Below are 57,671 nucleotides of genomic sequence, written 5' to 3'. Positions count from 1 at the left end.
AAATAGACAGAGGGGATCATATATATGTGGTATTTCACAGAGGAAGAAAAACAAATCCAAAAAATGTGTCGTGACTTTGCAAGACAAGAACTAGCTCCTGTTGCAGAAAAGCATGATACTGAAGAAAGTTTCAATATGGATGCTTTCAAAAAAATGGGTGAAATCGGAGTTCTTGGAATAACTGCTGATCCTGAATATGGTGGTGCTGGAATGGGTGCACTTGCCGCAACTATCGTTATGGAAGAATTTGGAAAAGCATGTGCTTCTTCAACTCTTTCTTACCTTGCCCACTCTATCCTTTGTGTTAATAATATTGAAAATAACGCGTCTAAAGAACAAAAAGAAAAATACCTTCCAAAACTAATCACTGGTGAGCACATCGGTTGTATGGGTATGTCTGAACCAGAATATGGATCAGATGCTGTTGGTATTCAAACAAAAGCTGAGAAAAAAGATGACCACTACCTTCTAAATGGAACGAAGATGTGGATCACAAATGCACAATATGCAGATATTGCTTACGTATACACAAGAACAGGTAAAGAGAGAAAAAATCTTTCAACATTCATTCTTGAAAAAGACAAAGGTCACTTTGACTTTGGAAGCCCAATTCACAAGATGGGTATGCGTGCATCGCCTACAGGTGAGCTAATCTTTGACAACGCTAAAGTTGGTCTAGAGCAACTTGTTGGCAACGAAGGTGATTCAATTTACCACATGATGAAAAACCTTGAGATTGAAAGAATCACTATTGCAGGTATCTCACTTGGTATCGCACAAGCTTGTGTTGATCAGTGTATTAAATATGCAAACGAAAGATCACAATTTGGAAAAACTATTGGTGAGTACCAAATGATCCAAAAAATGATTGCGGAAATGGCAACTGAAACTGAGATGATGAGAAACTTCCTATACAACGTAGCTTACCGTTACGATCAAGGAGAAAAAGGTCCAGTAGTTGCTGCACAAGTAAAATTAGCTATTCCAAAGATGGCAACTAAAATTGCACTTGATGCGATCCAACTTCACGGTGGATATGGTTATTCAAGAGAGTTCCCGGTAGAGCGTATGATGAGAGATAATAAGCTTAACGAAATCGGAGCGGGAACAAATGAGGTAATGATTATGATTATTGCCAAAAATCTTCTAGCACAAGCAAGAATGTAAATAATAAAAAAGCAGCTCTAAGAGCTGCTTTTTTTATGCTACTTTTAATTCAGTTTGTGTTTCACCTGAACCATATAAATCAAGGGCCCAAGTATGGACGAGATTTTCAATCTCTGTCTTTTCATCTTTCTCTTTAGTAATACGTGTACGAACAAACTTAACAAAATCACGCCAGCTATCATCTCTACCAGCAAGGATTTTACTCTTTCTCATCTCATCACGTTCAACAGATTCAAATTCAATCTGCATTAGATCACGGGCCTTCGTTCCATCAGGAGCAAAAAGATCAAGATAATACATTCTCTCATTCTCATCCATTGCAAAAAGAAGTGAAACCTTCTTCCCTAGATCATAAGTAGCTAGAGACTCTTTTAAGAACTTTGTCGGTAACTCTCGTACTAGCTCGGAAGGAAAGTTCTTCTGGCTAAGTTGAGTGAACTCTTCAACATTAATATTCTGCTTAAGTGTATTGAAAATACTTCTTTCAACAGCAGAAGAAACATTTGGAAGAATATCATAAAGCTTCTCAACAAATGGTAGCTTTGACTTCGATTCAACATATTGTGAAAGAACTTCTTTAATACGAGCCTGGTTATCCCTAACCTCACTCTCTTGAATAATTACTGAAGACATTAAAATCTGATCAACAGTTTCTGGTTCACAACTAGAAAGAACTTCAGCGATAAAACTCTCACTTAAAGCATTAAGTACAAGTGAAACAATATATGGATCTTTTTCATAGATCTGATTGATCATATCAGCATTAAGCTTTAGTAATAAATCGTAAGTGTTAGGATCTTCAATAACTGAAGGTAGGATTACACTTTGTACGATTTGGTTACTAATAAAGTCATTTGCAATAGAAAGCTCATTTGCAGTAAGAGGCTTATTTAGTAAGTCTCTCCACGTTGCTTTTTCTGGCTCACTTAACATCTTGAAAACATCTGCTAGTGCACTATTATCAATTTGTTGTACAAGTGCTCTAAGAGCAGCATGTCCACTTTTAGAATCTTGAGCAATCCATTTTTTCACAAGAAGGATAGCTTCTTGTGGTGTATTATTAGCAAAAACTTTAAATCTCTCGATACCATTAAGAGAGTGAACACCTGCAAGGCCATCTCCACTACCACCACCGGCAGAGATCATCTCGCCCGCACCTGACTCATCATCAGATTCAGACTTGTCACTTTGCATAGTAAAATTACCACCAGCTTGTGAAGCACTATTTAATTCAAAGAATCTTGAAATTAGACGGTTACCAACAAATCCAATAAGTAACACACCAAGGACGATTGCAATGATATTTGAAACACTACTTAATGCTTTTAAGAAGTCACCTTTAGAAATGACATCTTCTTTTTGAGGAACATTAATAGTGTAAGAAAATTTAAAGTTAGGAGTAATATCATTCACACCAAGTTTAATAGACTTGATAAGACCTTCAATTCTAACTCTTTCGTCCTTAGCAATATCATTTGGAAGACGTACTGAAATATTAATTTCAGAGATATTTTTAAAAATATCTATTGAAGTATTATACTTCCACATCTGTTCGATCATACTAGGCTTTGCCTTAGTAGCGTCTTTTAGCTTTTTAATTTGCTCAACAAGTTTCTCTTTCTCTTTAGAGAAATCTTCTTTCATTTGATTCATTTTATCTTTAGAGCTATCCCCCATCGTTAGAAGGATTTTTCCTGAAGGAGAGAAATCATTGAAATCATCAATAAGAGGTGCCTCCATACCAAGGCGAGAAAATACAATACTCTCTCCGTAGTCTGTTTCAGGAACATCATTTGTAAACTTGATTTCAGCATCAGATTTTGTTTTCTTCTCTTCATCAGACTTTGCCATTTCAGCATCATCAGACATATCAAGAGTATTTCCATCTTTCCCGTTTACTCCACCATTGCTTCCTTGAGGAGCGGGATTGAGTGGAATACTAAAATTTGGAGTTTCAGGTGTATTCGTTACAATTTCTACATCAACGAAAAAATGTTCATGGCCCAGAATAACTCCGGTACCTCTTTGTAACTTATCGTGAACCTTCATTTCTAGTTCATTCTTTTGCCACTCAAGACTTGGTAAAACATTCATCTTCGGATTTGAAATTGCTGCAGAAGAAAGTAATAGTAATGAGATAAAAGCTAACTTCTTCATTATTTACCTCCTTCATTCTTAGAAACATTAAATTTCTTTTCTAAGTAAATCTTCATTTTATAGGCTTCTCTATTCTTTGGATTAATCCCAAATGCTTTACGATAAAAAGCAAGAGAGTTTTTAAAGTCTTTCTTCATATAAGAAATAGAGCCCTTCATTTCGTGAATAATTGAAAAATGAGGAAATTTTGCTTCTAGCTTTTCTAATTTTGCAAAAGCTAGGTCGAAGTTCTTACCTCTCATAAGTCTTAGTACGTCAAATAAATCACCTACTAGGAAATCGAAGTCTTGTGCTAGTTCGATATCTTTTTCAACTTTTAAATTAGCACTAATATCAATATCTGATTTCGCAAGCATTGGAACTGACAAACTGTAAGGCTCGAAGCCTGGCTTGAATACTTCAATTTGTACTGGACCATTTGCTCCATAATTGGTTTGCATTGTTTCGACATCAGTTTCATAAGGAGTTTTCCCAAGAGAAACTCTTTTTCCATTTTTATCAATAACATAGACATCACAATCACTAGGATCAGACTTAACATTAAACTTAGCAGCAAATACAGATGTAGATAGTAGTAGTAATAATAAGTACTTCATTAAAAAATTATTTATAGATATTGGCTAATACCTACAAATACCCCCATTTTAATTCCAGTTGTTTTAATTCCAGTTGCACGACTAACTGCCGCTTCAGCTTTAATTGTTCTATTCTTCCCCCAGCGCCATCCGCCACCAAGGTTAACTCCCAAATCAAAGAAAATATCTGAGTATTTAGCAGATTCGGTATTGTAAATAACATAACCAGGACCAACAAAAGCACCCCAATAGTACTTACTAGTCGGTGTAATCGTTAGATTCTGTCCATTACTTGTATAAGTGTACTTAGTTCCAATATCACCAAAGTACCAGTTCATTCCAATCGTCGTTGAGTAAACACCTGTTCCTTCCGCCGACATCATTGGAAGAACTCCACTAATGTAGTAACTCTTTTTTAATTCTGACTTAAATTCCCAATTCACTTGAATAGAAATTGCAGAAACAGCAGCTGCAGCAGCATCTGCACTTTCCCCACCAGTTGAACTACCGTCAGTATTCTGTAAAGTACTCTCATTTGGTGTTACCGAATAGTTCATCATTCCCAGTGATATACTTGCAGAATTAAAGAACTTTTCATTTGCAAAGATACTTGTACTCAAGAGAGTAAGTATCAATAGTTTCTTAAATGTCACTCACTGTTCCTTTTGAAACATGCCATCGAACACCATCGATATCGTTTACATTTAATGTGATTTTGAGTTTTGATTGATGATCAGCTCTAAAGTTTTTCACATAAATTGATGTATAAAGATCAGGAAGACGAGATTCCATCACCTTGCAAATATCGTTTAATCTCATCTTTCGACCATGCCAACTTACATTTGCTTGAAAGTCACCGTCTGAGAAATTGAAATTTGTAAAAACACCAGTTAACTGAAGTCCATTCTTCCCACGACTAAACTCAACCGAACATTTTGTATCTTCAGTTTTTAGATTAAGCACCCCATAAAGTAGCTCAACAAAATCTTTTAAAAGCATTTTTGCTTCATTTGTATTTGCATACAGAAGACAATCATCCGCATATTGAAAATCATTAAGTGTTAGATTATTGTTAATCCAGTTTAATCTTTTTCCAAACACTTCATCTTCAATAAAATTATAAGCATCAAGCTTCTTTGACTCCATTAGAGCTGTTCTTTTAAGTGAGATCTTATTCATTACATCAACAGGAATCTTATAGATCCAACCATAACGATAACCAGTCGACTGATCCATTGATGTATGGATGATATAGTCATTTAAAATATCATTACAGTTCTTAAAAAGGTTACTTGTATCTGCTAATCCCTTCTCTTTGCGAAAAGTTTTTTTGAAGAAAGCGTCCCAATTTCCACCTTTTAGATTAACGTTATTAAACATCTTTCTAAATTCAGAATTCACTTTGATAACTTGGTCATTTTCATCAATAACTACTAAAGCAATACCTGGAAGATTTTTAAAAACCTTAGTCTTCTTAGCTGTTTTTTCTAAATCAACCTTATGATTTGTATTGTCTGCCACATCAAAGAACTTCATTCATTACCTCGCGATTTCTAAACTGTAGAAAATCTTTTTCATCAATATTCTTATATTTTACTTTTAAAACTAGATTAGTTTTCTTCCCACTTCGTGTAAGTCTAATTGCAACTAGATTAGAGAATCCACGACGGCCAAAGATATCCCTTTGCATATTCGCCACAGTAGTACGAACATTACCAATATTACAAAGTTGTATAGTCATAAAACTTGGCGTTACGTAAAGCTTTACGGTTCCAATATCACCAACAACTCTCTTTAGTAGCTTCATTTCTTCGATTAGTAGCTTTTGAACGAGATAAGCATTAATCAGTTCTTTCTCTAAACTATTTTGTAGAATTTTAACTTCCACATTTTTAATCTTAAGAGCCTTTACACATTGATCTCTAAACGACTTACTAAAAATTGAAAAATCTTTAACTTGTTGCCTTTGGTTATCACCAAAATAAATTAGTGTTTCCTCATGCGTTGGTCTCACTTCTGGAGATGCATTAGAAAATAGGCTTTCAATTTTTTCCTTAAAATCCATAATCATTATTCCTAATTATAAACTAGCCTTACGCCAAATATTTGATGAGATGTATCGAATGCCGATGATGCTGCAGATGCAAGATTTACAATTTCAACATACCCACCAAGACCAAATTTCTTATATAAATTAACTGAAAAATCGAGAACATATTTATCACCATCAAGTGGTGCAGAGTCTCCATTTGTACTTAAATCAGAAGATCCAATTAATGCCTTTTTATAAAAACCTTCGATAACAGTTTTTTTGGCGAAATGCTCGCTAATGTACTTAAATCCAAATCCAAACCAAAAGACATTATTGGCAAAACCAGAAACCCCGGCCCCTCTATCTTTAATATTGGCAAAACTAATACGCTCATATTCAGCATCAACTGAAGCAAAGAAAGAATCTCCTATAAGAAGTTTGTTATATGCTCCAAAAACAGACATACGAGGAGATATCCCATAAGGATTTTCACTAAGAATATTTGAAAAAGCACCACCAATAGAAAAGTATTCTTGCCACTCTTCTACTTTGTAATTACTTAGATATGTTAAATTAATACTCGTAAGATTTGTTCTTGTATCTACTGTTTCATTTGTACTTAGAGTGTTAGATGCTAAAGTTGTCTCTTTAAGATATCCAATCGCATAAAAGCTATCTGGTATAAGAGTAAGAGTAGAAGGTTCTACTTTTTCTGGTTTTACATTCATTCTTAAGTCTAGATCTGGTGATTTAAACTCACTAATTTTAACCTTATCTTCTTTTTTCTTTTTCTTTTTCTCTAATTTTTTGTTTTTTAGCTTCTTTACATCGGCACCAACAATAATTTCTTCAACAGCTGCAGACTCTTCAACTGAAAAAATACTAACGGCATTAGCATTTACAACTTGTGAATTTCTTTGTGAGTTAATTGCAGAAACTATATCAGAATTTAATTTCTTCTTTATTTTCTTTTTCTCTGGAGTTTCTTTTGAAGGACGTAAGCTTGAAGACCCATCTCCGTAGAATAGTTCATACAATAGTTTTCTTACTTCTAAGTGAAATCTCTTTCTTGGAACGTTATTCTTTGAAACTTCTGTAACAATCTTTCCATTTTGGATATCTTGAATTTTAAAATTTAAAACATAAGAGTTTTCACGTTCTCTTTTCGTTGAAATATCTAGAGAGAATGTATTTTGATAGATGGCCTCAGCACTATCCCCCATTAAAATTTCAAATGAAGATGTTCCTAGAATGATTTCCATTGCTGACTTACGAATAAGTGAAAGGTCTTGCCTTTCTATTCCCTTTGCCTGAACAACTCGAATCATCATGTAAGGAGTAATCTCTTCATCTTGAACAGTCGTCACTGAAGCTGCCTTAACATCGGCTGTTACAGCGTTTCCATCCTTTGCGAATGAAAGAGATGATAAGAGAAATGTTAGAATATAAATGTAAAACGAGTTCATCACCTATATATTCTAAATTAATAAAATATCAATTAATACAGGGCAAAAATCTCTTAAACCATCTGATTTTATTGAGTTTTTTATGAAGATTTTGTTAAGAATTAAACTAAAAAGAGGGTTTGTATTACCCAACTAATTCATTGTGGATAATACTTCCCTCTTTTCTTAATAATCATCTTGAGAAACACGACATCTAGCTGCACCACTAAAGTCATCATAAGCATAAATAATTGTATCTAGTGGAAAGTCTTCCCCACCAACAATCTTAGACAAACTATTACAAGTACAATTATCACAGCTCTTAATAAACATAATGCTATCAGCTTCATTGTGCATATTTGTTAAATCACAACTAAAGCCAGGAAATAATGGTGCAATATCCTCTGGTGCGTCGGCCAACCAGTGTGGGAATGCAAAGAAAGGATAATCACTATTAGTATCGTCAGCATTAATTAAGTAATAGTCATTTAAGTCAATAAGCTCTTTTGCTCTAGTTCTGTTACCACCCTCTTTTCTAATTGTGCGAGTTGATCCCTCACAATTTTCAATGGCCTCTGATTTTGTAATAAAAGTAGGAGAACCAGATCCTTCAGGAAGAGCAAATTTATCTATAATTAATCTTCTCGAGTAATCATAAATTGCAGTCTCGTTAGGTATGACTACTTCTTTCGTCGTAAATCCATTAGGCATAGAAAGATATTGTTTACCTGATGAAGTTTCTCTAACAGCAACAACTCTTAAATAATAAAATCTATTTTGTAGCAGTCCTGTGATTTCAACATTCGGTGTAACACCTGCAGTTTCAACAAAAGTTAAACCAGTTGAGTTATATAAATCATTTAAACTACTTTCAAACTCACTATAGTAAACGCGATAAGAGATAATTGGTCCCCAGTCATTATTGATTGGTGAAAAATCAACCCATTCTAAATAAACTCTTCCTGTATCATCTGTTTCAACATTAAAGATTTCATTTGTCATTGCATTTGAACGGTTTGGTTCAATAAAACCTTTTACATAAATCGGCAGTGTCGAAACTGATGCCCTCTTACTATCGTAGTATTTTAAAATAGCATAGTTTTGACTTTCATCGACGTATTCACCAAGGTATGTTTCATCGAACGTGAATGTTACTCTCATCGTACAAGTACTAGTCGTATTGACATTGAAACCCCACTCTTCCTCTGGAAGACCTCCCCCTTCATCATCACCAAAGAAACAAGGTCGATTTAACTCAACCTGAATGAAGCCTTGGTTATAGACTGTATGAAAGTCACCTGCAGGAATTGTCGCACTTTGATTACCAACATACTCTCTATACTCTTTCAAGAAACTTGCTTTCTCATCACTTGGATTATTAAGATTAATATTCTTAATCAGTGATCCACTTGGATAAGAAGAAAGAATCGGGTGCGCAGGATTCGCATAAGTTCCAATATCAATAAAGTAAGCATTAGGAATTGTTCCACCTGATCCGTCACTAATATTATTTGTAATTAAATTCCCTGCCGCAACTTTGGCCGGATCAACTGCAGTAAATTGAATTCTAAACGATTCTGCATAGTACTGATCTGTACCAATATCATAAGAGAGAATACCGTAGCGAGTAGTCAAAGGTAACTCAGCAATACTGGCCTTATGCTTAACATCTGCAAAACAAGATGCTCCAGGAGCTAAGGTTGCTCCACAATTTACTGACTCAAGAGAATATCCCACACCTGCACCATTATTATCATGGATGGCCCCAAGAAGAGATGTCTTTAAGTTAAATTTCACATTATTAACTGTTGTAGTTCCTTCGTTTGTGAAAACGAGACGAGTTTTTGCATAAACATTTGAACCTCTAACGGCTTCCACCCCTACGGTTGTTGCAACATCATAGCCATTCATTTCAAGGTTATGAGTTGTTTCAGTGACATCTAGGGTTTCAGTATGTGAATTAGTCAGCTCATCATATTCAACAGTATACTTTTGAGACTTCATAGAAAGTCTTCCTGTATTTGCAGCTACTGCTTCTGCAACAACTAGAATACGTAGAGACTTAATATTATTTGTGTAAGCATAAGTATCACGATTAGTAAGAGTTTGAGATCCATCTCTATATTGAATTTCTAATTCAGTCTGAAATGTTCCTTGTACAGTAGGAGCAAATCCTAGTTCAATATTTGCCAAAGATGCTTGTCCAACATTCCCAGGCATTGACGTAACAGAGAATTCACTGTCACCATTTAACATTTGAGATAATGAAGAAGCTTGTTTTTCTCCAGCATTATAAAGTTGAAATGGTAATGTTACTGTATCTCCAGCATAAAAAGTTCCTGCATAATAAACATAGTCATAAGTTGTATCACGATACGGAGCAATTCTATTAACAGACTTTGTAGGTGCATAAGTAATAGGCTCTACAGCAGTACCTTTTGCAAGATCTCGATACATAGCTGGAATTGTGTAACTTCCAAAACTTTGTCCCCATTCTCCGGCCAAAGGAGAATGAGAAGGGATATTTACTTGTTGACGCCATAAAACCGCACTAATCATCGGTTGCGCCCCTTCTGGTACAAGTGCTGCTGATCTTCTTGAGTTTATAGCAACAGGATAATCTTGAGTCATATAGTATCCACCGTGCCCATCTAATTCTGGAGTGTATCCAGTACCGGCATCCGCAATCCCATCTCCATCGAAATACCCAAAATTGAAGAAATCTTGAACCATCATTCCACTACTATATTCTCTTAGCGCATGTGATCCATTTAAAGGCGCAGAAAAGTGACGTTGCCACCTGCGGTCGTTCGTAGTGTAATAACTATCTTCTCTTTTATCATTTGAGAGCTTTTCCAATTCAATTGTTAAACTACAAACCTCTCCAGGAGCAAGAAGTGAAGGTGCATTTGTCCCTGGTGAAGTTGATACTGGCCCCATCGCGCCACCAAAGTCCATAACGTCATAGCAATCCTTATCAACACCTGCCACAAGTGCAGAGCTTGGGTTATTAACAATTTCACCTCCAAATAAAGGTGTACTTGCATCAGGGGCCCAAAAGAAAGTCCCTGGAAAAACTAGAGGAGTGTTCAAATTAATGTATGTAATACCACCTGTACCAACATTTTCTAATTTTAAATGGAAGTAACGTGTTTCATTAGCTGTAACAGGAGGAGTTGTAATCCCTTCTGTCATTGTAAAATCAGAATAAGAGAGGAATCCTTTTCTAACGAGAAGGCCACGCATCTTCATTTCAATTTCACGATCAGTGCGGGGAGACATATCATCATTATAAGTTGTCCCATCTTTGTATTTGATTCTGAAAATTTTGTAACGATTTGGATAAGCTTCTAGTACATCGTACATTGCTGAGTTTTCTTCATTCTCAGCCGCTGTACTATCTGGGTTTGTTGATACAATTGGATTTAGATCAAATAAGATATCACATTGCCCATTATATGGATTTAGGTAGTCACACCCAGAGTTTTTCACGTTTTGGTAATAGTTATTAATATTATAACTTGTTTCTGTAATAACATTAGCAGTAGGTTGAGCTCCGTCTGTAATACTTACGACCTCACCAGAAGTTGATCCACTATTATTCACTCTGATTCTAAGTCTTTCTTTATAATTTGAATTTGCAATTAGAGAGATTCGACCTAAGTCATAATCAAATAGATCGTTATCAACGGTATCTGTATTAGTATATGTTGTATTCTTATACTCAATTACATTAAAGCTTAATTTAGCCGCAGCTAAGTAGTTAGCATCCTCAACAATATAATTATTTTCGTCAGCATCTAAGTCATTTTTAATAACGACATTATCTTTCCATGTTGAATCATAGCGAACATTAAAGCGGTAGTTATTAAAATTACCATCAGCTTCAAACTGCACACTAGGATGAAAAGTAACATTAAAGAAACAAGATCCACCTGGATCAGCAATCGTTCTACCAGCAACTTGCTTTAATGCTGTATTTGTAATTCGACCATCTTCACCACGAATATAGTTAAAATCATTTACATCAATAAAACACTTACTTGAATCGAAGAATTTAAAAGGAATTGTTGTCAGTGGAAGATCACTTGCACTACTCGTTAAATCTCCTGAAGGATCGCGACATACGAGATTATCGCCACCAGTACTTTCGTCTCTTAAACAACGTGCAACGAGCGTATTTGCAGCATTTCTTACGTCAATACTTAGAACAATCGCCTCTTTGTATCCCTTATTTGATACTTTTAATGTTTGAGTATCGATATTCCCTACAACAAGATCATCAAAACTTAAGTTAGGAAGACCACCGATTTGAATATCACCTTCAATTCGAATTGACTTAGCATCAAAGTAAACGTTAAGGGCATTAACACCACCCTCAGGGTCACGGCCATAGTCAAATCTAATATTTGAATTGTAATCAACATCAACATTGCCATCAGGTGCACCAACACCATAATTCTTTGCCTCAAATTCAACAAGAAGTTCACAAGTTTCATTTTGTAAGAGTACAGTTCCACATGTATTTGAAACAATACTGATAGCATTTGAAGTCGTGTTATCAAGCTTTGTCATTGTGATATTACGGGCCCTTAATTCTCCCGTGTTTACGACAACAAGTCTTTGGGAGAATACTTTTGGCTCTGTTCTTTCAACAACACCGAATGAATAATTAATCGTCTCCTCTTCAAATACTAATGATGCTGGAGTTCCTGTTAAGAACTTTAACTGAGTTGACTTCGAAAAATTATCGATTAGAGTTTTGTAGTTAAATTGAAGATCTTGCGTGTGAATACCTGAAGTACGAGCTTCATATCTTAACTTATAATAACAAGTTGCTTTAGAAGCAATAACGAGACCACAATCTCCACCAAAGCCTGGACTTTCTGATTCCCCTGCTTCGTCAGGAAAGAATTTAACTCCAGCAGATGAGGTTTGATCTATAAGTAATTGAGCATCACTTAAATTATAACCAGTATTATTCTTAACTCTTATAAGAATTTCGTCACCGAGTCCGCCAAGTAGGAACTCCCCTCTATCAAGATCTCCAACGACTGAAAATTCAACCGTACCGTCAACACCATCATTTAAAATTTCAGCTGTCTCATCTGCCTTCTCCACCGGAGTACACGAGATAATTGTTATAAAGAATAAGATCAACCAAACGTACTTCTTCATTTATTCTACCTTATTGATAAGACTCATCTTCGATGCGCACAACACACCTTACTGCTGCATACTCATTTCTCATCTGATCATATTCGTTTCTAGCATTAAATCTTGCTGAATAACGACCACTACTCTTAGTGTTCGATTCTCCAAAATTCAGCATATAGATAGGAGTTTCTCGAGAAAGGCTCCATCTTACGTAGTCAACCGCAGTTCCATCATTATCAAGAGATGACTTTAGCGCTCCAGCGTGTGTGCTTGAATATGTGGCATATGTATCCGTTGCTGGGTCAACAGATTCAACAAAGTCGTAGAAATACTCTCTACTTGCAGGAGAAATATAACGGTTACGAGCAATTGAAATTTCAGACATCCCATCCGAAAAAATCTGACTATCACCAACAGGGAAATTTGGAATATCCATTGATGATGGATCAAGACTAAAGTCCGTTACAAAAGTTTCAAGAGAAATCGACATATTATCCAAACTCTCAGAACATAAACTTCCCTGACATTCCAGCGGTAAACCTAGAATTGGGTTAAAGTAGCGGCCACGACGAGGGTCTGTTGAGATATCTTGTGCACGATTAATAACATCCTGATCCCACTTAATGGCCAGAGTGTCATTAATTGAAAGCTTAGGCGCAAAATTATCTTGCCCAAAGTCTAAGAAGAACCCGTCACCATTTCTATAATAACTAACACTTCCTGGGTCCAATGAGTTTACAGATTCTGCAACTCCCGTATTCACGTTTCCAAATAGGTCAAAGATAGGTGTAAAGGCACCGTTTACAAGATAGTTACCACCTCTTGCACCACCTGGTTCAACAAATGAACAACGCCCAGTATCAGTATCAGACATAACCCAAGAAATTAAAGTATTAAGATAGTTAGCACCATTTGGCACCTCAACAGAGTTTGAAGCAAGTCCTGCTCCAAGCATTAGCTTTTCACTATCAAAACCACAAAAGATTTGTTCTGATGAAATTTCCGCCTTATTTCCAATAATATCTTGGACACCAAAGCGAGATGTACAAGCTTGAGTCGTAAATTGTGCCCCACCATTATCATAGAAACTTGAGCCAGTAATAAATGGTACACGACGCGGAGTCGTCACTGTTCCCTGATAACTACTTGGCATATTGATCATTAGGCGATCACCTGACCTTTGCTGATTTGTCGCTGCTCCACTGATAACATCTCTATCGTAGACGTTACATGAATTTTGAAAATTCACACCACTTGTTACAGGAGCATCATTTCTTGTTCCTGTCTCAACTTCAGCTACAGCTGCTTCATCAAAGTCTTTAGGATAACGACTTGCCGTAATCCCTTCTCCACGACGCATAAGCCTCTTTTCTCTTACCGGGCCAATTTGCTTAAATTCTTCTGCGTCATCATCATATGTTCCAATCTTTACTTCATATGAATTACAAACACGATTGGCCTGCGTCTGACTAAGCCCCGTTAATGGAGGAAGCTTTGAATCATTAGAAGAGAAAACACGAGATAGTTTTGTATCTCCACGATAGCGTGGTGATGTATCAACATTTGTATAAGCAGGACTAGGAGTTGCATTAATTCCTGAATCAAATAACTTATTATTAGTAAGAATATCATTCATCGACATATCAAGAATGTCGACATCATCTACCCCATGAGCAAGTGTTGAAAGATTATTAACAGCAAGCCATCTCGGCTTAAGCTTATCACCGTCAGTTGAATCCGAAACAGGAATATTAATCATACAACGAGATGGTCCAAGTGTGTTTTTATTTCTCAGGTTATTACCATCAGCAAGGGCGGCACCACCAGCTCCTCTGTAGTAACCATGACTAATACGATCTTCATAAGTCTTTAAAGCATTACGAGAGTAGTAAACTGCCGCAAACTCACTTTGCACATTATAAGAAGCATAACTTCCATTTCCTCCATAAGGATTAAAGAAGTTTGTCGCAATATTGGCCGGATCAGTACAATCAGTAAAATCACCACTAACTCCTGGTGCAACAAAATCTCTACGATCAGCAGTATCCGGATCGCTACATGTAGTACTTGTAATTGCAATTGAAGCTGTATCTTCACCAAAGCAATCACCTACACGAAGTTGACTACGATCTGTATAAGACTCGCCAGTATTTGGGTGATTAACACCAGAAGTGTACCCCGGAGAATTTCCGTTAAAGCAACCCACAAAACCAGAACCTAGATCATTAGAACCTGTAAAATTAGGAATTGTTCCAGAAAAATTACTTCTTTCATATGCGTAATCCCCTCTCGTAAAATTACAACCTAGCTCAAAACGGTCAATTAGCATACTTGGACCAAAATCATAAACTGTTGAACCTTTAATCCATGGAGATGTTAGACCTCTGGCCCCAACCCCATTCCAAGAACAAGTATATTTCTGGCTAATATCTCTTGAATGAACCTTTCCAAGTTCACGACATTGCTGACGGTTTGCCATAAAACGGTGAACAAGTGCCATATTCTCAGGAGGAAGGACAACCTTAATAATATGCTGAGGGTTAGTTGTCTCTCTTTCATACTCGAGCTCAACTCCTCTAAAAACTGGAACGACTTTATAGTAGTAAACACGAGCGTGATTAAAGTCATCACCCGCTTGAATATGCTTTACAGAATAGTCTGTAAACATCACGGCACGATATGTTTCAAGTACCTCATTAGTACGACTTCTTTCCGTGTAATCAACTGGGTGAAGTAAACCTTTATTCGTCAGAGTTTGGTAATCAAAGTCACCACTTGTGATATCTTTCCAAGTGATTTTATTATCATCAGAGCGATAAACACGATATCCAATTTTATGATCTTTCTTTTGTAAACCAGTTTCATAGGCATCAATGAAAGTTTGCATCGAAAGTGTTCCACTAGTAAATGTTACATCCTTCCAAGCGATACGAATGATACCAGAGTTCGAGTATTGATGTAGTGAGTTGGTTGTCACTCCATCTTTAGATCCATAAGCACCACTAAATTGAGTACTACCATTTGCAATACCAAATTGATCTTCAAAACCACTTGTAGGAGCTAGTGTAGCAGGATCTACTTCTACTTCAATTGGTTGGCCACTATCATTTAATGTTTCTAAAATATAGTCTTTTTTACGATCAGGTCCCGTTGGAGTAACCATTCCATTTGCTTTTGGACCAATGGCAAAAATATCAACCCACTCTTCAAATCTTGGCTTAGGTACTTCAATCTTACACTCACCTAATCCAGTATTGATATCTGCATAAATCGGAGATGCTCCGTCAATATAAGGAAGAACACCAAATTGATAAATCTTACCTGGAACAAGAGATGGAATTGTATATGTATAAGTTGTCGCAACAATGTTATCAACTCTAGTATAGGCAGGGTCATTTGCTAGAGCATCTGTATACTTAAATACTTTCCCATCTTTTTCTTTATAGAAAACAGCATACTTGTCATAGATACCACCAGTAGGAGCATCCCAGCTTACTGTAATGTAATCGGCACCAGTGTTACATGCATTAATTACACCAGGAAATTGTTCCACAGTAGGAACCTTAACAATTGGAGTAATACACTTTACGATCGCGTTATCAACATCATTAAGTGAAAAGTTATTTCCTGTAACACTAGGAACGGCCGCAAAACAATATTCTTTATCAGCAACAGTATCCCCGGCCCCAAAAAAGTTTCCTTGAATACGTACACTTGTATATGCACCAAATCCTGCATAGTCTCCTGGGTTATCATCTAATCTGATAAGTCCATCACACGATGCCTTACCACTTGCATTTGCAACATTAAAATTCAAAAGCGTTGGACTAGCATCACCTTCACCCTCATAACAGTAAATATCAAATCCATTAAGAAACCCTGTTTCAATAACAGGTGGATCAAAATTAATTGTAATTTGATTAAGGTTGTTAATATCTTGTGGACTCTGAATCCCTAAAATTCCAGAAAAAGAAGCAAGCTTTGGAATTGCACGGTAGAAAACAGGTTTTCCAATTATTCTTTCACCATCACCACATGTTAGAGTTCGACAAGCAATCGCAAAAGTTAGGTAGTAATCATACTCTTCTAAACTCCCTATCCTTTTTGAAAATTCTTCTGCATTAGCTGTTCTATAATCACCGGCCAAGTTAAGAGGATCAATAATTGAAGCATCAATTTCTTCAGGAATTCTTGCTCTTACAAGATCTACGTCTTCCTCGGCTTCACCAAGTTTATAATTATAAATTCTATAATTTTCAAATGGCCCTACTGCAGGGGCCCAAGTTAAATCAATTGAAGTTAGACCTAGATTCTTGTCTGGTGTTGTTGCTCTTAGAGATAGGGTATCCCAGTCAAAAAGCCCTCCTGAACCTAAAGTAGTAACAGAAATAATTTTATTATTTTCTTCAAAACGATAACCTTGTGTATCTTGATAAATACCGTAACTCTTATGAATAGATCTAACTCTGAAATAATACTGCTTGCCAGGCATTAACCCAGTAACTTGTCTTTCTCTTTCAGTTGTTCCACCTGTTGAAGCCGTTACTTCGCCAGGCTTTAGATCTCTTTGAATCGCAGGATGTGTATTATTAAATAAGTCCGAAATTGTTCCATCATCAGCAGCGATGTATGAAACCTCATAAGCGATTGGATCGTTAGGCATAGGATTATAAGTTGATCCTAGAGTCACAGCTGGTACCCATTTTACAAGAACAGTATTTTGGCCAGCAGCACCTACCAATGGCTCAACACTCGAAATACCAGCGAAGTCCGCAGTAAAATTTGAAAATGTTTTAGCACTTAATGTTGCATCGTTCTCACTCTGACTTCCAGTACTTCCGTCTCTTACACCAACAGAAAATGTATATTCAGTGTTTACATTTAAGTTTCTTACAGTGAAACGATACATCCCTTCATCATTAACTGATAAAGAGTCGGCTTTAACTTCAATAGGAATCGTCGCATCGTTAACTTTAATAAGATAAGTTAACTCAGAAGCAGGTCCAGTCGCAGGAAAGAAATAAACTTCAATCTTATCATTTGAAATTGGTATGACTTTTGAAATACCGGCAAATTGAAATGTCTGCCTACCACTTTCAGCGTTTCTTGCTTTTTCAAGATTAGCGTCTTCTACTTTTCCAACACAACCAGCAAGTAATAATAAACTTAGTACAATAGATAGAAATTTCATAAATTACTCAACCACCAGTGTTTGAATACTATTGTTATATTCAGAGTATTTGTCTTCTTGGTACAGATAAGTTAGTGCACCAAAGTAATATGTCCCAGGCGGAATAAAAGGAATTGTTATACCAACAGCATTCTCTTCGGCCTCAAATCTTAAGTAATCATTATTCCCATTTACAGCATCACTAAAACTAAAAGTTCCAGTGGTTGTCTTCATAAAGACAACATATCGGTCGTAGACACCCTCTTCAGGAGGAGTCCATGAAATAGCTGCGGAATTATTTGAACTATCAAAATATAAAGAACTGATTCCAGTAAAGTCTTCATAAGTAGGAGTCATTACCTGCGGAACAATACAGCTAACTACTTCTGAGTCACGGTTAGGTGTAACAACGTCACCAACGTAAACGAATGGTAATAAAGCAAAGCAGTACTCTTCAGTCGAGTTAATGTCGATCCCTCTAATTGAAACTTCTGTTCCATTAGTAAAATCGAGAGTTGATGGATTTAGCGATGTAGGGTTATTACCATCTGGAAAGTTAATGAATGTATCAATAAATGGCTCACCAGTACTTCTCCCTTTTACTTCAATTAACATCCCATCAATTACACCACTAGCTAGATCTACAGGTTCAAAGCTTAAGTAGATTTCGTTAAGGGCCCAATGGTATCGTGGATTATTAATTTCAGTAATTCCTGAGAAGCTTACAAGCGGAGGGCTTGTACGATAAACGTTCGGAGAATTATATATAATTGACTTCCCCGGAGAACATAAAGAATCTAAACACATAATAAGATATACTTCATAAGAAGTATAAGGCTCTAGCTCAACAAGCTTTGACTTACTATCCTCGTATGTAACTTGCTTACAAAAGTAAGCCGGATCTGTCGTTTCCTGACCATTACAAATATCATCGCGACTATTCTTATATGTCGACCACGCCTCACCTGTTCCATTTTCTTTATAGTAGATTCGGTAATGATCGATTGCTCCGATCCCTGTTGCCCAACTTAAATCAAGAGAGGTTTTTCCAGTACTATTACTAGGAGTTGTTACTTCAAAAGAATCTAGATCAACTTGTATGTCCCCCACGCTATCACTTAGTGTAGTAGCTGATAGGTAGTTATTATTCTTTTCATAATAATAACTTGGATCAGAACTAAATTTACTAAATCCGTGGTGAATACCTCTAACTCTCACATAATAAGTTGTACCTGGAAGAAGACCATTTACCTGTTGAGAAATCTTTTTTCCATCAACATAGTTTACAATACGAGTTGGTGCTGTAAATGAAGTGTCGTCGAACGCAACTGGTGTTGCTGTATCAGAATTAATTAAAACAACTTCATACTTTGAAACATCCGAATCTTCAGGAATGTATCCACCAGTTCTCTCTGCCGCTGGCCATTCAATTAATAGAGAGTTTTTCGAAGCTCCACCTGACAGATTTTTAATGCTACCAATACCAGTAAAGTTAGCTGTTTGATTTGAATAAGTTGCTACAGACTTAAAAGCGTCATTAACTGACTGCTGCCCTTTATCGTCTTTAGCCTGAACGTTAAAAACATATTGTTCATTAATATTTAAACCAGTAACTGTGTAACGAAGAAAACCACGATAATCAGGAACAAGAGTACGCCCAGGTACTGTAATTGGAGCAATCGCACCATCGTAGTTAATGATATAAGTAACTTTTAAAGGATCAAGATTTGAAGGTGGAAAATATATTTCAACTTTATCATGTGCAACGGCCATTGCATCCTGAATACCAGTGTAATTAATGACTGTTTCTCCGTCATTAATCCCCTTTGTTAATTCAGAATTTGCATCCTCAACCTTTCCAACACAACCAAAAAGTAAAAAACATCCTAACAGAAAGTAAATTCTATTCATTCGATAACCCATTTTATTTACATTAATTAAAAATAACGCTACGCTTCTCACTCAAAATTGTAGTTTAAAAAGAGAATTATTTTAAGTGCCTAAAATTAAAGGAAAATATTACCGAACGCATATTTAGTTTAGTATTTGTTCAACCTTACCGCTCCCCAACCGATGCCATGACAAACTTAAAGTTAAGAAATCTGAGGCCGCATAATTTCAGGCGGAAAAAAGTGTCGACCTGAGAAGAAATTAACCTAAGTAGTTAAAAATAGTAAAATTTTGGTAATCAATATTTACAAAGGTGAATAAATGAACATTTTTTCTTTAATTGGTTTGGTCCTCTCTGCGGTAATTCTCTTTGCAGGTTTAAGGATGTCATCAAGTGACTTAAAACTTTTCTTCGATGGCCCTTCCCTCTTCATTGTACTTGGAGGAACTTTTGCTGCGACTTCAGTAGCATTTCAACTTAATAAAATTGGAGCTCTCCTTAAGATTTTCATCAAACAATTCCTTGGAGGGAAAATGGTGGACTCTCCAGGTGTTATTAAAGAGATCATGCAAATTTGTGAAGCTTATCGTTCAGGCGAAGCTGCTGAAAACCTTCCTGGTAAAGCATCCGATGAATTTCTAAAAGAAGGACTTGAGTTAATTGCAGATGGATTTCTTCAAAAGGAAAAAATTATTGAGATCCTTGAGCAAAGAGCTGTCAATATGAATCAGCTTAGAAGTGAAGATACTAGAAAGATTAAAACTCTTGGAAAATTTCCACCGGCTTTTGGGATGATGGGGACAACAATTGGGATGATCGTACTTCTTGCAAACCTTGGTGGAGCAGATGCTATGAAGATGATTGGACCGGCCATGGGTGTTTGTCTTATTACAACTCTTTATGGAGTTATCATTGCAAACCTTGGATTTATCCCAATTAGTGAAAACCTTGAAGAGATTCAAAGACAAATGGAAGCTAAAGACAATATCGTTCTTGAAGGTATTAAACATATTCTAGAAAAGTCTAATCCAGTACTAGTTGCAGAAGAGCTTAACTCTTTCCTTGCACCTAATGAAAGATTAGACTGGAAATCTGCGAGTTAATAATGGCAATTAAAAAGAAAGTTCAAAATCAGGGCGGCGGAGATGACGAGAGTGGTTGGCTAGTATCGTATGCAGATATGATGACTCTAATTGCTTGTTTCTTCATCCTGATGATGGCATTTGCAAATTATGATCCTGTCGGTTTCAACAAAAAGGCCAAGGATCTTTCGACTTCTTTTCAAAAGGGAAAATTTAAAAGCTCGGAAGTTAAGCTTAATGAGCTTACAGAAGAAATTTCAAAGCACCCTGAATTAGAGAAGAATAGTAAGATTTCCATTGTAGATAATGAACTCATCATATCATTTTCAAGTAGTATTCTTTTCCCTGAAGGAAGTACAGAGCTTAATAAGAGTAGTATGCAATCACTTGATACAATGATTGATATTATCAGAACTAAGAATCCTAATTATCGAATTATGATTGAGGGGCACACTGACTCTGATGAGAGAAGTATTGCTCCGGGCATCGAAGGTCCTTGGCAATTAGGAGCAGTAAGAGCAGCTAAAGTTCTTTCTCGTTTTGAGTACTTTGGTTTCCCTCCTAGCACGCTAGCAGCAACGACAAAGGGTGACTCTGAGCCACTTATAACTCCAGAAGAGTTAGAGAAACTAAAAGAAAAAAATAAGAATAAAATTTTCTTTAACCCAAACAGAAGAGTTATTATTAAAGTTGTAGAACCTAAAGATCCAAAATCGAAAATCAAATTTGGATTCGGAATATATTTTAATGACAAAAAATAAACTTAGAGACTTTATAAAATTTATCGTTGTATTTGTCGTATTCTTAGGAGTGACAATTCCAACTTACCTATTCCTTAACCCTTCGGTGGCACAAGAGAGAATAGATAAAATGGATTACGACAAATGCATTCAACAAGATAAAATAACAAAGTATCAATCATGTCTTCGACGTGATCTTACACAAATTATTTCTGTTGCTAGGCCAATAGATATTAATTCGATTGAAAGTTTCATTCACTCTCTCTATGATCGTGACTTAAAAAATAGTTCAACAAATGAAGATCAAAGTATTGCTGCTCTACTCTATTTAGAAAATATGGCGATTTACTTCAATAGTATGAGAGAGATTGAAATTGCACGTAATAATATCACGTTCCTTGACGTGTTTTTTATTGGTAAAGCAAGAGAAGACCTATCTAAGCGATATAAGAAGTTTATGAGTACGATTGATAATCTGGATTTTAGGGCCCTTCCTGTTGATATTGCTTACCGTAAGGATATGGCCCTGAAGCTATTAGCTAAGTTTGAAAGTAATTAGAACTCCATATTATTTGAGCTCCATTCATCAGACTCAACAGCTCTTTTCTGATTACTAAGTACTTTTGCATTCACTGGCTGATTTCCTTTAAATTGAACAACATGACGTGTAGCACTTGCTGGTGCTCGCGTCTTAGCATTATCAACTTCTGCCATCATCTTACGACCCATTCGTGTAATCGTTTCAGTACTTGCTCTATTGTGCTCATCTAAACGCTTCTGGTATTCATTTTCAATTTGGGCCAGCTTCGTTTTATATTCTAGTGCAGACATTTTTAAATTTTTAAGACTTTCAATTTCTAAATTAGCTTTTGCTAGATCTGTTTTACTTTTTGCAATAATGGCATTCAAGGAATCCACATGAGCGACTTTACTCTTAAGAGTTTCTTTTGAAATCTCTTGAATCTTCTTGTCTGCCATATATTTCATCGAGTCCATTTGCAGATTAGCAACCTTTTGAGTTAATGAAGCATTCGCTTCTTTTAACTTTGCTACTTCTGAAGACTTTTTATATTGTCCAACACCCATAAGAACTGCACAAACAGCGAGGGCCACGTTCGTCAGATTAAAAGAAGAGCTCCCCTTTTTAGCCTTCTTTGACTTACGAGACGTGCCGGCTTTCTTGGCCTTACCGTTGTTAATTACATTTTTGTGAGTTGGTCTAAATTCTTGTAGTGTTTTCATAATCAAATTATAAAAGTGATATGAGACTTAACGAAGAACTTCATTGGGACATCAATCAAATCAGATACTTAGTGTAGAAAACACTAGTTTTAAGGCGGCTAAATTCTGTGGCAGTTATACCTAATAGCCGATGAATCTCGCTGCAAACTGCTTGGCCAGAGGATATAAAATTAAATGCATGATTGTAATTACGGCCATTGAAGCAATAAGAAGCATATAAGGAAACGAATTAGTTAACTCAATCTCTTCCGCATTCCCGTTTGCATTCTCAGAATGAACTAGGTTGAAGTCGTTTCTCATTGTATTCTCCTTGCATGCGCTTAGGAAGGGGCTTTCACCCTTTGTTCTATTGTATCGCACAAATCCATTAAATAAAACCTAGTTAATCACTGCATCATCTAAGATACTGTAATTACGTTTAAGAATTCAAGAAAGCGGCATTAAATTTCATAAAATTTAACCATTTATGATTTATTTGGTACTGTAGGTAGATTTTATAATTAATTGAACAATTCTAAGGGTTTAGATATGAATGAAATGCAAAAAGAGATTGTAGAGGGACTTAAGCGCTTTCGCCTAGAGAAAATCGAGCCACATATGGAGCACGATGATTTCGAAGGAAAGTTTCGCATGGAAATCTTCAATGAACTTGGAGAGCTAGGTTTTACAGGAATGACTGTTTCTGAAGAATACGGTGGACTTGATCTTCCAGTTCAAGACTATAGTTATGCACTTGAAGAAATTGCAAAGTCATCAGTGGCCTATGCTGTGACAATTTCTGTTTCATCAATGGTTCAATCAATTCTAAATACTTTTGGAAATGAAGAACAAAAACAAAAATACCTTCCAGAACTAACTAGTGGTCAGGCCATTGGAGCTTTTGCTCTTTCAGAGTCTGGTGCAGGTTCAGATGCTGCAGGTCTTAAGACGACAGCAAAGAAAGTTGAAGGTGGCTATATTTTAAATGGTTCTAAACTTTGGATCACTTCAGGTGGAATTGCGAAAACATATATTGTAATGGCAAGAACAGGTGGAGAAGGAGCAAAAGGTGTTTCTGCATTTATCGTAGAAGACGGAATGGAAGGATTCTCATACGGTAAAAAAGAAAGAAAAATGGGATGGAATATCTCACCTACTCGTGAACTTCTATTTGAAAACTGTTTTGTTCCTGACGCTAACCTTCTTCAAAAAGAAGGTGAAGGTTTCAAAGTTGCAATGAGTGGGCTTGATAAAGGTCGAATCGCAATTGGATCAATCTCTGTTGGTTGTGCTCAACGTGCACTAGATGAAGCAATTAAATACTCACTAGAAAGACAACAATTTAAACAAGCAATCTTTGACTTCCAAGGACTACAGTTCATGATGGCCGATATGGCCTGTGATGTCGAAGCTGCAAGACTACTTGTTCAAGCTGCTGCAAAATCAATTGATGACGGAGCTTCAAATCAAAAGCTTGCTTCAATGGCAAAGATGCGTGCAAGTGATACAGCAATGAAAGTTACGACTGATGCTGTTCAAATTCTTGGTGGAGTTGGTTATACAAAAGAGTATCCAGTCGAGAGATTTATGAGAGATGCAAAAGTTCTTCAAATTGTTGAAGGAACAAACCAAATTCAAAAAGTGGTTATCTCTCGTCTTCTAAAGAAGGAATACGGAGCCTAATGAAAGTTTCAATTAATTCCTTTATTCAACATAAAGACAAGTCAGAGCAAATTCTAGAGGAAATTGAAAACTTTCAATCAAACCCTCGTTTTGAATTTGTTTCAAAATTAAATGAAGAATATTATCAACAACAGTGTGTTGATATCTTTTCTAAATTTAATTCTCGACGTGACTTTGTCCAAGTAGGAATTGGTGGAAGTGCACTTGGGCCTGAGATGCTAGTAAGCGCACTAAGAAAAGATATGAAACGTCGTTTTCATTTCTTTAATAATATTGATCCAGACGATACAAAGGAACTACTAGATAGTATCGATTTAAAGAACTCTCTAATCTATGTTGTATCAAAGTCTGGTGGTACTGCTGAAACACTTGCTTCTTTTGCAATTCTTGCAAATGAATTAGTACAGTCAGGAGTCGCCGAAGAAGATTTAAAAAATTATTTTGTATTTGCAAGTGACCCAGATAACTCACAACTAAGAGATCTTGGAGATGAGCTAGGTATTACAACTTTGGCAATCCCATCAAATATTGGTGGGCGTTTTAGTGTTTTAACTCCTGTAGGCTTATTACCTGCTCTCTTTGCTGGAATTGATATTCAAGCTCTTTGCAAAAGCGGTTTCGAATATGGACAGTCACTAAAAGAATCATCAGAACTAAAAGAAGTAACTTCAACATTTCTAAATCATCTTGAACAAGGCTATGACCAAACTGTTATTATGCCTTATTCGAGTAAAATGAGAGACTTTGCATTTTGGTTTGTACAACTATGGGCAGAGAGTCTTGGGAAGAAAAAAGAAGATGGAACAAGAATTGGTATAACTCCAATTCCTTCTTATGGTGCTACTGATCAACATTCACAAATGCAATTATTCATGGAAGGCCCGTTAAATAAAGTAATGATCCTCGTCCATGTAAAAGAGTTCGCAAACAATTTTGAATTAAGAAATTCATTCAATCATCCGAAATTACAAAAACTCGGAAAGTACACACTGAAGAATTTAATCGATTCAGAATTCTACGGAACTCAAAAAGCTTTATCAGAACAAAGAGTTCCACATATTACTTTTGAAATAGAAAAACTAAATGAAGTAAATTTGGCCAAGTTGATTGTATTCTTCGAGTACCTGACAGCTATCACAGGTTATTGCCTAAATATTGATCCGTTTAACCAACCAGGAGTTGAGGCCGGAAAAATATATAGCTTTGAATGGCTTGATAACCTATGAGAAATACACGATTTAGACAGATAGAAATGTTTTCCAATCTTGATTAAAATCGGGGCGCTAGTTAAAATCAACAGGGAAAACAATCTATTATAAAGTACTGAAAGGACGAATATGAGTGATGACGCTACTCTAGTATTGACTGACATTAAAGCTGCCCTAGCATCAGCGAATAAAGAAGCCGAAGATAAGCCTGCGGCCCTTCTTGTTGTTGGTGGTGATTTAAACGGCACTCTTTTTGATTTAAAAGCAGAAGAGATTACTGTTGGCCGAAGTGCAAAATGTGATATTCCATTAGAGTTTAATGGTATCTCAAGAGAGCACTTCAAGTTAGTTTCATCTGCGGATGGATATCAGGTAGTTGATCTTGGTTCTAGAAATGGAACTTTTTTAAATAATAGTAAAGTTGAAGCTCCTACTGATCTTCAAAAAGGTGACATCATTAAGATGGGTGCAATGGCACTTAAATACCTTCCAAAAGGTGATCCAGAGAGACTTACTTATGATAAGCTTCAACTAGAAGCAAATACAGATGGACTAACTGGTTGTTACAATAAGTCTTTCTTCAACAAGAAACTTGATCTTGAAGTGAAGAAGTCAAAAGTGACAGGTACTCCACTCTCTCTTATTGTTTTCGATCTAGATCACTTTAAGAAACTTAATGATAACTACGGACACGATGCTGGTGACTACGTACTAAAAGAGCTAGCTGAAGTTATCCGTTCAAACGGAATTAGAGAAACTGATATTTTCGCACGTTATGGTGGAGAAGAGTTTGTTGTTCTACTTCCTAAAACAAATATTAAACAATCATACGAAATCGCTGAGCGCCTAAGAAAGGCGGTAGAAACTCACGATTTCATTTACGACGATAATAAGTTACCGGTAACTGCATCGATTGGCGTTTCTGACTACAGACAGGGAGTTAGTAGTGGAACAGACCTATTTAAAAGGGCCGACTCTGCAGTATACAAATCCAAGGAAGGTGGAAGAAACCAGGTTAATTTCTATCGCGACTAGTTCGTATAATGGAAATATCAGAGAATACACAAAATAGAATTAACCTTCTTCCCGAACACTTAATTGATCAAATCAAGGCCGGTGAGGTTGTTGAACGCCCGGCCAATGTTCTTAAAGAATTACTTGAAAATTCAATTGATGCAAACTCGACTAAAATTCGAGTCACGATTATTAATGCAGGTTTAGATCTTATCGCAATTGAAGATAATGGTGATGGAATGTTCTTTGATGAACTTCCCTACGCCTTTTGCCGTCACGCAACTTCAAAGATCAATAACTTCGAAGATATCTACCGCCTAAATACTTTTGGCTTTCGTGGAGAGGCACTTGCCTCAATCTCATCAGTGGCACGAATATCATGTCACTCAGCTCCTCGTTCAAATCCTGAAGAAGGTGCAAAGTATGTTATTCACGGAGCTAGAACGGTTGAGCATTCAAAGTATTCGACACATAAGTGTGGAACTTCTACTTATGTCAAAGACCTTTTCTTTAATACTCCAGTTCGATTGAAATTTGTGAAGTCAGGACAGAGTGAGAAGAATGCCCTAAAGCGTGTTATTAACTCGTTCTTAATTAACTACCCTCAAGTTGAGTTCTCAATCACATGGGATGACCAAGACCCTGAAATTTATCGTGCTCAAAAACATACAGTGAATCGAGTTGGGGAAATCTTCAAAAAGAAATCACGTAAAAATATTCCAGAGATAATGCAATCTTATGGTGAATACCTTGGTTCAAGTTGTAAATTCTACGTCTCTAAAGATGCCTCAAAAGGATACAGCGGAAAGCAACAGTTTCTCTTTGTAAACAACCGTCTCTTCACTGACAAAAAGATACATCAGATCATCATTAGAAATATGGAAAAGTTTTGGCCTCAAGGCTTAACTGGCGACTACATCATGCAATTCAGAGTGCCTGAGCATGAAATTGATGTAAACGTTCATCCAAATAAAACAATTATTAAATTTTTAAAGAGCAATGAGATATTCTCTCTAACAAGTGCTACAGCGAAAAAGCTCATTTCAGAAAATCAAGATCATATCAATGAGAACCACTCTCTTGAAATGAATGAAGATGAAGCAAATTTCAACTCTCTATCAAGTGCCCTATTCAACCAAGGTGGAGATAATATTATTGCTAATAACTTTGGCGGTGGTTTAAATCTACAAAGATTTCAAAATGAACTTAATCAAGGTACAGACTTTCATGGCCAAAGCTCTCTTTTTGGAGAAAATACAAGTGGCCAGCAAAGTGAGTTAACGATATCGGCACTTGGTGAAAATATTTTTCTCTTTAATCACATCGAGAGAGGTCCATACTTTGTTGATGCTCAAGTATATTTAGATGAGGCTTGTGGGCAAATTGATATCGACAATATGACTCCTCTACTAATTTCAGAGCCAATTTCAAAAGATATGACGGATATGGAAAACCTATCGCAATACATGGCAATGGGAATTGAGATTGAACGTCTTGATGCACACACTTGTGTTCTAAGGTCAGTGTCTCACGTATTCGAAGATCTTCCATACGCAAAAATATCTGCAAATATTATTAACGGTAATGATCTGCTTGAAGATTTAGAGCTTCAAGTAAGTGAAGTAAGAAGACTTCTTTCATTTATTTCTTTCTACGATTTAGTAGAAAAGAAAATTGCAAAAAGAATCTCGCCTAAGAAATTAAAAAAATTACTAAAATGACAAAGAAATTAATTCTTCTATTAGGGCCAACTGCATCGGGCAAAACAGGTATTAGCATTGATCTTGCCAAACGTATTGGTATTGAGAAATGCCATGTTATCAACTTCGATAGCGTTCTCTTTTACAATGAATTAAATATTGGAAGTGCTAAGCCAGACGAAGTTGAAATGGACGGTGTCACTCATCATCTCGTTAGCATCTCCCCTATTACGAAAGAATTAAATGCATCTGACTTTGTCGAATTAGCTATAATTAAAATCAACGAGCTTCATTCAAAAGGAATTGTTCCAATTCTAGTTGGAGGTAGCGCCTTCTATCTTCGAAGCCTTATTCGCGGCATGTATGAATCAGAATCAACCGATGAGGCCATTCAGCAAGAGGCCCGTGATCTTTATGAAAAAGAAGGTATGGCCCCAATTGTGGCTTATCTTAAGGTTCATGATCCTGAGTCACTTGAGAATCTTCATGAGAACGATCACTATCGTCGTACTCGTGCTTATGAGTACCATCGCATGACGGGGAAGAAGATTTCTGATCAAAAAAAGCAAGCCGATGATCATGGGGCGTATGATTTCTCAACAAATCTTCATGGCTGGGACACACTTAATATTTGCCTTGAGCTTCCAAAAGAAGAGCATTGGGAAATTATACTGAAGCGTACAAAACAGATGCTAGAACAGGGACTGCTTAAAGAGGTTGAAGATATTATGGCCAATGATGATCACTCGCCAGAGCTTAAGGCCCTAAAAACCATTGGCTATAAAGAAACGATTCAATATCTAAATGGTGAGATTACATCTGAAGAAGAACTTATCGAAAAGATTTATTTTGCAACTCGCAGGCTTGCGAAGTCTCAAAAAACTTTCCTAAAGAAAGTGACTCCTTTATCTCGCTTTCACCCATTAAGTCAGCGAAATGACATCTATAACCTTGTCGAAGACTTCATTCTTGAATAAAGTAGTTATAACGATTTTATTAGAGGTTAATTTTGAAAAAGATGAAAATAATTATTATTTCTGACGGAACAGGTTCTACTGCAAAGGCAATCAGTCGCGCGGCCATGACACAATTCCCAGAAAGCGAAGTCTTCTATACAGGTTTTAAGAATGTTCGCACAAAGGAACAAATTAAATCAATTTTTGACGAAGCAGCTATTCATCACGACCTCGTAATTTATACAATCGTTTCAGCAGAACTTAGAGAATATACAAAAGAAATCTCAATGCAAAAGCATGTGCGCTCCCTTGATCTAATGGGGCCAGTTTTAACGACTTTCTCTAATTACTTTCATCAAGAACCTAAGAGTGAGCCTGGCCTTCTACACGCTGTGAACTCAGAATACTTTGACCGTGTTGCTGCCATGGAGTTCACTCTTAACCATGATGATGGAAGAAACGTAGAAACTCTCCACCTAGCAGATGTTATTCTTGTGGGGATTTCTCGTACATCAAAAACACCTCTTTCAGTGTACCTATCTCAACACGGAATCAAGGTTGTAAATATCCCTATTATCAATGGACAAGATCTTCCTAAGGAACTTTTTGAAATTGACCAAAGAAAAATCTTTGCTCTAACAATTGATCCAGAGGCTCTTTATTCAATTCGCAAGAATCGCCTTAACAAACTTGGTGCTACTGAGCACACAGGAGATTATGCGGATACGAATAAGGTTATCGAAGAGTTAGAATGGGCCAATGAAATCTTTAGCAAGAATAAGAGATGGCCTGTGTTTGACGTTACTGACCGCGCCCTAGAAGAGACGGCCACAGATATCATGAAATTGCTTCAAATGAGAAAAAATAATATTTTCAAGCAGTTAATGAGTGAGTCTGACGACTAAACCCTAATCTCTTGCCTTTAGTGCCACAGCTGTTGATTCTTTATGCATATTTTTTCTTTTACTCCATGCCATGTAAACAGAAGCAAAAAATATTAAGAAAAATAGTATTGAAGTAAACAACAAGTGAAATTTAGAAATATCTTGAAAGTAAGCAACGATAAAACCTACTGCAAAATTAGAAACAATACTTGAAATCAAGGTATAATATTCTACATTATGTAGTTCACTTGCATCAACCATCTTTATCTCAATTGCTTTTGGCATTGATACAACAACATTTAGAGACTTATTTAATGGACTCCCTGAAGCATCACCACTTAACTCTATGTTAGCTGTCCCTGAAGCTACAGGTGAAGGATCTTGTTCAAAATTACTCATAGACCTATCTCCTACACTCTTTGTCCAATTAAATCCCATAGCTCTTTAGAGAGCCAACCATCATAATTACTGTAAGTAATTATTGGGCTAACTATAAAAGATACTTTAATATTAACTTCCCTAGAAGCAACACCCTGCATTTGAGATATAATACTCTGTCTAATTGAATCATTCGATAACTGTAAAATATAAAAAGTGCTTAGTGGCCTTACCCACGGGTAAGGTGCCATAATATCAAGTAAAGAACTATTTACTCTAGTCCAATCTTCAGAAGATCCTGTAATATCCCATGATACTATTACGTGCATAAGCCCTCATATTTAAGTTTTAACTATATCTAAAGCTTTAAATAACATTTGTAAAATATGTTTTTGTCCCCCTCCTAACTAGCTAATTTTTCATTGGTAATCACTTAAACAAGTAACAAACAAACTTAAACTAGTAATTTTACTTAACTTAACAGGCAATCGTTCCGATTAACTAAATAACATTATCAATTTAGTAACTACGAGGTTCGTTGTGTCTAAGGTCTTATTTTCTGGAAAAATCAAAGTTAAAGGTGCTGGGGCCGACGTTGTATACAAATTCGATACTCAAGAGCCCACTTTTGATGAAGTAATGATGACGAATTTTACTCATCTAAATTTCTCCGAAAATGAGAAGAGACTTCTAACGGCAAAAAACAGAAAAGACATCTTCAAGTTTGAAAACTTGAATACAAAAGAACTTGAAAGATATGCTGGCGACCTACTCTCACTTATTAAAAAAGTAAAAAGCGACAGAATTCAAATTGAAACTTGTAATGCGGGAACTTTTATTTGCTTAGCACTCATCTATTCAGGAAAGATTCCATCTCACCTTGATGTGCACTTCAAGCTACATGGCTCACCACTAAGACTTTTTCCAAGAAACTTAGCGAAACACAAAATTCCTAAACACAATATTTCTATATCTCTATGTAACACAGACAGCTGGGTTCAGGAGTTTCGTTCACTTCAAAAGAAGCCAAAATATATTGAACTAAGTCACATTGCCCCTCAAGAAGATCTTGATCTCGTTGGCTAATTTGACTTTTTATTAAGCTAATTGACATTTTGCACCACCTCTTCAATCATTTAAGAAGTGAAAAAAATAATCTTTGCCATTCTTCTTACCCTTTCTAGTTTTGCGGAATACCCGTACTTTAATTTTGATTCTTCAAAACTAAAATTAAATGACTATAGCTATCGTCGCTATGTTCGTCCGCAACTGCGCTCACTTAAGAATGACTTCTATTATATCGTTAAGAGAATTACTTACACATCACAGGACTTTATCAACTTAAGAGAAAATACTCTTAAATTAGTACTGCAATTTGATGGAGCTTATGACGAGTGTAAAAAAAATCAAAAGACTTGTTATCAAGAAATAAAAAAAGTCGTTCCACTTATTCAGGCAACTGAGCGAAACATTAAAAAGCTTCGCGAAGACTTCATCTCTCTTCCAACTCAACAATATGGAAATGTTGACGACTATATTAATCTTATCTCTCTACTTGATAATATTGATAACCTGAATCTTCGTGTTCAATCCTATATACAGCTTCTACATCTAACAGAAGGAACAAATTTTTCAACCTATGTTCCTCATATTGAAAGTTATAAGAATTACGTTGGAAAAATGTATAACTACTCAAATGATGCCTTTATCTACATTATACCTAATGAACTAAAGCCATCCTTTGAACAATTCCTTGATAACTTCCTTTCGCCACTTGAATTAAGAATGATGGCAGAATTAGATAAGCGCTGGTTTATCGATCGTTTGGGTGATCTCAATATGCAATGGAATGTATTTCACATGGACCTAGAAAAAGGTCAGACAGGATTTCCAAGAGAATATGTTCGTAACGTTAAAGTTATGCACGCTCGTTGGAATAGTATTTTAAAATTAATGTTCTACTAACATCGTGCCATTTAAGACATGCGTCCGCTTTCGGTCATGTGCCACAAAAACAAAAAGGGCTCCCGTCGGGAGCCCTTAAAGTATATACATCCTGCGGCAAAAGTACCCACAAGGGTAGTTTTGAAGCAGAGATGAATGTGACTCAAGAAAGCTAGCCAAGCGAAGCGATGGCGCGGCTTTCGGTCATGTGCCACAAAAACAAAAAGGGCTCCCGTCGGGAGCCCTTAAAGTATATAAGAAATTTAAATCAAATTAGATTTTAGAACCTCTACTGTACTTCGTCTGAGTTTTCTTTCTTCTCTTCTCAGCCGCTTGTAGCTTTTCTTTATTTCTAATAGAAGGCTTCTTATACTCTTGTCTCTTTCTGTATTCTCTAATAACACCGAAAGCTTCGCAGTATCTCTTGAATTTCTTAAGAGCTCTTTCCGCACTTAATCTTTCATCGATCTCGATTTTGATTGAGTAATCTTTAGACATAACATTCACCTCCTTCTATTTTTTTTTCTCACTACCTTTAACGACAGCTTTATGAGATTTATTCAGAGCTTTAACGCTCTAAATTTTGTCTAGCTTTAATTGGTATGTTAAATTACACGACGGCCCCACAATGTGTCAATGGCCAACTTACTTTAGGTAATATATGCAACAAGGTTTATTCAGCGCAAAAGATTCATCCGTCACACCACTTGCTCATCAAGTAAGACCAAGTAGCAAGCAGGATTATGAGGGCTTTGATGCCCTAGCTAGACGCTTCCCTTTTCTTAAGGGTGAAAATATACCTTCACTTATTGTCTGGGGTCCTCCAGGGAGTGGAAAAACCACGCTGGCCAAGGTGCTAGGTAGTGAAATTCACGCAAATTTCTACGAATTTAGCGCAGTTTTATCTGGCGTAGCAGAACTTAAGAAGCTTATCCAAAAGGCACAAGACGAGGCCCGAGACTTCCAAAGAAAATCCATTATATTTATTGACGAGATTCACCGCTTTAATAAGGCCCAACAAGATGCTCTTCTTCCACATGTGGAACAAGGAAGCTTTATTCTTATTGGAGCAACGACTGAGAATCCTCGTCGTTCAGTTAATCGCGCTCTTCTTTCTCGTATGAAGATTATTGAGCTTAAATCATTCACAACCGACAAAATTCGCTCTCTTATAAAGAGAACGATCACAAAATTAGAAAAAGAATTATCGCAAGAATATCTCGATCTAATTTGTGAATACGCAAACGGTGATGCTCGCATTGCTCTTGGAAGTTTAGAAGTTATTTTCTCTCTTCTTGAACAAGACGAAGATATTGACTTTGAAACAGTTAAAAATATTATCAAAGAAAATTCACGAAACTTTGATGCTGGTGGTGATCGCCACTATGATGTAATCTCTGCCTTCATTAAAAGTATGCGTGGAAGTGATCCCAATGCGGCCATTCTATGGCTAGCAGTTATGCTTGATGGTGGAGAGGACCCAGTCTTTATCGCCAGACGCTTAGTTATCTTTGCGAGTGAAGATGTGGGTAATGCAGACTTAAATGCACTGACTGTTGCCACAAATGCACTTCATGTTGTTCAAAATATTGGTATGCCTGAAGCACGAATTACACTAGCACAGGCCACGACTTACCTAGCTAGTACCGTTAAGAGTAATGCTGCTTACAATGCAATAAACGAAGCCTTAGCATATGTAGAGAATTCGCAAACAATCCAAGTTCCAGAGCATTTAAAGAACTTTCCAGATAAAGATCATAAAGTTGTTTACCAGTATCCACATAGCTTCGAGGGAGCTTTTGTTAAGCAACAATACGCACCTCAAGGAACGCCAAAGTTCTACCAACCAAAAGCGATTGGCGTAGAAAATAATATAAAGAAACGTTTAGAAGAACTATGGGGAAAGTAGTCTAGTCCCAACGAGAATAAACAACAAACGCATCCGTTTGAAGGTCTTTTGTTACAAAGAAGAATCCCATATTTGATTCAACATAACAGCTCATTGAATAGTCTTGTCCTGGAACAAGTTCGACACAACGGCTTTTTGCACGTCCAGATGGTGTTTTAGAAAAGTTAATTGCGTTATTACTATTACATCCATTTAATTCAAGAGTTGTCCTAATGATAGCAATCGCTTCATCAAGAGGTCTCCCCTCGAAATCAATATCAGCATCTACTTCATCAGTATTAATTTTAAACGCACGACTATCGACATTAAGATCATACGTTAGCTTCTTAATACAATTAAGAGTTGTCTTAGTGTAAGCAAAGACACTTGAAGATATAAGCAATGATGCAATTAAGATGTATTTCATATTAAGTTACCCTAATAATGTTGTTATTTTCTTTGGTGACTTATACAAAACCCGACTAAATAAATCCAGATTTTTCGATAGTATTATTAAACTTTCATTAAGGGCAGCGCGTCTAAACATTGAAATTAGATTACCTGACAGAAATTATTAGAAAAACTTAAGATTCCTATTAGCCATTTTAATAATTATGTCCTATAAAAGCTTCACACACACAAACCACTAAAGGGGATTAGATGAAAATCGCAATCGTTCTATCAACACTACTTTTCACTCTTACGAGTAATGCAGCAGAATTAAATAACTACTACCCGAAAGAAACTAATGATGTTCTTTCAAGAGGTGGAGCAGAGTTAAAGAGCTACCTATTCGAAGTTCTAAATACAACTCACCAAGAAACAAATTCTCAAGATGTTCTTGGATGTGATTCAAAGAACAAAGGTCGTTGTTACAGCCAAAGAAGCCTAGGTTACAAAGGCGCTAGAAAAGTACTTTTCGGAAAAATCCACTTAAAAGAAGATGATAAAGGTTACTACATTAAAGATGTATATTGCCAAAAGACACTAAGAAGAGTTCAAACTCGTTCTATGGGTCCAGGACAAATCCCTAGCCCAAACGTTCTTAACTGCGAGCACACTTGGCCACAATCAAAATTTACTGGTCGTTTTGACAAAGGTCTTCAAAAATCAGATCTACACCACCTATACCCAACTGATTCAAAAGCTAACTCTGTAAGAGGTAACTATGAATTTGATAATGTAGATGGTTTCCCAGTTGATTATGAAGATTGTACAGCTTCACAAACTCAAGGTAACGGTGCTTTCGAACCACCAGCTGAGCACAAAGGAAATGTTGCAAGAGCACTTTTCTACTTCTCAGTAAGATATGATATTTCAATCTCAAACCACCAAGAGCAAGTTCTTAGAGAGTGGGATAAGCTTGATCCAGTTGACGCTGAAGAAAGAGAAAGAAACGAAATTATCTATTCTGTACAAAACAATAGAAATCCATTTATCGACATCGCTAACCTAGCTGATAAAATCGATAATTTCTAAATATTTGACTAATCCATTTCAGTACTAATATTGGCCTTCTGTTAAGAAGGCCTTTCTATTTCATTTTTTATTTTGCAAAACCTTTCATCTTTGAGATGCTTTTATATACAGCAACAATATCAAGGATTAGATTTTGAAATTAAAACTCTTAGTAGCAGCCTTATTGGCACTAACGACCACTGCCGGCTATTATCCGGAATCATTTAAAGCAGAAGTCGCAAATGACCTTTTACAAGATGAAAACCTAAGAACAGAATTACAAAGAATTATCAGCCAAAATCACAAAAAAAATTCCTACTCTCAAGCTAAGCGCTACCTTTTTAACGAATTACATTTAAAATATGATGAAAGTAACCAACCTTATGTAAAAGGTGTTTACTGCAATAAAGTTTTCAATGGAAGTACTCCTAATATCGGACCAATTGGAGATGGGAAAATCCCTAATCATCAAATTGTTAACTGTGAGCACACATGGCCTCAGTCAAAATTCACAGGCGGATTTAGTTCACAACTTCAAAAAGGTGACCTTCACCATTTATTCCCAACTGACTCTAAGGCCAATAGCGTACGTAGCTCAAATGACTTTGCTGACCTAAAAGGTGGAAAAGCTGCAACGAGAGATTGTTTTGCTTCTCATTCTGATGGACATTATTTTGAACCACCAACAGAGCACAAGGGCAATGTTGCTCGAGCAATGTTCTACTTTGCAACTCGCTATGGAGCGAAGATTAATAGTAGAATGGAAAAATACCTAAGAAGATGGCACGCAGAAGATCCAGTGGACAGCGATGAAATCGAAAGAAATAACAAGATTGAAGAGATTCAAGGAAATAGAAATCCTTATATCGACTTCCCAGAGCTAGTTTCAGATATCAAAGACTTCTAATATATTTTTAACTTTTTGGCGGCCTTTAATATTGAGGCCGTCAATAAAGACCGTCGTTACCGCAGCATTCGCTAAAGTCACAAGTAGTCCTAAAAATACTAAAAACTTAATCATAGGAACCTCCTATTTGGCTTCTTAGTCTATTTTAAACACTGATTTAAAGTTCTCACAAATTCTAATTGATTAAGATTTCATGAAGATAGAATTTTAAAGAAAATAGGAGTATAAAAAACTATGTTTCAATTTATTAGAAAATTACTTACACAAAAGGGATTCAACGCCAAAGCTAAACGTGCCTTCACGAATTACTACCGTTTTGCAAAAGAATCACAATCATATCTAACTTATTGTAAAGAGATGCATGGAATTGAATGCTTCATGCAAAATAACCTATCAAAGAAGCAATTCTCTGCTCTAACTTCTCACTTTAAACCCCATCAAAAAGTTCTTGATATCGGTTGTGGAACAGGACAATTAACGGCTTACTTTGCAAAGAAATACAAACTTAAGGCAAAAGGATTTGATCTCGTCGTAAGTGATCATGATTATAAAGAAGCAAATTATGAAACAACATGGCTCGGAGAGAATGAATTTGATCTTGTTATCTCGCTAGATGGTTTCTATATGCTCAATGACCTCTACCGTACTTTAAACAAGATTATGGATAGCTTAAAACCAAAAGGAAAGTTTGTCCTCACCTATACATCAGAGCGACCATTTCACAAAACACGACTTGGTAAGGCCATTACAAATAAGTATAAAGATAAATTTGAAATTCAAGACTTCACTCAAGATGACCTTATTTTTAATAATAAGGCCAAGGAACTTCTTGAGAAACTTGAATCAGATTTTACTGCTGAAGGAAATTCAAATTTATATCGTACTAAGTATAATGAGATTAGCAAGAATGTAGAGTCCCACAAGGCCAATAAGATGTATCGAAGCCTTATTACTATTTCTAAGTAGTTAGTGATTTAGTTTGTTGGCCTATTGTTTTCTTTGTTAATCTTTTGTGAACTTGTTTTACTTCAATCTCGATGAATTCTATAGTTCATAGTTATGAAGAAGCTCCTACTGATATCGTTTGCCCTTATTCTAACCTTTAAAACATTCGCTACCGAAATCTCAGGTATCGCAATCTCAAGCCACGTAAATGAGTTCTCTGTCGTTGACTCAAAGTATGCAAGAGAAATTTTTTTAGGTCTTCCTGTTAAAAATACCTACGCTGACCTCGTCCATGGCCTCGTCTTTCGCTACCACAAATACTTTTTTTGCGTGCGCGAACCAAGTCATAAATTTCACTGTCATCTCTATCTAAATGGAAAAGGAGAAGGAGAATTATCTTCATATAATAGTGATACCGATTTTGGAAAAGGAGCTATCAGTGAATTTTTAGAAACATCGAGGACAAATGGGAAGGCAAAGATTCGCTTTGAAAATAATACATTAAAGATAAAGTTTGATGGAAACCTGGCCCAAAGATTTTGGCAAAAACTCGACTTAATTGCTGATGACTATCACACAATAGGGGCCAAGAATTACGAAGTGAGGAAAGGTAAACACTTAAATTGCTACTTAGAAAAGAATAAGAAAAAAGATATCTATCAATGCCAATTTAACGTTACAATCAAGACAGATAAACCAGAAATTAAAATCAATAATGATTTGAACTAGGGGCCTGTATGAAACTAATTGGATCAACGACATCACCATTTGTTAGAAAAGTCATTCTCGTACTCGAAGAACTTGGAATTCCTTATGAACTTGAACAAGTGAGATCACTTACTCCAGATGGTGCAAAGAAAATTGGTGAATATAATGCTGCAAGAAGAATCCCAATTCTAGAAACAGAAGATGGATCAATCTTTGATTCAACTATCATTTGTGAATACTTACTCGAAAAACAAGGAAAGCAATTAGATGTACATACAAAATTAGCGCTTCGTTTAATCGATGAGCTTTGTGATTCATGTATCATTCTGTTTCAACAAAAACTCTGGGAATGTGATACAAAATGGGAGTCTAAATTCTCTAAAGTTCAGTACGAAAGAGTGCAGAGTATTCTAGACTCACTTGAAAAGAAAGTTGATAAAGGTGGACTTCATCAGCTGGAAAAAGACTGGCTACTTTGCGTTCTTGATTGGCTGACATTTCGAGATGTTTTTAACTGGAAGAAAGGTCATCTCGCCTTAGAAAACTTCTATGAAAGTCTTAAAGATAGAGAACGTTACCAAAAATCAGCACCAAGAATATAAAAAAAGGCTACCATCGGTAGCCTTTTCTATTTTGATTTTTTAAATTTACTAAAATAATCCCGCCCAATCAGTTGTCTGAAGAGTGTTGATTACGTGTCTTAGGAATTTCGATCCTACTTCACCATCAATCAGTCTGTGATCGTATGTATGAGTTGCATACATCATCTGACGAATTGCAATTGAGTCATCTTCAGTAACAATTGGACGCTTCTTCATTGTACCAACACAGAAGATACCAAGTTGTGGTTGAAGGATAACAGGTGTTGCAATAAGGATTCCGAAAGATCCATTATTTGTGAAAGTATAAGTTCCACCTGACATATCATCCATAGTAAGCTTCTTCGCTCTTGCCTTTTGAACAAGCTCGTCTAGCTTTCTAGCGATACCTCTAATATTTAGGTTATCTGCACCTTTGATTACAGGAACAACAAGTCCGTTACCAGGAACAGCTACAGCACAACCAAGGTTGATGTCTTTTTTCATGATGATATTGTCACCATCAATTGAAGCATTAACCGTTGGGAACTCTTTAAGCGCTTGCACTAGAGCATAAAGAATAAAGTGAGTATAAGTTAGAGAGAAACCTTCTTCTTTTTGGAATTGTTTCTTGAACGATTCTCTAAATTTAAATAGGTTTGTCATATCAACTTCATCAATCGAGTTAACGTGTGGTGAAGTCATTTTAGAAGCAACCATATTCTTAGCGATTGCTTTTCTCATATTATCCATTGGAATAACTTCAACACGTCCGCTTGTTGCAGTTGGAACAGAAGCTGGTGCTGTTGCCTTAGGTGCAGGTGCCGCTGCTACTGGAGCAGGAGCCGCCGCAGGAGCTGAAGTTGTTGCTGCAGGAGCTGCTCCTCTATTATTTAGGAAATTCATGAAGTCAGCTTTGTTTACACGTCCGCCTGCTCCACTTCCTTTAAGGTGTGCTAACTCATTAACATCAACACCATGCTTAGCTGCTAGAGTTCTTACAAGAGGAGTGTAGAAACGACGTCCTGCTGGAACAGAAGCTGCCACTACTGGAGCTGCTGCAACTGCCGCTGGTGCTGCTGCTGGAGTACTTGCCACTGCCGCAGCCGGAGCTGCCGCTGCACCAAATGCTTTTGAAGTATCAGTTTCAATTGCTGCGATTTTAATACCAACATCAATTGTCTCACCTTCTTCAAAAAGAATTTGTTCAACACGACCTGCATATGGTGATGGAATTTCTGATTCAACTTTATCAGTTGAAATCTCAAGAAGGATTTCATCGATTTCAATCATATCACCTGGCTGCTTGTGCCACTTTGTGATTGTACCGTTAGTAATTGACTCTCCCATTTGTGGCATAACAACGTCTTCAAGAGTATCTGAAGAAGAAGCCGCTGCCGCAGGAGCAGGAGTTGCTGCTGGAGCTGCAGGAGCCGGAGCCGCCGCAGCAGGTGCTGCTGAAACAGCTGCATTTGCATCATCATCAATTGCTGCGATTTTTACACCAACATCAATTGTCTCACCTTCTTCAAAAAGAATCTCAACGATCTTTCCAGAGAATGGAGATGGAATTTCCGATTCAACTTTATCAGTCGAGATCTCTAATAGGATTTCATCGATTTCAATTGTGTCACCAACTTGCTTGTGCCACTTTGTAATCGTTCCGTTTGTAATAGACTCACCCATTTGTGGCATTACGATATCATTTTTCATATTCAGTCCTTATATATAATTAAAAATTGATTGATCTACCTTTAGCGTTTAACACAGATTCAGCCAGGAATTCTCCTAAAGTTGGGTGTGGGTGAATCGTTGCGAACATTTCTTCATCAACACCTTCCATTTGTCTGAACAGTACATACTCGTGAATTAGTTCAGTTGCATGAGTACCAACAATGTGTGCACCAAGCATTTCTCCATCTTCACCCATAAGAGTTTTAACAAACCCTTCTGTTTCGTTAGATGCCATGGCCTTACCATTTGCAGTAAATGGAACCTTACCTACTGAGTATTTAATACCTTGTTCTTTAAGAGCTCTTTCTGTGTAACCAACAGATGCAACTTGTGGCTGACAGTAAGTACAACCAGCAACATTCATCTTATCTAGTGGATGTGGGTGAAGACCAGCAATCGCTTCAGCAGCAATAATACCTTCGTGAGAAGCTGCGTGTGCTAAAAGAGGTGGACCAGCAAGGTCACCGATTGCGTAAATATTTGGTACGTTTGTTTGGTAAGTATTATTAACTACAACAAACCCACGATCAGTTTGAACACCAACAGTCTCAAGTCCGATACCATCGATATTTCCTGTCATACCAACAGCGATTAGACCCATGTCAAATTTATGCTCAACAGTCTTACCACCTTTTACTTCAGTGATTGTTACGTCATTACCATTGTTCTTAGCTGAAACTTTTTCAACACCAAGAGACATTTTAATTCCGTATTTCTTATATGCTTTCTCAACTACTTTTGAAGATTCTTCATCTTCGATTGGCAGAAGATTCTTTTGAAGTTCAAAGATATGAACATCAACACCAAATGCATTCCAGAAGTAAGCAAACTCAACACCGATAGCACCAGCTCCGATGATCCCAATTGACTTTGGAAGCTCTTCCATTTTAATTGCTTCCCAAGCACCAATCAGTCTTTTTCCATCGTGCTCAAGTCCAGGAAATGAGCGGTAGTGAGCACCAGTTGCAAGGATGATATTTGTTCCTTCAATTGTTTCAGTGTGACCACGAGATGAAGTAATTTCAACTTGAGTATTTGTACGAAGCTTTCCATAACCTTCAAAAACTTCAATCTTATTTTTCTTCATTAGGTAAGCAACACCACCAGAAATCTTTGCAGAGATTCCCTTTGCACGCTTAACAGCTTGGCCACCGTTTAAACCTTTAAGTTCAACATCAATACCAAGATCTTTCATATCAGCAAGCTCGTGTACACTGTGAGCTGCTTTAAGAACCGCTTTTGTTGGAATACATCCACGGTTAAGACAAACACCGCCTAGTTCTTTACTTTCAACGATCGCAGTCTTTTTTCCAAGTTGGGCAGCACGAATAGCGGCGACATATCCACCTGGCCCAGAACCAATAACAATAACATCAAATTTCTTCATAAAAATATTTCCTCAAACTATTGACCATAAGGCCCATAATCAGTAATAAAAGTTAAGATTTAAGGTTCTTCAACGTACTAAAATTATTTAAAATTGGCATGACACATTGCTACGATTCGTTAATATTTACAAATCGTTGTAATTGCCCTCTATAAGCCAACTTAAAGGGATTATCATTAATTTTACACAGAGCGAAATTAAAAATATCAATAAGTATTTCCCAGAAGGCCTTATAGCACTCGATCTAGAGACCTCAGGACTTTCTCCTTTAGTTGACGAAATCATTGAAATTGCGGCTATTAAAGTCATCGGGAACAAAATAGAAACTTTTGAGTCCCTAGTAAAACCTAAAAATCCAATCCCTGAATTCACAACAAAAATCCATGGTATCACAGATGAGATGGTCAAAGATTCTCCTTCAATTGAAGAGGTCTTACCAAAATTTCTTGAGTTCAGTGGAACTCACACTCTTGTGGCCCATAATGCAAAATTTGATATAGGCTTTATCGTCTTTGCGATGCACCAACTTAAGATGGAATTACATAAAGCTAAGGTTTATTGCTCATGCAAACTTTCTCGAAAATATGTGAAAGGAAGTGAGAACCATAAACTAAGTTCATTGTGTAAACACTTTGATATTCCTCTTGAAAATCATCACCGTGCACTTGATGATACAATTGCCTGTCTTCGTGTTTTTGCTAAAACCCTGGATGAAGTGAAGTCTAATCGCCAACTTAAAGAAGGTGAAATTCTAAATATCCAAGACTTTAGAAAGGCCAATATCGCAGAAGCCCCTGAAACGATTCAAAAACTTCAAGCACATATCGCTAAACAAGAAGTCATTGATATCAAATACAAGGGTGGAACATACAAAGGTAAATTTAGACCAATAAAACCTGTTGCTCTTTTACCAATGCCTGCCGGCGATGTTCTCTACGCTCACTGCCTACTTACAGATATCTACAAATCTTTTGCCATTAAAAAGATCCAAGAAATCCGTGAGCATGTTGAAAATGACTCAAAGTAGTTATATAAAGACGCCATGCTAGCAGGAAAATCAATCTCATATAAAATCCAATTTGTCGTGATCTTCATCATTCACATCGCTCTACTCTATTGGATCTACTGGTTACTTCAAAACACAGGTGTGCTCTCTACAGTAAGTGTAATGCTTCACTTTACAGGAATTGCTCTTTACGGGGCCCTTCTTATTCGTGGATGTGCCTATTGGGCCAAGTGGCATCACCTAAATGACATTAAAAAATACGAAGAACAAAACAAAAAAGATAATAGCGAAGAATGAGAAAAGGACTGCGAAGCACAGATGAAGTCAATGCTCGCTTTGGTCTTAATTTAGAACCATCTCGCTACGAAGTTTTTATCCCCAATCATATAAATGAGCTAATTGAAAAAGAAGGATTTGATGGCATTCATGCCAAACAATTTCTTCCTTCTAATCAAGAACTTCATCAGGATGGATTTGATGACCCAATCGGTGATCAACAAAAATACGTCGCTCCACAACTAATCCATCGCTACGATAATCGCGCCCTTTTTACTCCGACAACTATTTGTCCGGTAATTTGTCGCTATTGTTTCAGAAAGAATGAATTAAGTGGAAAGCATGAAATTTTTAAGGCCGATTTTGAAAAAGTTATAACTTACCTCAAGGCCCATACTGAGATTAATGAAATTATCTTTTCAGGTGGCGATCCTTTTATGCTTTCAGCTGCAAAAATCGATTTCTACCTAAATGAATTTAGCAAATTAGAACATATTAAATTCATTCGTTTTCATACCAGAACTCCCGCTTCCCTTCCAAATTATATTGGTAATGAAGTGATCGAAGTTCTTAACAAGTTCAAGCAAGTATTCAACGATATCAATATTGTTATTCACATAAATCACGCCGATGAGATCACAAGCGATGTGCGTGATTGTATTGCAAAACTTGGAAAATACTTTCCACTACTCTCGCAATCTGTGCTTCTAAAAGACGTGAATGATAAAGTCGAAGACTTAGAAAAGCTTATTTATAAACTTCATGATTTAGGAGTTAGGCCCTACTACCTCCACCATCCTGACCAAGCAAAAGGTGCCATGCACTTCTACCTCACACAAGATGAAGGGCGAGAAATCTATCGTAAGCTTCGCCGCCAAGTCCCTGGGTGGCTTCTACCTCAATATATTCTCGATTCCCCTGATGGCTCGGGAAAAAGAAACCTATAAAGAAATTCTTAAAGAGCAAGATTAATCAAGTTTCCAAAATTAAAGTACGCTATCATAGTTTTATGAGTAATGAATATAACGATAGAATAGCTCTTATCTGTAAATATATAGCTGATAATATTAATGAAGATCTTAACCTTGAAAAACTATCAGAAGTATCAGGTTTATCTAAGTATCACTTTCACCGTGTCTTCACGGCAAAACTTAATATTAGTCTATACAGCTTTATTCAATTAACACGATTAAAGAAGGCCTCGTATCAACTTGTCTTCAACAAAGAAATGAAGATTATCGATATTGCATTTGATGCTAATTTCGATAGTCCTGAGGCATTTTCTCGTTCTTTTAAAAAAGTTTTTAATGTTACTCCTTCTCAATTTAGAAGTGCACCTAACTGGGAAAAGTGGCATGAGAAATATCAATTCATAATTCCTACAGGAGATAATCACATGGAAATAAAAATAATAAAATTAGAAGAAATGAAGGTGGCCGTTCTTGAACATAGAGCTTCCCCCACAACTCTTAACAACTCAGTTGAAAAGTTTAAAAATTGGCGAATTCAAAGTAAGCAATCACCAATAAACAAAGCACGCACATTTGGTATCGTCTACAACGATCCAAATAATACAAAACCAGAGGATTTTGCCTTTGATATTTGTGGTGAACTATTTGAAGACTTAAAACAAAATAAAGATGGAGTTATCGAAAAAACGATTCCAGCTGGGCGATGTGCTGTTGCACGCCACTTTGGTTCACCTGATAATATTGAGGGTAAGATCTACGAATTATATGGAAAATGGCTTCCGACAAGTGGCGAGGAGCTTCGAGATTTTCCACTTTTCTTTCATTATCTTAACTTCTTCCCAGAGGTTCCTGAAAATGAACTAATAACAGATATTTATTTACCTTTAATTTAATACAAGGTGCAGAATATATTTGTAAAATTAAGTAGTTAATACTTTATTGAAAAAAATTATTCTGTACCTATTGACAACTTTTTCTCTCAGCAATATATTTCATCTCACTCAAATAAGCGCGTGTAACTCAGTTGGTAGAGTGTCACCTTGCCATGGTGGATGTCGCAAGTTCGAATCTTGTCACGCGCTCCATTCTTTAATTCAAATTAAGATACTATTTACATTTAAACGATACACAGCGCTAACGCTTGTTATTCTTGCTGAATGCTTGCGCATTCAGTATCACGCGCTCCATTCTTTTAATAAATAAGATATTTTCATTTTTAAACGATACGCAGCGCTAACGCTTTCTTCGTGAACAATAAGCGAAAATTAATCAAAACCTTTCTTTAAAAATAATTAAATCTTATCTGCTGATAACTCCTCTTATAATCAACTTGAAAGAAAAGCTTATCAGGAGATAAACAATGGCGATAAAAGATATCATTCAAAAAGATGTTGTTATCATAAATTCAAATGCAACTTTAAAAGATGCGGCCAAACAGATGTATGAAAAGCACGTTGGGGCCATCATCGTTGTGGATAATATAACAGGAAAGAAAAATACTCCCGTTGGAATTTTAACAGATAGAGACATTGCCATATCTTTTGGAAAAGAAGGAAAGATTGAACCTTATTCTAAAGTAAGTGAGATCATGACTCAGAATGTAGTTCTGTGCACACCGAAGGATAGTATTGTCGATACAATAAAAAAGATGCAGGCCAATGGTATTAAACGCATACCAGTTGTAAACAGTAGAGATCAAATAGTAGGAATCATTTCTTCGGACGATATTATTCAAAGACTTGGTAATGAAATCCATGACCTTTCACAAATTGTTAAATTAGAGATAGAAAAAGAATCCGCTATTCAATGTCCAATTGACGAAACACGACAAGTTAAAATTGCGTAATAGGAAGCGAAGATGTTTAAAAACCGAAAGGAAGCCGGTGCATTATTGGCCGAGGAATTCAAGGATAAGATACGCGAAAAAAATAACGCTGTAGTTATTGCTCTTCCTAGAGGAGGTGTTCCTGTAGCGTACGAAATAGCAATGAGGCACCGTCTTCCTCTTGATGTATTTTGTGTAAAAAAGATTGGTGCACCTAGAAACAGTGAATTAGCTATTGGCGCTGTCACCGAAACTGGAGACACATACTATAATAGAGATTTAATAAGTCACTTCGGAGTTAATGAACTTCAATTACGTCGATTAACAAATGAAAAGAGGCGCGAGGCCATAGAGCAGGCAAAAATTTTAAGAAGAAAACGAGAGCCTATTAATATAGCAGGACGAGATATTCTAATTGTTGACGACGGAATCGCAACTGGTGCAACTGTGAAGGCCGCAATTAAATTAATCAAACAGCAAACACCAAATAAAATTGAAGTTGTAACACCTGTATGTTCTAGAGAATCTTGGAGTGAGATTATAAATCTGGTAGATGATATTCTTGTACTTGAAACTCCCCACAACTTTCTCTCCGTTGGCGAGTGCTATCTAGAGTTTCTACCAGTTTCTAATACAAGAGCAGGAGAACTATTAAAAGAAGCCTATGAAACATATCAAGGAAAAATACTAGCACAAGAACAAGATAGAATGTTCAGAAAATCCAAGGGCTAATCTTTACTTTTTGCTAGAGCGAGACCAAAGAATAAGAATGCTGAACCACTAAGTGTTTCAACAACACACTTAGTTCTTCCCTTTTCAAACTGTGCCTTAAAGAAAGTAACAAAGTATCCAAATAGAAAGAGCCAGATTAGATTTAAGGCAATATGAACTAACGACAAGCCAATTGATTGAACTAGTGGATTAGAATTAATATCAATAAATTGAGGTAAGAAAGTTAAGTAAAAAATTGCAACTTTTGGATTTAAGATATTCGTTAAAAGACCTCTACGAAACTCACTAGAGACAGATACCTGTTTTCTTTCATTTTTCGAAACGAGAAAGAGGTTCGTTTTACTACCACTAAACCATGCTTCATATAGTGCACGCACACCTAAGTATATGAGATAAGCAGCTCCAATCATTTTCACAAAGTGAAATAGCTCAGCAGATTGTTGCAAGATTGCAGAGAGTCCCAGTGAAGACATCACTGCGTGAATAAAAAGACCTGAACAGATCCCTAAAATAGTGGCCATTATATTCTTACGATTACCACTTATTGAACTTTTCAAAACTAACGCTGTATCTGAACCAGGAGTAATGGTTAAGATAAAACACAAAAATAAGAAAGCACTAAAAGAATTCTCCATGTAGACATACTACATTCGATAAAGAATTTGCGTCAATAGCTTATAGTTTTGCCTCATATTCCTTTTTAGGTGATTCTATAGCTCTCATCCATTTTACTGAACGTACTTCCCATTTTGGATCGTTTTCTTTTAAAAGTTCAAAAACTCCTGAAAAATGCTTCGCTCCATAAGTAATGAAAATCTTCTTATTTGTATCATTCGTGATTCTTTTAGCAAGTTCACGATTTCTATAATCTAAAATAACTGGCTCAATATTAGCGACTTTTCCACCATCTGACTGACCAATCTTCTTAGACATAAAGCCTCGACAAACAATCCCCGCTAACTTTTTTTGACCTTCACTACCTGATTTTAAAAACGATACAAGTGCAGCACTTGGATCTGCACTACTATCCTGTTCAGCTACATCGAAAAAGTTTTTATTGGCCTTAGCAAATTTTACATCAGTCTTCATTAGACGCTCAAATTCACCCTTCAATTCAAGAGCATCCACATCTGCAATGACATGCCTTTCTGGATGTTCTTTTTTATCAGCTTCAAGTAAACCAAAATAATCAAGTTGAAACTTAAGACCACATGCCTTTCCAATTGCAGAATAAGTCTCATCTAAATGTTTTTGACCGCCAGTAATACCAGCAGTTAATTTTTCAAAAAAATCTTTCGACTCTGGTGAGTTTGTTTGAACACCTTCGTAGTAAATTACAAATCCATTTGAAAGTGCTTCTTCAACATCATAAATTACAGATTTATAGAAGTTTTCAGATCCAATATGTTGCATTCCTTGAAATGTAACAGTTTTATCACCATTGACTAAAACAGCTTGAGGCTGAAGAGCTGGATTTGTTTCTGTTATAACAATCGAATAATAAATAGGTAACGACGCTACTCCTGTAGCAAAGAAAAACAGGCCAACACTACAACGTATCCAGTTTGTTTTCACTGAATGAGAATGACAAATTTTAGTAAGAAGCCAACCAAGAGGAATTGCAGTTAACACACTAGCAATTAATATATAAATATACATTGTAGGCCAATTAAGAATAACTGGAAGACTTGAAATAAAGCCGAGGATTAGTACAAGCCAAAGAATAGTTTGTAGACGAATTTTCCAAAATAATTTTGTATGACTTTGCATAATCTCTCCCGAATCTTATTCAGAAGAGATTAAACAATATTACAATAGAATAGTAAACATTATTAACTATTCATCATCCGCAAGGTACTCTGTTCCAAGGTGAGCAAAACTTGTCCATGGAAAGATATCTGAAGCTACTTCCTTAACACTAGCATTGATACTTTCAGTATCTTCGATCAGGATTTGAGTATTCTTTAAATCAAAAAATGAGTTTTCAACTTGTTTTGATACAATTCCAAAAACTGATAAGCTCTTCTTTCGTGAAGAAGTTTTCGCGTTTACAGAAGCAAAGTGTGACTTGAAATCACAAATATAGACAGCATTGTTCACAACTGTCGTCATTTGAGAGAAAACTTCGATATTTGGAACAGACTTAAATTCCTCACTAATCATCTCAAGGAAGTTTCCGTTCCCTTCAAAGAATAAGAATGTTGGAGGTTGATTACCTCTTAACTCATCAAGTGTTGCAACGATTTTCTTTTTATCACTAAAGCTTCCAACAAAGAAACGTGCCTTTGTATCTGGATTCTTGATATCAAAACTTTTCTGGAATGAGCGATCAATTTTTGTAACAGCAGGTCCTGCATTTAAGAAAGACATTTTCACCTTATTCTTAATCTCTTCTGCTCTTTCAGTTAAGTTATTTAGAGCTGGTTTTTCAACAAAGTCACATGCTCCATTATTAAGAGTTTCTTGAGCATAACGTGTATCCTCACGGCTAGCACTTGATACGACAATTACATTTGGATGTCCCATACGATAATTCTTTTTCAGATACTCAACTCCATCCATTTCTGGCATATGAATATCAAGAGTCATCGCATCGACTCTATTAGTTTTTAGGAACTCCTGGGCCTCAACACCATTGGCCGCACTTCCAACAACTTCGAAGTCCTCATCTTTTTCAAATATCTTAGTTAGTAGTTTTACAACAGAAGAACTATCATCAACTATTAGCATACGAATAGGTTTAGGAATCGAAGGTAGACTTGAAATTGGTCTAATAGCAGGTCTCGAAAGTGGTGCAACACCATCTTTAACAAGACTAAGATTTCTTTCTGCCTTAGGTGCTTCAGGGTCTAGGCAATATACACTTGGAGCAAGTGTCTGAACCTTTAAACTCGTCCCCTTCAGTGACTCACTTATTCCAGTAACAAATAGAGCATCTTTATGAAGATACTTTTTGAAGTTCATTACGATATTTTCAATTGATTTTTGATCAAAGTAGATGAAAACGTTACGACAAAAAATAATATCAAATTTTTTGCTACCTAGAAACTTTTCTGGTGCAAGTAAATTCATAACACCAAACTGACAGTTATCTTTAATATTTGCGTTAACTTTAGCAAATTTTGAAATTTCACCAGAGCCACGCATCCAGTTACCAGTTAAGTATACAGTTGGGATTGATTTTATTTCACGATAACGGTAAACACCATTCTTTGCAATCTTAACACTTTCAGGATCAATATCAGTTCCAACTATTTCGAAACGCATCCCAGGATAGTTTTTTAAATGATGATGAAAAAACATTCCAAGTGAGTAAACTTCTTGCCCACGACTACAAGCTGCCGAAAGAATTCTTATCGTAGAATCGCCACGCTTCTTTGCATTCGCAACAATACTATCAAGATTCTTTAATAAATATTCAAAGTGAGAAAACTCTCTAAAGAAGTAAGTATGGTGAGTCGTTAACATTGAAATTAAATGCGATGATTCTTTTGCATAATTTTTTGTTAAATAACTATAATAATCTTCCGGAGTCGAGCAACCTAAGGTCATCATTCTCTTTTTAAGACGACTTGTTACCATCGACTGTTGTGCCGGTCCTAGAATATTGCCACTTTCTTTTGAAACAATTTCTGACACATAATTAGCAAGACTGATAATATCCCACTCAATACCTTTCTTAAAAGCTTGGTTCACATAGTTCTCCGAAATATAAAAAATCCCAATAGATGAAAAATCTATATCTCGACTTATCGTCAACTGTTATAATTTCTTAACAATAATTTCAGATAGTTAAATGATAAAAAGTAATCGGAACAAAATTTATATAGATTGCTTAGTAAGGTACTGAAAAGTCGTTTTCAATTTACGTTAACCTGTCAGAGGTCATGATTTTTATCCCCGCTCTTTGCTCTATTGCCGCCTCTAGCATCACTTTTGCAATTGATGAAGCAGGGTTAATACGTAAGCTTTTTGGTAGGATATAGTGGAAAATTTTCAATAAACATTTTCCAATAACCTCCCCTAATCGAAACTCATTCCTCTCTCCACCAATGAGTCCAGGCCTCACTAGACAAAGAGACTTAAACTTTAAGTCCATCAATGCATTTTCCAAATTCCCTTTGACTTGATTATAAAAGAAAATAGAATTCTCATTCGCTCCCATTGCCGAATTTAAGACAAAAGTTTCAACTCCAACTTCCTTTGCACATCTTGCAAAAGTAAGAGGATACTCAAGATCTACTTTTTTAAATGCTTCTTTACTACCGGCCACTTTAATTGTTGTACCAAGAGCACATATGACGACATCAACATTCCACTCTTTAAGCATTGCTGAAGTTACCTGATCAAAATTAATGATGGGTGAATATAGTTTAGTGTGTGAATTAATTTCTCGACGTACAGGTGCAACAATATATTCGATTTCATCTCTTTCGATGGCCAGCTTTAACACATGACTGCCCACAAGGCCTGTTGCTCCTAGTATTAGTAATCTCATTCAATACTCCCTAACCAATTCATTTACATATTCACTACAATAAAGTTTAATTTTAATAAACAAAATTAGCTTTAACCACAGTGAGACAATTAATGACAAAGTTTGTTCTATATATTGCCTTTATATTATCAACTTCTTTTCACACATTGGCCCAACATAATTGGGTAAATACTCAAAGCCCACCACAAGATTGGTCAACTTTAGAGAATGATTTTGTGCAAGTTATCTACCCTAAAGGTTTTAAGAAGAATGCAATTTATATGGCCAATCTAATGGAGCACTACTCAAAATATGTAGGACTTTCTTATGGGCTAAAAAAGCCGGAGCAAGTTAGCTTGATCTATCGTCCGGAAATGGGTGATCCTAATGGATTTGTAACACTTGCTCCAAGACGTACAGAGTGGTTTGATTCAACAAATTTCTTTGCCCATGTAAGTACACTTGAGTGGCATGAAAATTTATCGATTCATGAGTATCGCCACGTTATCCAGCAAGATATCTTTAATAAGAAAACTGTAAAGGCGTTTGATGTACTTATGGGTGATACTGGGCAAGCACTTCTAAGTTATTTAGCTAGAAAGCCTTGGTATATGGAAGGTGATGCTGTTTATGCTGAAACAAAATATACTCAATCAGGACGAGGTCGCTCTTCTCGCTTTATGGCAAGACTAAAAGCAATTTTACTCAAAGGCGAAACACCAACATACGATCAATTTGTTAATGGAACATATAATGATAGATTAGTGAGTTGGTATATTTATGGATACGTTCTAATATCTCATGGTTACAAAAAGTATGGTGACAACTTTTGGGATAATGTCATGGACAATGTTACAGCAAGGCCTTATCCAAACGGAATTGTTGGCGCAATTGAAAATGCATCAGGCATCGACTTTTATGACTTCTACTACGAAGCATTTGAAGACTTAAGAAAAAAGTGGAAAAAGGACAGCTTTCCAGAATTAAAAATAACAGATTTTAATATTAAGACTAATCAATACAAAAATGGCGCTGATCTATATTATCTAGAGTATGACCTTAATAACTTCTATCGCTTAATTAAAGAAACTAATGGTAAAAAAGAAGTTCTAACAGATTTAGCCTACAGTGAAGACATTACTCGATTAGACTATAGTAAAAATCATGCCGTACAATCTCATTTTTTACCGCACTGGCGATATGGGTTCAAAAGCTATTCTGATTTAAGCCTAATTGATTTAAAAAATGGTCATAAGAAGTATATTACTTCGGGAATGAGGCTTTATAATCCACACTTCAACGAAGATGGGACAAGGATCATTGCTATTAACTTTAATGACAAAAATGAATGGATAGTTCAAGAACTTGAATTAAATGGCAAACTCCTTAGAACAATCAAAAGCAATGAATACAAATTCTTAGAAGCTGTTTCAATCAATGAAGATGAGGTTATAGCACTTGTGACAAAGGCCAGTGGTGGAAAAGGTCTCGTACGTGCAAATTTAAGAAATAATAATATAACTAATCTAATTCCAGTAAGTTTTAACAATCTCTATTGGCTACAATCTGATTACAAAGATAATATTTTATTTGAAGCTCAATACAATGGTTCAGTTGAGGTTTTCAAATTCAACATAAACGCAAAAGAGCTACAAAAGTGTACGACTTCTAGAATTGCAGCCTACTCACCTACATTTTCAAATGATGAGATTTTATTCTCTGAACAAACAATAAATGGTAAGAGAATTAGCAATACTTCGATGTCAAACTGTCAGAAATTACCAATCGATAATTTAATTAATCCTGATAAGTTTTATTCCAAAGATAGCCCTAGTGATCGCTTAAATAACTTTGAAAAAATAGAATTTAAAGACCGTGATGAAGTAGCAAATAAAAACTTCAATCTATACAAAGAAAAAGATTACTCTGGTTTTGACTGGCGAGCTTTTACTCCACACTCTTGGAGCTTCTTTGTTGGTCAAGGTTATGGACTGTCATTGTGGGCAGATAATTACTTAAGAGACTTTGGATGGAATGTTAACCTAGGATATGAAGCGGCTGAAAACACACCATACTCTTCTTTGCAGATTGATTTCAAAAGATACTGGCCAATTTTCAGCCTAATCGCCGACTTAAGAGAACGAGAAGTAAGTCGTCTAGGGACAGATAATGATGACTATGGCTGGGATGAAAATGCAGTAGGAGCAAAAGTACAACTACCATTCGTTTTCAGAAAAAATCTCTATAACTTAAATATAACTTTAGATTATAGTGCTGAGTTCGTTCAAACTAAGGATTACAATTCAAATGACGTTGACACAACAGGAGAATCGGATTTAATTCGTCAAAGTACGTCACTACTAGTCGATCTTTATAAAGACTATACGGCAAGATCGATTATCTCGCCATGGAGCTTTTCTCTTTTAGGAATGTATCAGGATGCAAGTACAGATGACACGACTGGATTAGTTGGTGATTATCGCTGGTTTGGAGATCTTACAATTACGACACCTGGTTTTTTTAATAATAATGGCTTTAAATTTTCTGTTACTGGTGAAAAGTATGGAGATGGAACAAGCTATCGCTTTCAGCCAACTTCACAAGAAATTATGGGATACGTTTTTTCTCGTGGTTATAATTATTTCGCAACGAAGAGATATGTAAAAACCACTTCTAATTATTTATTTCCACTTTTCTATCCGGATTATAATATTTCAGCATTCATCTACTTTAAGCGAATTTATATGAATCTCTTCTACGATAACACTAAAGTATACGCTATATCAGCAGACAATGGATTTCATATTAGTAGTTATGGAGCGGAACTAGTCTTTAACACATCGATCTTCAGGGCCATTCCTGTGGACTTTGGATACCGTTTTGTTAGAAAACACGAAACAGAAGAAAATGAAAGTGAAGTATTTTTAGGTATTGGAATTACATACTAGAAAAAAAAAGGCCCTCATATGAGGGCCTTCTTTTTGTTATCTTTCTTCTAATTTGTGATCTAGCTTAAGTTTTTTACGAACACTCTTTTTGATACTTGATTCAACAAGTGCACCCATTGAAACCATAAGTTGTCTTACAACATATGGAGGCATCGCCTGAAGATCATCAATTGACTCCTTCGCTGCTTCATACTCATCACTTGTTACGACAAGCGATGTATCATATGGGATATAATTAAAGATTAACTCTTCAATTTTTTCCACGCGAGTAGATGACTTTGGGTGACTTGAAGTAATTGCTTGAAAGAAAGTTTCATCATAATCAGGTACCGATGAAAAGTACTTTCCAAGTCCGTAAGGTGAATATCCTGCTTTATATGCATACTGAACACCTAGCTTATCAGCTTCAAGCTCTTGAATACGGCTAAATCCCATAAGTGGAATATCTTCTAATTTATCGTATACATAATAAGTAGCTGCACCACCTAGAATCCCAAAGTTGGCCCAAACAAAACCAGCTCCAACAAACTTAGTAGCAATAGACTTTAAGCTTCTTGTTACAGACTCTGTACCGTGTCTTTCAGTAACGTGTGCCCATTCGTGTCCTAATACACCAGCTAACTCAGCTTCAGTTTTAAGAGAATCAACTAGACCTCTAAAAACAAATACGTATCCACCTGGAAGAGCAAAAGCATTTTCAATTGGAGCATTAATAAAGAAAACCTTAGGTTCTACATCTGGCATATCTGATGCTTTAGCAATCTTAGTAATCATTGTCTTTAAGTACTCGGCCATTTCTCCATCTTGATAAATGTAGCGAGAGAAGTTATTTACGATTTCATAAGCAGCTTCTTTTCCAAACTGAGTATCAGTCGCAAATTTAAAAAAGTTACGTCCAAAACCATTGTGTAGACGGCCTTCTTCACCAATACGGTTATAGTTTTTGTACTTTCCTACGGCCTTACAAGAAGCAAGACTTTTAAATTTAGACATATCGACAACAAGCTCATTACCATTTACTTTGAAGTCAACTGTGTTTGTACAATTAGTAAGCTTAAGCTTATCACCTTGAAGTTTTACAGAACCTGCTTTTCTTAGATCAACACTTCCCTCTTCAGAATCGTAGTTACGTACTTCAAATTCCATCTTAATTTCAGTAGCTGATAACTTGTTAAGCTCTGGCCCGTGATTATATTCGAGCTTTAGATTTAATTTTCTTGGGTACATTGGCTTCACTTCAAATGACTCTTCACTTGAACCAGTTAAATTTAATTCCTGGCCATTGATCTTCATTTCACCTGAAAGAGATTCACCCTCAAGAGCATGTACAAACTTAACCTTTGATATTTTTTCGGCATTACATGACACAAGAAGTGCTAATGTCATTAACGTCGCAATATTGACCATTTTCTTCATATGTTTCTCCCATTTTTGTAATAGGCATTACTACCAGTGAAAGCCTCTATATGTCTTAAAGTGTGTAATAATGAACACAATACTTAGGCCAAATAATTATCCATGGGGAAATCTTGTCTCCCAAGAGCTCTAAACCCTTATAAAATGGTATAATTCGAGAGTTAATAAGAGGATAGGTATGATTAAGAATTCCACTATAAGTATCTGTAAATTGGTAGTAATTTTAGCACTACCAACAATGTCGTTGGCCGCTTCAGCGAATGACTTCATCTCTGCGATGAAAAAGCATGTGGGTGAATACAAAACCCTAGTGAGAAGCTCTGATTTTTGTGACGCTTCTGAAGTACAATTTATTGATGAAAAGTCTCCACAAAAAGGACTAAGAGTAGGACATCGTATTTTCCTAGGCCCATTTTCTGATAAGAAACAAGTTGAAAAGTCGGATTGTACATATAGTTCAGTATTCACTTATACAAAGACAAAAGTTACCCAAGTAAGTGAAGTCAAAGATTGCAAGGCATCAGCGAATCAAAAGGATTCGATTAGTACTCAAATTCTCGAATTAAAAAATGATACCATCAGCTACGAGTCGAAAGAGAGTGGAATTAAGTGTGTCTATCAAAAAGTACAAAAGAGTAAGGAAGCTAAAAAATGAAGTCACTTATTCTTGTATCTACATTAATTCTTAATTTTAATTCTTATAGCTCTGATCTTAATTCTCGAAAAACTGATTTCTTAAATGAGCTTAACAGCGTTATTAATAGTGTCACAAATCCGCCGGATGGTGGTTGTCATAACTGTCAGGTAGAGGACAATACAATTTCTCAGGGTGATCCCCTACCAACTGAACACAGAAGAGATGGAAAGTATTTTAATAAAGACTGCCAAATGTTTATTACTGAAGATGGTAAAGAAGGCGTTTGGGGACAAATGATTACAGAGTATATTGAAAATGAATCGGGCGCTTCTGAGATGTTTCTCTATGATGAAATCAAAGGGATGACAGCGGCTCCATATACTTGTCCCAATTGGTACAACCTAAATAATGAGCAAAGAAAGAGATTTTGGGTTTGGATGTTTGCTTCAATCGCACAAGTTGAGTCATCATGCGATCCTACAAAGGTAAACACTGGTCGTGTACCAGATGCTACAGATCGCCCTACTGGACTCTTTCAGCTAAACCGAAAAAAAGATGCACGTTATTGGCGAGGTAAGAACTGCCAATTTGCATCTGGATATGAAACGACAATAGAACCTAGAAACCAAGTTAGATGCAGTATGGATATTATGTACAATATTCTTCTTGGTAAAAAAGGTATGTATAAGGCAAATGGTAAGGTTTTTCCAACTAACTCTTATTGGGAAAAGCTAAGACCGAATCATAGCCAAACTGGTGGACCTATTGGCGAGCTTGCTCGTATGTATCCACCTTGTAATGCGACCCCTTAATCTAAGGGGTCAGCCACCTTTAATTGGCACATTTCTGCCCTAAACTGGAAATATTGTCCACTTAACTACCTAAATTTCATTTCTTTAATGATTCGTAATATTATGTCGATATGCCACTGTAAACACAGGGGAACTTTGTTGCACGTTAGTAGAATCTTTACATTCATTTTAGCGTTTAGTTTAAGCTTCTTATCCTTAAATCTATATGCTTCGACAAGTAAGCTTGGTTACTCGGGCAGACTTGTACTTAGTAACGGTACTCCTGTTACAGGTACCCCTAATTTAAAGTTTGATCTGTACTATTCAAATGATCTTCCTACAGTAATTGCAACTCAAACAATCAATAGCGTCCCTCTATCTAATGGAATCTACACTGTTGAGTTGGACTTTGATAACCTAGGATCCTTTGACCCTCTCTATTCGAGTACTGCAGATGTTATTGATAAAATACCATCGGGACAAACTCTTGTAATTCGTGTGACAGATGTGACTGATGTTGGAAATCCAATCGCCTATGATTATCAGAATATCTTGGCAAATCCAATTTCAGTTTACGCCAATC

General features: G+C 36.2%; 51 protein-coding genes and 1 tRNA gene (1 of these 52 running past the window's edge). 29 read left to right on the top strand and 23 right to left on the bottom strand.

Translation table 11 applies throughout. The features are described 5' to 3' along the window. Positions 1-24: 24 nt before the first annotated feature. The gene (locus ACMAWV_RS03985) at positions 25-1,167 is read left to right on the top strand and encodes an acyl-CoA dehydrogenase family protein (protein WP_103216354.1); all 1,143 of its coding nucleotides are present in this window, start codon (positions 25-27) and stop codon (positions 1,165-1,167) included. Positions 1,168-1,200: 33 nt separating this feature from the next. Here ACMAWV_RS03985 and ACMAWV_RS03980 read toward each other — a convergent pair whose 3' ends face one another. From ACMAWV_RS03980 to ACMAWV_RS03940, 9 genes are all read right to left on the bottom strand, one after another. Beyond that, positions 1,201-3,324, bottom strand: a complete 2,124-nt coding sequence (locus ACMAWV_RS03980; RefSeq protein ID WP_392990906.1) for a hypothetical protein — start codon at positions 3,322-3,324, stop codon at positions 1,201-1,203. Beyond that, positions 3,324-3,920 (bottom strand): tetratricopeptide repeat protein, encoded by a 597-nt coding sequence (locus ACMAWV_RS03975; protein ID WP_103216352.1) that lies wholly within the window; start codon positions 3,918-3,920, stop codon positions 3,324-3,326. Before ACMAWV_RS03975 ends, ACMAWV_RS03980 begins: the two co-directional genes overlap by 1 nt. Before the next feature lie 11 nt (positions 3,921-3,931). Beyond that, positions 3,932-4,519: a hypothetical protein gene (locus ACMAWV_RS03970; protein WP_393022148.1), complete on the bottom strand. Its 588-nt coding sequence runs from the start codon at positions 4,517-4,519 to the stop codon at positions 3,932-3,934. Between the two features lie 22 nt (positions 4,520-4,541). After that, on the bottom strand, positions 4,542-5,435 hold the full coding sequence (locus ACMAWV_RS03965) for a hypothetical protein (protein WP_392990903.1): 894 nt from the start codon (positions 5,433-5,435) through the stop codon (positions 4,542-4,544). Then, positions 5,422-5,964 carry a hypothetical protein gene (locus ACMAWV_RS03960; protein ID WP_412469895.1) on the bottom strand — a complete coding sequence of 181 codons (543 nt, stop codon included), beginning with the start codon at positions 5,962-5,964 and terminating at the stop codon, positions 5,422-5,424. The genes ACMAWV_RS03965 and ACMAWV_RS03960 overlap by 14 nt, the downstream gene beginning before the upstream one ends. 11 nt (positions 5,965-5,975) lie before the next feature. Further along, positions 5,976-7,397, bottom strand: a complete 1,422-nt coding sequence (locus ACMAWV_RS03955) for a hypothetical protein (protein ID WP_412475794.1) — start codon at positions 7,395-7,397, stop codon at positions 5,976-5,978. A gap of 165 nt (positions 7,398-7,562) precedes the next feature. Then, complete coding sequence (locus ACMAWV_RS03950) at positions 7,563-12,554, bottom strand: fibronectin type III domain-containing protein (protein ID WP_412469897.1); 4,992 nt, start codon at positions 12,552-12,554, stop codon at positions 7,563-7,565. A gap of 10 nt (positions 12,555-12,564) precedes the next feature. Beyond that, positions 12,565-17,724, bottom strand: a complete 5,160-nt coding sequence (locus ACMAWV_RS03945) for a fibronectin type III domain-containing protein (RefSeq protein ID WP_412469898.1) — start codon at positions 17,722-17,724, stop codon at positions 12,565-12,567. Positions 17,725-17,727: 3 nt separating this feature from the next. Continuing rightward, positions 17,728-19,614, bottom strand: coding sequence for a hypothetical protein (locus ACMAWV_RS03940; RefSeq protein WP_103216345.1), 1,887 nt, complete (start codon positions 19,612-19,614; stop codon positions 17,728-17,730). Between the two features lie 300 nt (positions 19,615-19,914). Here ACMAWV_RS03940 and ACMAWV_RS03935 point away from each other — a divergent pair, with 300 nt between their 5' ends. From ACMAWV_RS03935 to ACMAWV_RS03925, 3 genes are read left to right on the top strand one after another with little or no spacing between them, the layout of a single operon-like run. Next, entirely contained in the window at positions 19,915-20,697 is a 783-nt protein-coding gene (locus ACMAWV_RS03935; protein ID WP_103216344.1) for a motility protein A, read from the top strand. A 2-nt stretch (positions 20,698-20,699) separates the two neighbouring features. Continuing rightward, positions 20,700-21,437: an OmpA/MotB family protein gene (locus ACMAWV_RS03930; protein WP_103216343.1), complete on the top strand. Its 738-nt coding sequence runs from the start codon at positions 20,700-20,702 to the stop codon at positions 21,435-21,437. Next, positions 21,424-21,975 carry a hypothetical protein gene (locus ACMAWV_RS03925; RefSeq protein WP_103216342.1) on the top strand — a complete coding sequence of 184 codons (552 nt, stop codon included), beginning with the start codon at positions 21,424-21,426 and terminating at the stop codon, positions 21,973-21,975. Before ACMAWV_RS03930 ends, ACMAWV_RS03925 begins: the two co-directional genes overlap by 14 nt. On the opposite strand, the gene ACMAWV_RS03920 is transcribed toward ACMAWV_RS03925, so the two are convergent. Then, on the bottom strand, positions 21,972-22,658 hold the full coding sequence (locus ACMAWV_RS03920) for a hypothetical protein (protein ID WP_146037734.1): 687 nt from the start codon (positions 22,656-22,658) through the stop codon (positions 21,972-21,974). The genes ACMAWV_RS03925 and ACMAWV_RS03920 overlap by 4 nt on opposite strands. A 120-nt stretch (positions 22,659-22,778) precedes the next feature. Next, positions 22,779-22,958: a hypothetical protein gene (locus ACMAWV_RS03915; protein ID WP_103216340.1), complete on the bottom strand. Its 180-nt coding sequence runs from the start codon at positions 22,956-22,958 to the stop codon at positions 22,779-22,781. 228 nt (positions 22,959-23,186) lie between these two features. Between ACMAWV_RS03915 and ACMAWV_RS03910 the strand changes: the two genes are divergently transcribed. From ACMAWV_RS03910 to ACMAWV_RS03885, 6 genes are all read left to right on the top strand, one after another. Beyond that, positions 23,187-24,320, top strand: coding sequence for an acyl-CoA dehydrogenase family protein (locus ACMAWV_RS03910; RefSeq protein ID WP_103216339.1), 1,134 nt, complete (start codon positions 23,187-23,189; stop codon positions 24,318-24,320). Further along, complete coding sequence (locus ACMAWV_RS03905) at positions 24,320-25,546, top strand: hypothetical protein (RefSeq protein WP_412469899.1); 1,227 nt, start codon at positions 24,320-24,322, stop codon at positions 25,544-25,546. Before ACMAWV_RS03910 ends, ACMAWV_RS03905 begins: the two co-directional genes overlap by 1 nt. Before the next feature lie 111 nt (positions 25,547-25,657). Then, positions 25,658-26,563, top strand: coding sequence for a GGDEF domain-containing protein (locus ACMAWV_RS03900; RefSeq protein WP_103216337.1), 906 nt, complete (start codon positions 25,658-25,660; stop codon positions 26,561-26,563). Between the two features lie 8 nt (positions 26,564-26,571). Beyond that, complete coding sequence (gene mutL, locus ACMAWV_RS03895) at positions 26,572-28,263, top strand: DNA mismatch repair endonuclease MutL (protein WP_412469900.1); 1,692 nt, start codon at positions 26,572-26,574, stop codon at positions 28,261-28,263. Further along, complete coding sequence (gene miaA / locus ACMAWV_RS03890; protein WP_412469901.1) at positions 28,260-29,219, top strand: tRNA (adenosine(37)-N6)-dimethylallyltransferase MiaA; 960 nt, start codon at positions 28,260-28,262, stop codon at positions 29,217-29,219. Before mutL ends, miaA begins: the two co-directional genes overlap by 4 nt. Positions 29,220-29,260: 41 nt before the next feature. Then, positions 29,261-30,103, top strand: coding sequence for a pyruvate, water dikinase regulatory protein (locus tag ACMAWV_RS03885; RefSeq protein ID WP_412469902.1), 843 nt, complete (start codon positions 29,261-29,263; stop codon positions 30,101-30,103). 3 nt (positions 30,104-30,106) lie between these two features. On the opposite strand, the gene ACMAWV_RS03880 is transcribed toward ACMAWV_RS03885, so the two are convergent. Both ACMAWV_RS03880 and ACMAWV_RS03875 read right to left on the bottom strand, forming a co-directional pair. Further along, complete coding sequence (locus ACMAWV_RS03880; protein WP_412469903.1) at positions 30,107-30,481, bottom strand: hypothetical protein; 375 nt, start codon at positions 30,479-30,481, stop codon at positions 30,107-30,109. Between the two features lie 11 nt (positions 30,482-30,492). Next, positions 30,493-30,789 carry a hypothetical protein gene (locus ACMAWV_RS03875; RefSeq protein WP_412469904.1) on the bottom strand — a complete coding sequence of 99 codons (297 nt, stop codon included), beginning with the start codon at positions 30,787-30,789 and terminating at the stop codon, positions 30,493-30,495. A gap of 211 nt (positions 30,790-31,000) precedes the next feature. On the opposite strand from ACMAWV_RS03875, the gene ACMAWV_RS03870 reads away from it, so the two are divergent. Further along, positions 31,001-31,546, top strand: coding sequence for a hypothetical protein (locus ACMAWV_RS03870; RefSeq protein ID WP_412469905.1), 546 nt, complete (start codon positions 31,001-31,003; stop codon positions 31,544-31,546). Between the two features lie 57 nt (positions 31,547-31,603). Then, complete coding sequence (locus tag ACMAWV_RS03865) at positions 31,604-32,425, top strand: hypothetical protein (protein WP_103216332.1); 822 nt, start codon at positions 31,604-31,606, stop codon at positions 32,423-32,425. 252 nt (positions 32,426-32,677) lie between these two features. On the opposite strand, the gene rpsU is transcribed toward ACMAWV_RS03865, so the two are convergent. Further along, positions 32,678-32,902, bottom strand: coding sequence for a 30S ribosomal protein S21 (gene rpsU, locus ACMAWV_RS03860; protein ID WP_021266202.1), 225 nt, complete (start codon positions 32,900-32,902; stop codon positions 32,678-32,680). A 163-nt stretch (positions 32,903-33,065) separates the two neighbouring features. Here rpsU and ACMAWV_RS03855 point away from each other — a divergent pair, with 163 nt between their 5' ends. Beyond that, positions 33,066-34,313 (top strand): replication-associated recombination protein A, encoded by a 1,248-nt coding sequence (locus ACMAWV_RS03855; RefSeq protein ID WP_103216331.1) that lies wholly within the window; start codon positions 33,066-33,068, stop codon positions 34,311-34,313. Between the two features lies 1 nt (position 34,314). On the opposite strand, the gene ACMAWV_RS03850 is transcribed toward ACMAWV_RS03855, so the two are convergent. Then, positions 34,315-34,719: a hypothetical protein gene (locus ACMAWV_RS03850; protein ID WP_103216330.1), complete on the bottom strand. Its 405-nt coding sequence runs from the start codon at positions 34,717-34,719 to the stop codon at positions 34,315-34,317. A 233-nt stretch (positions 34,720-34,952) separates the two neighbouring features. On the opposite strand from ACMAWV_RS03850, the gene ACMAWV_RS03845 reads away from it, so the two are divergent. Together ACMAWV_RS03845 and ACMAWV_RS03840 are read left to right on the top strand one after the other, a co-directional pair. Then, positions 34,953-35,771, top strand: coding sequence for an endonuclease I family protein (locus ACMAWV_RS03845; protein ID WP_412469906.1), 819 nt, complete (start codon positions 34,953-34,955; stop codon positions 35,769-35,771). Positions 35,772-35,904: 133 nt separating this feature from the next. After that, entirely contained in the window at positions 35,905-36,657 is a 753-nt protein-coding gene (locus ACMAWV_RS03840) for an endonuclease I family protein (RefSeq protein WP_158246750.1), read from the top strand. On the opposite strand, the gene ACMAWV_RS03835 is transcribed toward ACMAWV_RS03840, so the two are convergent. Next, the gene (locus ACMAWV_RS03835; RefSeq protein WP_412469907.1) at positions 36,637-36,771 is read right to left on the bottom strand and encodes a hypothetical protein; all 135 of its coding nucleotides are present in this window, start codon (positions 36,769-36,771) and stop codon (positions 36,637-36,639) included. The genes ACMAWV_RS03840 and ACMAWV_RS03835 overlap by 21 nt on opposite strands. A 120-nt stretch (positions 36,772-36,891) precedes the next feature. Between ACMAWV_RS03835 and ACMAWV_RS03830 the strand changes: the two genes are divergently transcribed. The 3 genes from ACMAWV_RS03830 (at position 36,892) to ACMAWV_RS03820 (ending at position 38,912) form a co-directional block, all read left to right on the top strand. Further along, positions 36,892-37,623, top strand: coding sequence for a class I SAM-dependent methyltransferase (locus ACMAWV_RS03830; RefSeq protein WP_412469908.1), 732 nt, complete (start codon positions 36,892-36,894; stop codon positions 37,621-37,623). Positions 37,624-37,716: 93 nt separating this feature from the next. Beyond that, positions 37,717-38,331, top strand: a complete 615-nt coding sequence (locus tag ACMAWV_RS03825; RefSeq protein WP_412469909.1) for a hypothetical protein — start codon at positions 37,717-37,719, stop codon at positions 38,329-38,331. An 8-nt stretch (positions 38,332-38,339) separates the two neighbouring features. Next, a complete protein-coding gene (locus ACMAWV_RS03820) occupies positions 38,340-38,912 on the top strand; it encodes a glutathione S-transferase N-terminal domain-containing protein (protein WP_103216325.1) in 573 nt (190 codons plus the stop codon). 48 nt (positions 38,913-38,960) lie between these two features. Here the strand turns inward: ACMAWV_RS03820 and sucB are convergent, their stop codons facing one another. Both sucB and lpdA read right to left on the bottom strand, forming a co-directional pair. Next, a complete protein-coding gene (sucB, locus tag ACMAWV_RS03815) occupies positions 38,961-40,601 on the bottom strand; it encodes a 2-oxoglutarate dehydrogenase, E2 component, dihydrolipoamide succinyltransferase (protein WP_412469910.1) in 1,641 nt (546 codons plus the stop codon). Between the two features lie 19 nt (positions 40,602-40,620). After that, entirely contained in the window at positions 40,621-42,009 is a 1,389-nt protein-coding gene (gene lpdA / locus ACMAWV_RS03810) for a dihydrolipoyl dehydrogenase (RefSeq protein ID WP_103216323.1), read from the bottom strand. 142 nt (positions 42,010-42,151) lie between these two features. On the opposite strand from lpdA, the gene ACMAWV_RS03805 reads away from it, so the two are divergent. The 7 genes from ACMAWV_RS03805 to ACMAWV_RS03775 all read left to right on the top strand — a co-directional run bounded on the left by ACMAWV_RS03805 (position 42,152) and on the right by ACMAWV_RS03775 (position 46,819). Then, positions 42,152-43,036, top strand: coding sequence for an exonuclease domain-containing protein (locus ACMAWV_RS03805; RefSeq protein WP_103216322.1), 885 nt, complete (start codon positions 42,152-42,154; stop codon positions 43,034-43,036). Between the two features lie 15 nt (positions 43,037-43,051). Next, positions 43,052-43,312, top strand: a complete 261-nt coding sequence (locus tag ACMAWV_RS03800) for a hypothetical protein (protein WP_103216321.1) — start codon at positions 43,052-43,054, stop codon at positions 43,310-43,312. Next, a complete protein-coding gene (locus ACMAWV_RS03795) occupies positions 43,309-44,238 on the top strand; it encodes a KamA family radical SAM protein (protein ID WP_412462963.1) in 930 nt (309 codons plus the stop codon). Before ACMAWV_RS03800 ends, ACMAWV_RS03795 begins: the two co-directional genes overlap by 4 nt. Positions 44,239-44,300: 62 nt before the next feature. Then, a complete protein-coding gene (locus ACMAWV_RS03790; RefSeq protein ID WP_412469911.1) occupies positions 44,301-45,155 on the top strand; it encodes an AraC family transcriptional regulator in 855 nt (284 codons plus the stop codon). Positions 45,156-45,271: 116 nt separating this feature from the next. Then, positions 45,272-45,347: transfer RNA gene (locus ACMAWV_RS03785), tRNA-Gly, on the top strand. A gap of 275 nt (positions 45,348-45,622) precedes the next feature. Beyond that, complete coding sequence (locus ACMAWV_RS03780) at positions 45,623-46,108, top strand: cyclic nucleotide-binding/CBS domain-containing protein (RefSeq protein WP_412462965.1); 486 nt, start codon at positions 45,623-45,625, stop codon at positions 46,106-46,108. Between the two features lie 12 nt (positions 46,109-46,120). Then, entirely contained in the window at positions 46,121-46,819 is a 699-nt protein-coding gene (locus tag ACMAWV_RS03775; RefSeq protein ID WP_412469912.1) for a phosphoribosyltransferase, read from the top strand. Here ACMAWV_RS03775 and ACMAWV_RS03770 read toward each other — a convergent pair. The 4 genes from ACMAWV_RS03770 to ACMAWV_RS03755 form a co-directional block, all read right to left on the bottom strand. Continuing rightward, positions 46,816-47,454 (bottom strand): LysE family translocator, encoded by a 639-nt coding sequence (locus ACMAWV_RS03770; protein ID WP_412469913.1) that lies wholly within the window; start codon positions 47,452-47,454, stop codon positions 46,816-46,818. The two genes, ACMAWV_RS03775 and ACMAWV_RS03770, sit on opposite strands and share 4 nt — an antisense overlap. Positions 47,455-47,494: 40 nt before the next feature. After that, complete coding sequence (locus ACMAWV_RS03765) at positions 47,495-48,589, bottom strand: hypothetical protein (protein ID WP_412469914.1); 1,095 nt, start codon at positions 48,587-48,589, stop codon at positions 47,495-47,497. A 66-nt stretch (positions 48,590-48,655) separates the two neighbouring features. Continuing rightward, positions 48,656-50,515 (bottom strand): CheR family methyltransferase, encoded by a 1,860-nt coding sequence (locus tag ACMAWV_RS03760; RefSeq protein WP_392990856.1) that lies wholly within the window; start codon positions 50,513-50,515, stop codon positions 48,656-48,658. Positions 50,516-50,684: 169 nt separating this feature from the next. Continuing rightward, positions 50,685-51,317: an NAD-dependent epimerase/dehydratase family protein gene (locus tag ACMAWV_RS03755; RefSeq protein WP_412469915.1), complete on the bottom strand. Its 633-nt coding sequence runs from the start codon at positions 51,315-51,317 to the stop codon at positions 50,685-50,687. A 92-nt stretch (positions 51,318-51,409) separates the two neighbouring features. On the opposite strand from ACMAWV_RS03755, the gene ACMAWV_RS03750 reads away from it, so the two are divergent. Further along, positions 51,410-54,244 carry a hypothetical protein gene (locus ACMAWV_RS03750; RefSeq protein ID WP_412469916.1) on the top strand — a complete coding sequence of 945 codons (2,835 nt, stop codon included), beginning with the start codon at positions 51,410-51,412 and terminating at the stop codon, positions 54,242-54,244. Positions 54,245-54,280: 36 nt separating this feature from the next. On the opposite strand, the gene ACMAWV_RS03745 is transcribed toward ACMAWV_RS03750, so the two are convergent. After that, entirely contained in the window at positions 54,281-55,660 is a 1,380-nt protein-coding gene (locus ACMAWV_RS03745; protein WP_412469917.1) for a M48 family metallopeptidase, read from the bottom strand. A gap of 178 nt (positions 55,661-55,838) precedes the next feature. Here ACMAWV_RS03745 and ACMAWV_RS03740 point away from each other — a divergent pair, with 178 nt between their 5' ends. The 3 genes from ACMAWV_RS03740 to ACMAWV_RS03730 all read left to right on the top strand — a co-directional run. After that, a complete protein-coding gene (locus tag ACMAWV_RS03740; protein ID WP_412469918.1) occupies positions 55,839-56,315 on the top strand; it encodes a hypothetical protein in 477 nt (158 codons plus the stop codon). Further along, positions 56,312-57,109 (top strand): hypothetical protein, encoded by a 798-nt coding sequence (locus ACMAWV_RS03735; RefSeq protein WP_392990846.1) that lies wholly within the window; start codon positions 56,312-56,314, stop codon positions 57,107-57,109. Before ACMAWV_RS03740 ends, ACMAWV_RS03735 begins: the two co-directional genes overlap by 4 nt. 138 nt (positions 57,110-57,247) lie before the next feature. Further along, positions 57,248-57,671 carry the beginning of a tail fiber domain-containing protein gene (locus ACMAWV_RS03730; protein ID WP_412469919.1) on the top strand. It continues 3,629 nt past the right edge of the window, so the window shows 424 of its 4,053 coding nt (coding positions 1-424); the start codon lies at positions 57,248-57,250; the stop codon falls past the right edge of the window.

Source organism: Halobacteriovorax sp. RT-1-1 (assembly GCF_047085455.1).
GTDB lineage: Bacteria > Bdellovibrionota > Bacteriovoracia > Bacteriovoracales > Bacteriovoracaceae > Halobacteriovorax_A.
The sequence above is the reverse complement of the archived record's forward strand: the minus strand, read 5'-3'. Positions and strand labels throughout refer to the sequence as shown.

Bases quoted from the DNA above. Each gene is read 5' to 3' on its own strand.
- ACMAWV_RS03930 (WP_103216343.1), top strand. From the start codon at position 20,700: ATGGCAATTAAAAAGAAAGTTCAAAATCAGGGCGGCGGAGATGACGAG.
- ACMAWV_RS03980 (WP_392990906.1), bottom strand. From the start codon at position 3,324: ATGAAGAAGTTAGCTTTTATCTCATTACTATTACTTTCTTCTGCAGCA.
- ACMAWV_RS03820 (WP_103216325.1), top strand. From the start codon at position 38,340: ATGAAACTAATTGGATCAACGACATCACCATTTGTTAGAAAAGTCATT.
- ACMAWV_RS03920 (WP_146037734.1), bottom strand. From the start codon at position 22,658: ATGAAAACACTACAAGAATTTAGACCAACTCACAAAAATGTAATTAAC.
- ACMAWV_RS03780 (WP_412462965.1), top strand. From the start codon at position 45,623: ATGGCGATAAAAGATATCATTCAAAAAGATGTTGTTATCATAAATTCA.
- ACMAWV_RS03875 (WP_412469904.1), bottom strand. From the start codon at position 30,789: ATGCACGTAATAGTATCATGGGATATTACAGGATCTTCTGAAGATTGG.
- ACMAWV_RS03765 (WP_412469914.1), bottom strand. From the start codon at position 48,589: ATGCAAAGTCATACAAAATTATTTTGGAAAATTCGTCTACAAACTATT.
- ACMAWV_RS03985 (WP_103216354.1), top strand. From the start codon at position 25: ATGTGGTATTTCACAGAGGAAGAAAAACAAATCCAAAAAATGTGTCGT.
- ACMAWV_RS03800 (WP_103216321.1), top strand. From the start codon at position 43,052: ATGCTAGCAGGAAAATCAATCTCATATAAAATCCAATTTGTCGTGATC.
- ACMAWV_RS03770 (WP_412469913.1), bottom strand. From the start codon at position 47,454: ATGGAGAATTCTTTTAGTGCTTTCTTATTTTTGTGTTTTATCTTAACC.
- ACMAWV_RS03740 (WP_412469918.1), top strand. From the start codon at position 55,839: ATGATTAAGAATTCCACTATAAGTATCTGTAAATTGGTAGTAATTTTA.
- ACMAWV_RS03900 (WP_103216337.1), top strand. From the start codon at position 25,658: ATGAGTGATGACGCTACTCTAGTATTGACTGACATTAAAGCTGCCCTA.
- ACMAWV_RS03835 (WP_412469907.1), bottom strand. From the start codon at position 36,771: ATGATTAAGTTTTTAGTATTTTTAGGACTACTTGTGACTTTAGCGAAT.
- sucB (WP_412469910.1), bottom strand. From the start codon at position 40,601: ATGAAAAATGATATCGTAATGCCACAAATGGGTGAGTCTATTACAAAC.
- ACMAWV_RS03945 (WP_412469898.1), bottom strand. From the start codon at position 17,724: ATGAAATTTCTATCTATTGTACTAAGTTTATTATTACTTGCTGGTTGT.
- ACMAWV_RS03915 (WP_103216340.1), bottom strand. From the start codon at position 22,958: ATGAGAAACGACTTCAACCTAGTTCATTCTGAGAATGCAAACGGGAAT.
- rpsU (WP_021266202.1), bottom strand. From the start codon at position 32,902: ATGTCTAAAGATTACTCAATCAAAATCGAGATCGATGAAAGATTAAGT.
- ACMAWV_RS03905 (WP_412469899.1), top strand. From the start codon at position 24,320: ATGAAAGTTTCAATTAATTCCTTTATTCAACATAAAGACAAGTCAGAG.
- mutL (WP_412469900.1), top strand. From the start codon at position 26,572: ATGGAAATATCAGAGAATACACAAAATAGAATTAACCTTCTTCCCGAA.
- ACMAWV_RS03825 (WP_412469909.1), top strand. From the start codon at position 37,717: ATGAAGAAGCTCCTACTGATATCGTTTGCCCTTATTCTAACCTTTAAA.
- ACMAWV_RS03795 (WP_412462963.1), top strand. From the start codon at position 43,309: ATGAGAAAAGGACTGCGAAGCACAGATGAAGTCAATGCTCGCTTTGGT.
- ACMAWV_RS03885 (WP_412469902.1), top strand. From the start codon at position 29,261: ATGAAAATAATTATTATTTCTGACGGAACAGGTTCTACTGCAAAGGCA.
- ACMAWV_RS03830 (WP_412469908.1), top strand. From the start codon at position 36,892: ATGTTTCAATTTATTAGAAAATTACTTACACAAAAGGGATTCAACGCC.
- ACMAWV_RS03940 (WP_103216345.1), bottom strand. From the start codon at position 19,614: ATGAATAGAATTTACTTTCTGTTAGGATGTTTTTTACTTTTTGGTTGT.
- miaA (WP_412469901.1), top strand. From the start codon at position 28,260: ATGACAAAGAAATTAATTCTTCTATTAGGGCCAACTGCATCGGGCAAA.
- ACMAWV_RS03735 (WP_392990846.1), top strand. From the start codon at position 56,312: ATGAAGTCACTTATTCTTGTATCTACATTAATTCTTAATTTTAATTCT.
- ACMAWV_RS03935 (WP_103216344.1), top strand. From the start codon at position 19,915: ATGAACATTTTTTCTTTAATTGGTTTGGTCCTCTCTGCGGTAATTCTC.
- ACMAWV_RS03775 (WP_412469912.1), top strand. From the start codon at position 46,121: ATGTTTAAAAACCGAAAGGAAGCCGGTGCATTATTGGCCGAGGAATTC.
- ACMAWV_RS03955 (WP_412475794.1), bottom strand. From the start codon at position 7,397: ATGAACTCGTTTTACATTTATATTCTAACATTTCTCTTATCATCTCTT.
- ACMAWV_RS03750 (WP_412469916.1), top strand. From the start codon at position 51,410: ATGACAAAGTTTGTTCTATATATTGCCTTTATATTATCAACTTCTTTT.
- ACMAWV_RS03965 (WP_392990903.1), bottom strand. From the start codon at position 5,435: ATGAAGTTCTTTGATGTGGCAGACAATACAAATCATAAGGTTGATTTA.
- ACMAWV_RS03845 (WP_412469906.1), top strand. From the start codon at position 34,953: ATGAAAATCGCAATCGTTCTATCAACACTACTTTTCACTCTTACGAGT.
- ACMAWV_RS03925 (WP_103216342.1), top strand. From the start codon at position 21,424: ATGACAAAAAATAAACTTAGAGACTTTATAAAATTTATCGTTGTATTT.
- ACMAWV_RS03880 (WP_412469903.1), bottom strand. From the start codon at position 30,481: ATGAGTAATTTTGAACAAGATCCTTCACCTGTAGCTTCAGGGACAGCT.
- ACMAWV_RS03950 (WP_412469897.1), bottom strand. From the start codon at position 12,554: ATGAAGAAGTACGTTTGGTTGATCTTATTCTTTATAACAATTATCTCG.
- ACMAWV_RS03745 (WP_412469917.1), bottom strand. From the start codon at position 55,660: ATGAAGAAAATGGTCAATATTGCGACGTTAATGACATTAGCACTTCTT.
- ACMAWV_RS03850 (WP_103216330.1), bottom strand. From the start codon at position 34,719: ATGAAATACATCTTAATTGCATCATTGCTTATATCTTCAAGTGTCTTT.
- ACMAWV_RS03790 (WP_412469911.1), top strand. From the start codon at position 44,301: ATGAGTAATGAATATAACGATAGAATAGCTCTTATCTGTAAATATATA.
- lpdA (WP_103216323.1), bottom strand. From the start codon at position 42,009: ATGAAGAAATTTGATGTTATTGTTATTGGTTCTGGGCCAGGTGGATAT.
- ACMAWV_RS03960 (WP_412469895.1), bottom strand. From the start codon at position 5,964: ATGGATTTTAAGGAAAAAATTGAAAGCCTATTTTCTAATGCATCTCCA.
- ACMAWV_RS03910 (WP_103216339.1), top strand. From the start codon at position 23,187: ATGAATGAAATGCAAAAAGAGATTGTAGAGGGACTTAAGCGCTTTCGC.
- ACMAWV_RS03975 (WP_103216352.1), bottom strand. From the start codon at position 3,920: ATGAAGTACTTATTATTACTACTACTATCTACATCTGTATTTGCTGCT.
- ACMAWV_RS03755 (WP_412469915.1), bottom strand. From the start codon at position 51,317: ATGAGATTACTAATACTAGGAGCAACAGGCCTTGTGGGCAGTCATGTG.
- ACMAWV_RS03855 (WP_103216331.1), top strand. From the start codon at position 33,066: ATGCAACAAGGTTTATTCAGCGCAAAAGATTCATCCGTCACACCACTT.